Annotated in this window: 50 protein-coding genes and 3 pseudogenes (2 of these 53 cut by a window edge); 29 read left to right on the top strand and 24 right to left on the bottom strand. The window is 72.0% G+C overall.

Going from position 1 to position 52,292, the window contains the following annotated elements; all coding sequences use genetic code 11:
• A pseudogene (locus QUY26_RS31240) lies at positions 1-700 on the bottom strand (SURF1 family cytochrome oxidase biogenesis protein) (its annotated part extends 74 nt beyond the left edge of the window); the annotation flags it as partial.
• 288 nt (positions 701-988) lie between these two features.
• Between QUY26_RS31240 and QUY26_RS31245 the strand changes: the two are divergent.
• From QUY26_RS31245 to QUY26_RS31260, 3 genes and pseudogenes are all read left to right on the top strand, one after another.
• Positions 989-1,150, top strand: a pseudogene (locus QUY26_RS31245) (NF041680 family putative transposase); the annotation flags it as partial.
• Positions 1,151-1,435: 285 nt separating this feature from the next.
• The gene (locus QUY26_RS31255) at positions 1,436-2,824 is read left to right on the top strand and encodes a S53 family peptidase (protein WP_289956431.1); all 1,389 of its coding nucleotides are present in this window, start codon (positions 1,436-1,438) and stop codon (positions 2,822-2,824) included.
• A 45-nt stretch (positions 2,825-2,869) separates the two neighbouring features.
• Positions 2,870-3,076, top strand: a complete 207-nt coding sequence (locus tag QUY26_RS31260) for a hypothetical protein (protein WP_289952582.1) — start codon at positions 2,870-2,872, stop codon at positions 3,074-3,076.
• Positions 3,077-3,085: 9 nt separating this feature from the next.
• On the opposite strand, the gene QUY26_RS31265 is transcribed toward QUY26_RS31260, so the two are convergent.
• From QUY26_RS31265 to QUY26_RS31275, 3 genes are all read right to left on the bottom strand, one after another.
• Positions 3,086-3,319: a hypothetical protein gene (locus QUY26_RS31265; RefSeq protein ID WP_087883543.1), complete on the bottom strand. Its 234-nt coding sequence runs from the start codon at positions 3,317-3,319 to the stop codon at positions 3,086-3,088.
• 93 nt (positions 3,320-3,412) lie between these two features.
• Positions 3,413-4,531, bottom strand: a complete 1,119-nt coding sequence (locus tag QUY26_RS31270; RefSeq protein ID WP_289952587.1) for a DEDDh family exonuclease — start codon at positions 4,529-4,531, stop codon at positions 3,413-3,415.
• A 96-nt stretch (positions 4,532-4,627) separates the two neighbouring features.
• Positions 4,628-5,269, bottom strand: coding sequence for a TetR/AcrR family transcriptional regulator (locus QUY26_RS31275; protein ID WP_289952589.1), 642 nt, complete (start codon positions 5,267-5,269; stop codon positions 4,628-4,630).
• Positions 5,270-5,340: 71 nt separating this feature from the next.
• On the opposite strand from QUY26_RS31275, the gene QUY26_RS31280 reads away from it, so the two are divergent.
• The 7 genes from QUY26_RS31280 (at position 5,341) to QUY26_RS31310 (ending at position 12,161) form a co-directional block, all read left to right on the top strand.
• Positions 5,341-6,138: an acetoacetate decarboxylase family protein gene (locus QUY26_RS31280; protein ID WP_289952591.1), complete on the top strand. Its 798-nt coding sequence runs from the start codon at positions 5,341-5,343 to the stop codon at positions 6,136-6,138.
• 1 nt (position 6,139) lies between these two features.
• Complete coding sequence (locus QUY26_RS31285; protein ID WP_289952592.1) at positions 6,140-7,024, top strand: SDR family NAD(P)-dependent oxidoreductase; 885 nt, start codon at positions 6,140-6,142, stop codon at positions 7,022-7,024.
• Positions 7,025-7,034: 10 nt separating this feature from the next.
• A complete protein-coding gene (locus QUY26_RS31290) occupies positions 7,035-8,351 on the top strand; it encodes an amidohydrolase family protein (protein WP_289952594.1) in 1,317 nt (438 codons plus the stop codon).
• Complete coding sequence (locus QUY26_RS31295) at positions 8,348-9,601, top strand: amidohydrolase family protein (protein WP_289952595.1); 1,254 nt, start codon at positions 8,348-8,350, stop codon at positions 9,599-9,601. The genes QUY26_RS31290 and QUY26_RS31295 overlap by 4 nt, the downstream gene beginning before the upstream one ends.
• Before the next feature lie 55 nt (positions 9,602-9,656).
• A complete protein-coding gene (locus tag QUY26_RS31300) occupies positions 9,657-10,379 on the top strand; it encodes a VIT1/CCC1 transporter family protein (RefSeq protein ID WP_289952596.1) in 723 nt (240 codons plus the stop codon).
• 145 nt (positions 10,380-10,524) lie between these two features.
• Positions 10,525-11,409, top strand: coding sequence for a sterol desaturase family protein (locus QUY26_RS31305; RefSeq protein WP_289952597.1), 885 nt, complete (start codon positions 10,525-10,527; stop codon positions 11,407-11,409).
• 5 nt (positions 11,410-11,414) lie between these two features.
• Positions 11,415-12,161 (top strand): lysoplasmalogenase, encoded by a 747-nt coding sequence (locus QUY26_RS31310; protein ID WP_436840542.1) that lies wholly within the window; start codon positions 11,415-11,417, stop codon positions 12,159-12,161.
• On the opposite strand, the gene QUY26_RS31315 is transcribed toward QUY26_RS31310, so the two are convergent.
• The 5 genes from QUY26_RS31315 to QUY26_RS31335 form a co-directional block, all read right to left on the bottom strand.
• Positions 12,130-13,176, bottom strand: a complete 1,047-nt coding sequence (locus QUY26_RS31315; protein ID WP_436840543.1) for a CopD family protein — start codon at positions 13,174-13,176, stop codon at positions 12,130-12,132. The genes QUY26_RS31310 and QUY26_RS31315 overlap by 32 nt on opposite strands.
• A 291-nt stretch (positions 13,177-13,467) precedes the next feature.
• A complete protein-coding gene (locus tag QUY26_RS31320) occupies positions 13,468-14,841 on the bottom strand; it encodes a CoA transferase (protein WP_289952603.1) in 1,374 nt (457 codons plus the stop codon).
• A 195-nt stretch (positions 14,842-15,036) separates the two neighbouring features.
• Complete coding sequence (locus QUY26_RS31325; protein WP_289952604.1) at positions 15,037-15,660, bottom strand: hypothetical protein; 624 nt, start codon at positions 15,658-15,660, stop codon at positions 15,037-15,039.
• Positions 15,661-15,770: 110 nt separating this feature from the next.
• Positions 15,771-17,357: a S8 family serine peptidase gene (locus QUY26_RS31330; RefSeq protein WP_289952606.1), complete on the bottom strand. Its 1,587-nt coding sequence runs from the start codon at positions 17,355-17,357 to the stop codon at positions 15,771-15,773.
• A 13-nt stretch (positions 17,358-17,370) separates the two neighbouring features.
• Positions 17,371-18,954: a S8 family peptidase gene (locus tag QUY26_RS31335; protein WP_289952607.1), complete on the bottom strand. Its 1,584-nt coding sequence runs from the start codon at positions 18,952-18,954 to the stop codon at positions 17,371-17,373.
• A gap of 441 nt (positions 18,955-19,395) precedes the next feature.
• On the opposite strand from QUY26_RS31335, the gene QUY26_RS31340 reads away from it, so the two are divergent.
• The 3 genes from QUY26_RS31340 (at position 19,396) to moaA (ending at position 22,627) form a co-directional block, all read left to right on the top strand.
• Positions 19,396-19,764, top strand: a complete 369-nt coding sequence (locus tag QUY26_RS31340) for a DUF485 domain-containing protein (protein WP_289952608.1) — start codon at positions 19,396-19,398, stop codon at positions 19,762-19,764.
• A complete protein-coding gene (locus QUY26_RS31345) occupies positions 19,761-21,404 on the top strand; it encodes a solute symporter family protein (protein ID WP_289952610.1) in 1,644 nt (547 codons plus the stop codon). Before QUY26_RS31340 ends, QUY26_RS31345 begins: the two co-directional genes overlap by 4 nt.
• A 200-nt stretch (positions 21,405-21,604) precedes the next feature.
• On the top strand, positions 21,605-22,627 hold the full coding sequence (moaA, locus tag QUY26_RS31350; RefSeq protein WP_289952611.1) for a GTP 3',8-cyclase MoaA: 1,023 nt from the start codon (positions 21,605-21,607) through the stop codon (positions 22,625-22,627).
• A 51-nt stretch (positions 22,628-22,678) separates the two neighbouring features.
• On the opposite strand, the gene QUY26_RS31355 is transcribed toward moaA, so the two are convergent.
• Together QUY26_RS31355 and QUY26_RS31360 are read right to left on the bottom strand one after the other, a co-directional pair.
• Complete coding sequence (locus QUY26_RS31355; RefSeq protein ID WP_289952612.1) at positions 22,679-22,903, bottom strand: hypothetical protein; 225 nt, start codon at positions 22,901-22,903, stop codon at positions 22,679-22,681.
• Positions 22,904-23,081: 178 nt separating this feature from the next.
• Entirely contained in the window at positions 23,082-23,471 is a 390-nt protein-coding gene (locus tag QUY26_RS31360; RefSeq protein WP_289956198.1) for a DUF3099 domain-containing protein, read from the bottom strand.
• A 214-nt stretch (positions 23,472-23,685) separates the two neighbouring features.
• Between QUY26_RS31360 and QUY26_RS31365 the strand changes: the two genes are divergently transcribed.
• On the top strand, positions 23,686-23,961 hold the full coding sequence (locus tag QUY26_RS31365) for a GlsB/YeaQ/YmgE family stress response membrane protein (RefSeq protein WP_289952619.1): 276 nt from the start codon (positions 23,686-23,688) through the stop codon (positions 23,959-23,961).
• A 102-nt stretch (positions 23,962-24,063) separates the two neighbouring features.
• Here QUY26_RS31365 and tyrS read toward each other — a convergent pair whose 3' ends face one another.
• The 3 genes from tyrS to QUY26_RS31380 form a co-directional block, all read right to left on the bottom strand.
• Complete coding sequence (gene tyrS, locus QUY26_RS31370; protein WP_289952621.1) at positions 24,064-25,329, bottom strand: tyrosine--tRNA ligase; 1,266 nt, start codon at positions 25,327-25,329, stop codon at positions 24,064-24,066.
• A 99-nt stretch (positions 25,330-25,428) separates the two neighbouring features.
• A complete protein-coding gene (locus QUY26_RS31375) occupies positions 25,429-26,820 on the bottom strand; it encodes a TldD/PmbA family protein (RefSeq protein ID WP_289952623.1) in 1,392 nt (463 codons plus the stop codon).
• Positions 26,817-28,340, bottom strand: coding sequence for a TldD/PmbA family protein (locus QUY26_RS31380; protein WP_289952625.1), 1,524 nt, complete (start codon positions 28,338-28,340; stop codon positions 26,817-26,819). Before QUY26_RS31380 ends, QUY26_RS31375 begins: the two co-directional genes overlap by 4 nt.
• 232 nt (positions 28,341-28,572) lie before the next feature.
• Between QUY26_RS31380 and fabG the strand changes: the two genes are divergently transcribed.
• From fabG to QUY26_RS31395, 3 genes are all read left to right on the top strand, one after another.
• Positions 28,573-29,292, top strand: a complete 720-nt coding sequence (gene fabG / locus QUY26_RS31385) for a 3-oxoacyl-[acyl-carrier-protein] reductase (protein ID WP_289952626.1) — start codon at positions 28,573-28,575, stop codon at positions 29,290-29,292.
• Between the two features lie 5 nt (positions 29,293-29,297).
• Positions 29,298-30,074 (top strand): enoyl-ACP reductase FabI, encoded by a 777-nt coding sequence (fabI, locus tag QUY26_RS31390; RefSeq protein ID WP_030361373.1) that lies wholly within the window; start codon positions 29,298-29,300, stop codon positions 30,072-30,074.
• 138 nt (positions 30,075-30,212) lie between these two features.
• Positions 30,213-30,590: a hypothetical protein gene (locus tag QUY26_RS31395; RefSeq protein ID WP_289952630.1), complete on the top strand. Its 378-nt coding sequence runs from the start codon at positions 30,213-30,215 to the stop codon at positions 30,588-30,590.
• Between the two features lie 25 nt (positions 30,591-30,615).
• Here QUY26_RS31395 and QUY26_RS31400 read toward each other — a convergent pair whose 3' ends face one another.
• On the bottom strand, positions 30,616-31,302 hold the full coding sequence (locus QUY26_RS31400; RefSeq protein ID WP_289952634.1) for a FadR/GntR family transcriptional regulator: 687 nt from the start codon (positions 31,300-31,302) through the stop codon (positions 30,616-30,618).
• A gap of 112 nt (positions 31,303-31,414) precedes the next feature.
• Here QUY26_RS31400 and QUY26_RS31405 point away from each other — a divergent pair, with 112 nt between their 5' ends.
• From QUY26_RS31405 to QUY26_RS31420, 4 genes are all read left to right on the top strand, one after another.
• On the top strand, positions 31,415-32,848 hold the full coding sequence (locus QUY26_RS31405; RefSeq protein WP_436840435.1) for a CynX/NimT family MFS transporter: 1,434 nt from the start codon (positions 31,415-31,417) through the stop codon (positions 32,846-32,848).
• A 156-nt stretch (positions 32,849-33,004) separates the two neighbouring features.
• On the top strand, positions 33,005-33,121 hold the full coding sequence (locus tag QUY26_RS31410; RefSeq protein ID WP_087883525.1) for an SGM_5486 family transporter-associated protein: 117 nt from the start codon (positions 33,005-33,007) through the stop codon (positions 33,119-33,121).
• A gap of 189 nt (positions 33,122-33,310) precedes the next feature.
• Complete coding sequence (locus tag QUY26_RS31415; RefSeq protein ID WP_289952640.1) at positions 33,311-33,532, top strand: hypothetical protein; 222 nt, start codon at positions 33,311-33,313, stop codon at positions 33,530-33,532.
• A gap of 117 nt (positions 33,533-33,649) precedes the next feature.
• Positions 33,650-34,168 (top strand): SixA phosphatase family protein, encoded by a 519-nt coding sequence (locus QUY26_RS31420; RefSeq protein WP_289952642.1) that lies wholly within the window; start codon positions 33,650-33,652, stop codon positions 34,166-34,168.
• A 167-nt stretch (positions 34,169-34,335) separates the two neighbouring features.
• Here QUY26_RS31420 and serB read toward each other — a convergent pair whose 3' ends face one another.
• Together serB and QUY26_RS31430 are read right to left on the bottom strand one after the other, a co-directional pair.
• Complete coding sequence (gene serB / locus QUY26_RS31425) at positions 34,336-35,592, bottom strand: phosphoserine phosphatase SerB (RefSeq protein WP_289952645.1); 1,257 nt, start codon at positions 35,590-35,592, stop codon at positions 34,336-34,338.
• 244 nt (positions 35,593-35,836) lie between these two features.
• Positions 35,837-37,801 carry a streptophobe family protein gene (locus QUY26_RS31430; RefSeq protein WP_289952648.1) on the bottom strand — a complete coding sequence of 655 codons (1,965 nt, stop codon included), beginning with the start codon at positions 37,799-37,801 and terminating at the stop codon, positions 35,837-35,839.
• A gap of 373 nt (positions 37,802-38,174) precedes the next feature.
• Between QUY26_RS31430 and QUY26_RS31435 the strand changes: the two genes are divergently transcribed.
• On the top strand, positions 38,175-40,796 hold the full coding sequence (locus tag QUY26_RS31435) for an ABC transporter ATP-binding protein/permease (protein ID WP_289952650.1): 2,622 nt from the start codon (positions 38,175-38,177) through the stop codon (positions 40,794-40,796).
• 104 nt (positions 40,797-40,900) lie between these two features.
• On the opposite strand, the gene QUY26_RS31440 is transcribed toward QUY26_RS31435, so the two are convergent.
• The 3 genes from QUY26_RS31440 to QUY26_RS31450 all read right to left on the bottom strand — a co-directional run bounded on the left by QUY26_RS31440 (position 40,901) and on the right by QUY26_RS31450 (position 43,720).
• Positions 40,901-41,593 carry a transglycosylase SLT domain-containing protein gene (locus QUY26_RS31440; protein ID WP_289952653.1) on the bottom strand — a complete coding sequence of 231 codons (693 nt, stop codon included), beginning with the start codon at positions 41,591-41,593 and terminating at the stop codon, positions 40,901-40,903.
• 322 nt (positions 41,594-41,915) lie between these two features.
• Complete coding sequence (locus QUY26_RS31445; RefSeq protein ID WP_289952656.1) at positions 41,916-43,025, bottom strand: S-adenosylmethionine:tRNA ribosyltransferase-isomerase; 1,110 nt, start codon at positions 43,023-43,025, stop codon at positions 41,916-41,918.
• The gene (locus tag QUY26_RS31450) at positions 43,022-43,720 is read right to left on the bottom strand and encodes an SDR family NAD(P)-dependent oxidoreductase (RefSeq protein WP_289952658.1); all 699 of its coding nucleotides are present in this window, start codon (positions 43,718-43,720) and stop codon (positions 43,022-43,024) included. The genes QUY26_RS31445 and QUY26_RS31450 overlap by 4 nt, the downstream gene beginning before the upstream one ends.
• A 208-nt stretch (positions 43,721-43,928) precedes the next feature.
• Between QUY26_RS31450 and QUY26_RS31455 the strand changes: the two genes are divergently transcribed.
• The 4 genes from QUY26_RS31455 to QUY26_RS31470 all read left to right on the top strand — a co-directional run bounded on the left by QUY26_RS31455 (position 43,929) and on the right by QUY26_RS31470 (position 46,666).
• Positions 43,929-45,074 (top strand): GAF domain-containing sensor histidine kinase, encoded by a 1,146-nt coding sequence (locus QUY26_RS31455; RefSeq protein ID WP_289952660.1) that lies wholly within the window; start codon positions 43,929-43,931, stop codon positions 45,072-45,074.
• The gene (locus QUY26_RS31460; RefSeq protein WP_289952662.1) at positions 45,067-45,729 is read left to right on the top strand and encodes a response regulator; all 663 of its coding nucleotides are present in this window, start codon (positions 45,067-45,069) and stop codon (positions 45,727-45,729) included. Before QUY26_RS31455 ends, QUY26_RS31460 begins: the two co-directional genes overlap by 8 nt.
• 197 nt (positions 45,730-45,926) lie before the next feature.
• Positions 45,927-46,172, top strand: a complete 246-nt coding sequence (locus QUY26_RS31465) for a chaplin (protein ID WP_289956201.1) — start codon at positions 45,927-45,929, stop codon at positions 46,170-46,172.
• Between the two features lie 251 nt (positions 46,173-46,423).
• The gene (locus QUY26_RS31470) at positions 46,424-46,666 is read left to right on the top strand and encodes a chaplin (protein WP_289952665.1); all 243 of its coding nucleotides are present in this window, start codon (positions 46,424-46,426) and stop codon (positions 46,664-46,666) included.
• A gap of 132 nt (positions 46,667-46,798) precedes the next feature.
• On the opposite strand, the gene QUY26_RS31475 is transcribed toward QUY26_RS31470, so the two are convergent.
• Complete coding sequence (locus tag QUY26_RS31475; protein WP_289952667.1) at positions 46,799-47,605, bottom strand: hypothetical protein; 807 nt, start codon at positions 47,603-47,605, stop codon at positions 46,799-46,801.
• A 130-nt stretch (positions 47,606-47,735) separates the two neighbouring features.
• On the opposite strand from QUY26_RS31475, the pseudogene QUY26_RS31480 reads away from it, so the two are divergent.
• The 3 genes and pseudogenes from QUY26_RS31480 to QUY26_RS31490 all read left to right on the top strand — a co-directional run.
• A pseudogene (locus QUY26_RS31480) lies at positions 47,736-48,260 on the top strand (ABC transporter ATP-binding protein); the annotation flags it as partial.
• A gap of 315 nt (positions 48,261-48,575) precedes the next feature.
• Entirely contained in the window at positions 48,576-49,004 is a 429-nt protein-coding gene (locus tag QUY26_RS31485; protein ID WP_289952673.1) for an NfeD family protein, read from the top strand.
• Between the two features lie 202 nt (positions 49,005-49,206).
• Positions 49,207-50,163: an SPFH domain-containing protein gene (locus tag QUY26_RS31490; protein WP_289952676.1), complete on the top strand. Its 957-nt coding sequence runs from the start codon at positions 49,207-49,209 to the stop codon at positions 50,161-50,163.
• A 120-nt stretch (positions 50,164-50,283) separates the two neighbouring features.
• Here QUY26_RS31490 and QUY26_RS31495 read toward each other — a convergent pair whose 3' ends face one another.
• The 3 genes from QUY26_RS31495 to QUY26_RS31505 all read right to left on the bottom strand — a co-directional run.
• A complete protein-coding gene (locus QUY26_RS31495) occupies positions 50,284-50,790 on the bottom strand; it encodes an HNH endonuclease (RefSeq protein WP_289952677.1) in 507 nt (168 codons plus the stop codon).
• A 210-nt stretch (positions 50,791-51,000) separates the two neighbouring features.
• On the bottom strand, positions 51,001-51,540 hold the full coding sequence (locus QUY26_RS31500; RefSeq protein WP_030361392.1) for a YbhB/YbcL family Raf kinase inhibitor-like protein: 540 nt from the start codon (positions 51,538-51,540) through the stop codon (positions 51,001-51,003).
• Between the two features lie 64 nt (positions 51,541-51,604).
• Positions 51,605-52,292: the 3' portion of a sporulation protein gene (locus QUY26_RS31505; protein WP_289952682.1), read on the bottom strand. 95 nt of this gene lie beyond the right edge of the window; the window shows 688 of its 783 coding nt (coding positions 96-783); its start codon lies beyond the right edge, outside the window — the gene reads right to left on this strand; it ends in the stop codon at positions 51,605-51,607.

Consider the following 52,292-nt stretch of genomic DNA (forward strand, 5'->3'; position numbering starts at 1 on the left):
TCCAGCCCGCGGGCACCCCGGCGGCGAACAGCCACCACTGCACGGCGTACGCCATGTGCGCCCCGATGCCGCTGTGGTCGGGCTCGGCGAGGAGCTGGGGGGAGTCGCTGCGCGGCGCGGTCTGCTCGATGTAGCCGCCGAGGACCTTCTTGCCCAGGGCGTGTGCCTGCTGCCCACTGCTGATCAGCATGATCTGGCGATCGGGCAGTCCGCGTACGTCCTTGATGCCGCTGGCCGCGGACGTCTCGTCGGCCATGAGGCGGCCGGTGACGGTGATCTCGCCGCGGGGCGGGGCGGGGACCTTGGGGAAGGCGGTCTGGGGGCCGTCCGCCGGGATCCAGCCGCGGTTGACGAGCAGCACCTTGCCGTCGTCGAGGACGAACGGGGTCAGGACGTGGAAGCCGACCTCGTCGTCGGAGTTGGTGCGGCGGCGCACGACGACCTCGTCCTCGGGGTCGAAGGTGCCCTTGGCCGTCACCCGGCGGTACACCGCGGAGTCCGGTACGTCACGGCCCGGCGCGGTCAGCCGCTCGGCGGGGACCGGCGCGGCGTCGAGCGCCCTGCCGATCCTGTCGTTGTGCGCCACGCGCCTCTCGTGGCGGTGCAGCTGCCAGAAGCCCAGCTCGATCATCACGGGGATGAGGACGAGGCCGACGAGGGTGAGGATCACCCACTGGCGGGTCAGGAGGAAGCGGTACACGGCTTCGACGTTACCCCGCGTGCGAAAGCCCCCCGACGGGAGGGGGCCCGCTCAGCTTGTTCTTTTGCCTCTGGCCTCGAACGTTGCCTCGTGCGGCCTCGCTCATCCGGGGATCGGCCATCCGGGGATCGGCCATCCGGGGATCGGCCATCCGGGGATTGGCCGAGCACGCTGCCAGCCTTCGTATGACCATGCGTGCCGCCACGGAATCACGTTCATACGAAAGCCGCGGAAGTGAGTCCGGTGGGCCACGATGCCCGGCGGGACGCGTTCGACCTCACGGACGCGATGCTCTGCGAGGACAGGCCGGTGACCTCGCCGGTCGACCTGACACTGACGGCCTGACGGCCGAGCACCGGCGCGGGCACGGAGCGATGTACGGCGCGCTCCACCAGGGCCGTATGGACGCGGTCCGGCTGCGCAAGGCCCTGGCGATGCTGCCCAAGGCCGCCGCGGGTTCAGGAACATCCGCCCGCGACCGCACTGCCCGGCCCGTGCGCCCGAACCGTCAACTCCGTTCCCAGGAAGCCCACTTGGCTCGAAGAACCGCCCCCCCCGCCACCCGCTGCGACGTGGGCGGAACGACCGGACGCCCCGACTCCATCGCGGAACGCAATCAGCCCAAACCTCACAAACCATAAGGAACGAGCCCAGAAACAGCCTGGGAGGTGTTCGGCGTACTTCCAATGGCCTAGTGATGGGGCGGGTCCGAGGCGAGGGGCGCACGCTGAGCGTATGCCCCACATGCGAAATGCGGCGTGGTGCGCTCTCGCGCTCGCCCTCACCGCGACGGCCTGCGCGAGCAGCGCCGCCCAGACCGCGCCGTCCGGGTCATCCCCTTCACCCGTTGCTTCCGGGCCCAAGCCGTTCCCGTCGGTGCCGAGCATTCAGGAGTGCCGGAAGGCACTCCACAGCCCCTGCTACACGCCGGACGTGGTACGCACGGCGTACGGCATCGACAAGCTCAATCGCCAGGGACTGACCGGCAAGGGGCGCGTCATCGCGATCTATGACCAGTTCGTGCCGCCCTCGCTGGAGCGGGATCTGGAGAAGTTCAGCGAGGCGATGAACCTGCCGAAGCCGGAGCTGACGATCAGGAAGATCAACTCGGGCGGCTCGGCGGCCCCGTTCGACGCCGCCAACGAGTCGATGGCCGCGGGCGCCATGGAAACCACCCTCGATGTGCAGATGGCGCACATGATGGCGCCGGACGCCAAGATCGTGGTCGGACAGCTCGCCCTGCCCAAGGCACCGCCCAACCGCCCTGACCGGCCGCTCCTGACCCACATGCCGTCCAAGGAGGCCAAGGAGAGCGGGGAGGGGATGGCGGAGCTGTTCGCCGGGGCCTTCGCGGAGATGGTCAAGCAGGACAGTCCCGATGTCATCTCGGTCAGTTACTCCGCACAGGAGTACCAGGCCGCGGGCAACACCCACGAGCCGGTGGCCGCGTTCGAGAAGGCGAGCAAGGTCTTCGCCGACCTGGTCGGCTCGGGCGTCACGTTGGTGTCCGGCGCCGGTGACTGGGGTGCGGCGCCCACGATCGGCGAGGACGGCAAGCGGGTCAGGTCGACGAGTTGGCCCGGATCGGATCCGGCTTTCCTGTCGCTCGGCGGATCCCGGCTGCATCTGGACGCCGACGGCAAGCGGACCGGCCCGGACACCGTGTGGAACGACTCCACGGCGCGTGGCGGGGCCACCGGCGGGGGCCCGTCGCAGACCTTCCGCCGCCCGGCGTACCAAGAGAGCGTGCGTGACGTGGTCGGTGATCGGCGCGGCACCTCGGATGTGTCCATGGACGGCTCCGCCTCCGGCGGCACGCTCATCTACCAGAGCTTCCTTCCCGCCGGGGCCGGCTGGCTGCCCCTGGGGGGCACGAGCGAGTCGACCCCGCTGTTCGCCGCGGTCGTCGCGCTCGCGGGCGAGAAGGCGGGCAAGCGCCTGGGCGACATCCACGACGAGCTGTACGAGCTGGCCCAGGATCCCAAGGGCGGCATCGTCGACATCACCGAGGGCGACAACGGCCCCGACGGCTTCGAGGCCACCAAGGGCTACGACCTCGCCTCCGGCCTGGGCACCGTCGATGCGGCACGGTTCGTGCCGGCCCTGGCAGCCGCGGTGTCCTGAACCGAGTCCCGCTCGCCGGAGGCCGGCCACGCGTTTCCGGCCCGGATGGTCACCAGTGCCGTGAAGCCGTGGTCCGACGAGGTCTCGGCCATCGTGGAGTCGGACGACTTCGAGCGGTTCGATGCGGCCCACGACCGCGTTCCCCAGGAGCCGACACTCGTGTCGCCTTCCGGGGCGGCAGCCGACTTCCTTCTGCGCATCAACGGCAGCGAGGCGTGGTTCCGGTGGAGCGACGAGCCCTTCGGAGGTTGAAACTCAGGCTCAGACCCTGTCGACGATGCCCACCCGACCCTCCGCGCGGGCACAGTGCGCCCCGCAGTACCAGTGGCCCTCGACCTCCACGCCCTGCCCGATGATGCGGCACCGGCAGTGCTCGCAGATGGGCGCCATGCGGTGGATGGCGCAGGCGAAGCAGTCGAAGACGTGCACCGCGCCCTGCGCGTGCACCTCGAAGGACATGCCGTAGTCGTTTCCGCAGACCTCGCAACGTGCCATGGGCCACAGAGTGGGACGCGGCGGCGGCGCGGGGCGAGCGACGGGCGGGCGAGTCGCCCCGCAATCACCCGTCTGACGCGGACCGTGTGGCGGTCATCTTTCCGACCGGGTCCGCGCCGGGGCGTCCGCCGGGGCCACGTCCTGGAGGAGTTGGCCGAAGGCCGCTTCGTCGATGACCGGCGTGCCGTACGCCCGGGCCTTCGTCGTCTTCGACGTGCCCGAGTCCGGGTCGTTGGTGACGAGCAGGCTCGTCAGCCGCGACACGCTCGTCGCGATGTGCAGGCCCGCCTCGAACGCCCGGTCCTCCAGGAGCTCGCGGTCCACGGAGGTGTCCCCGGAGAAGGCGACGCGCATGCCCTGCTTGAGGGGCTTGCCGTCCTCCCACCGCCCGGGGTTCGGGAACGGACAGGCGGGGCGCTTGCGGGAGGGGCGCCAACTGCCGGGCTGGTACGAGGAGTACCCCGCGTACGACGGAGACGCCGAAGGGGCGCCGGACCCGGGGGAGCGGCCGCCCTGACGGCCGATGCGGGCGCCGTCCGACCACTCGGTCAGCGGGCGGCACTCCAGGAGCGGCAGCCGCACGCCCCCGCTCGCCGCCGCCCGCAGGCTCGGCCGGAACGCCTCGGCGAGGACCCGGGCGTCGTCGAGGGCGTGGTGGGCGTGGCGCTGGACGACGCCGAAGTGGGCCGCGAGGGACTCCAGCTTGTGGTTGGGCAGCGGCAGGCCGAGCTCCTTGGAGAGCGCGATGGTGCACAGGCGCTGACGGACGGGGGCGGTGCGCTCCGCGCGGGCGTACTCCCTGGCGATCATCGACCAGTCGAAGACGGCGTTGTGCGCGACGAGGACGCGGTCCGCGAGGCGGGTCGCGAACTCCTCGGCGATGTCGGCGAAGAGCGGGGCGTCGGCCAGTTTGTCGCTCGTCAGGCCGTGGATCCAGACCGGGCCGGGGTCGCGCTGCGGGTTCACCAGTGTGTACCAGTGGTCCTCGACCTCGCCGCGGGCGTCCAGGCGGTAGACCGCGGCCGAGATGATCCGGTCGTCTCTGGACAGGCCGGTGGTCTCGACGTCGACGACCGCGTACCCCGAAGGGTAGGCGGTCGGCCAGGGGGTCTCGGACCCCGGCGCGGACGCGTCGGTCGTCGCCGGGGATTCCGGGGTCGCCGGAGTCGCGGTCGGCGCCGTCGGCGGTGCGGTCGTGCGGTCTTCGAGCATGGTCCATGAGGATACGGGCCGCGACCGACAGTCAGGTCCCTGGGCCGGGCAGTCGTCCCGCGGAAGGGGCGGGCGCCGCTCGGGGCGCCGGGGGTGTCAGTCTCCTGAGGGGGGTTCGAGCAACCCCGCCACCAGCGCCCGCACCGACAGCGTGAACAGCCGCTCCGTGTCCGGCGGCCGGGCGAGGGCGCGGGCGAGGGCCGGGTCCTGCTCGGCGGCCCGCGTGTCCCACAGCTCCCCTTCGCCGGGGCGTTGCACCGGCGCGCGCTCGCGGTTGCGCTCGACCAGGACGTGGCCGACGACATGCACCTGGACGGCGCGCACCGCGTCGGCGGCCCGGGCGCCGCGCAGCCCCGCCGCGTGCACCTCGTGCACCAGGGCCCGCTGCGCGGGCAGGAACATCCGCTCCGTCAGGCCGCGTTCGTGGACCATCGCGATGAGGTGCGGGTGGTCGCGAAGGAGCCGGCGCAGGGCGCGCGCCACGGACGCGATGCGCCGGGCGGGCGTGCTCCCCCGGGGGCGGATCTCGCCGAGGTCGGCGACGGTCCGCTCGACGAGGGCGTCCAGGAGCTGCTCGCGGTTGCCGACGTGCCAGTAGATCGAGGTGACGGCCGTGCCGAGCTCGGCGGCGAGCCCCCGCATGGTCAGGGCGGCGGGGCCGTGCTGCTTGACGAGGCCCGCGGCGGCGGCCAGGACCTGGTCCCGGTCCAGCTGCGCACGCGTCTCTTTACCCTTCACGGCTCCTGTTGTAACTGTGTTACAGAACCCCCGCAAGTATCTGACAGTCCGTCGGCGAAGGGTGGTACGGCATGGCACGCGTACGCTACGGCGCGCGCACCGAGGCCGAGATGGCCGCGACGCGCACCGCGCACACCAAGCTCCCCGACATCTGGTCCACGGGTGTCGTGGCCGTGTGGGAGAGCGACCCGGACGCGGTGGCGGCGGTCCTGCCACCGCCCCTGAAGCCCAGGGACCGGCCCCTGGTGCGGGTCGGCGTCAGCCGGGTGGAGCTCGCCGGGTATCCGCTGGGCGCGGGTTCCGTGGCCGTCGCCGCGGAGCACGGCGGCGTGGCCGGCTGGTATCCGCTGGTGATGCCGATGACGCACGAGCGCGCCCTGACCGGCGGCCGCGAGGTCTTCGGCGAGCCCAAGAAGCTGGGCGAGGTCACCGTCGAGCGCGACGGACTCGTGGTGCGGGCCGCCATGGCCCGGCACGGCATCGCGTTCGTGGAGGTGCGCGGCGCCGTGAGCGGCGGCCTGCCGCTGCCGGAGCCCGCGCGGAAGACCGACTTCTACTTCAAGTTCCTGCCCGCGGTGGACGGTTCGGGCTTCGACGCGGACCCGGTGCTCGTGCACTGCGTACGCGAGGAGCGGGTCCGCAGGCTGGAGAGCGTCACCGGGGACGTGGTGCTGCGCGAGTCGATGTACGACCCGGTGGCGGACCTGCCCGTGCGCCGCCTGGTGGAGATCACCATCGGCGAGAAGACCAGCGACCAGCGGGGCCGGGTGGTGGAGCGCGTCGACGCGCAGGCGCTGCTTCCTTACGTCCACCAGCGCTACGACGACCCGCGGCAGGTCCTGGACGGCCCGCCCGAGGGGAGCGTCTGACATGGAGCTGCGCGCCGGGCAGGTCGCCGTCGTCACGGGTGCGGCGAGCGGCGTCGGGCTCGCCCTCGCACGGCGGTTCGCGGCGGACGGCCTCACCGTCGTGCTCGCCGACGTCGAGGAGGGCGCTCTGGAGAAGGCCGCGGCCGCCCTGCGCGCGGACGGGGCGGCCGTGCACGCGCGCGTGGTCGACGTCGGCGTGCGCGAGCAGGTCGTCGCGCTCGCCGACGACACCTACGACCGGTTCGGGGCCGTGCACGTTCTGTGCAACAACGCCGGGGTCGGCTCCGGCGCCGAGGGCCGGATGTGGGAGCACGACCCGAACGACTGGAAGTGGGCCTTCGAAGTCAACGTGTGGGGCGTCTTCCACGGCATCCAGGCGTTCGTGCCGCGCATGCTCGCGGGCGGCGACGAGGGCCACGTCGTCAACACCTCCTCCGGGGACGGCGGCATCGCGCCGCTGCCGACGGCGTCCGTGTACGCGGTCACCAAGGCGGCCGTCGTGACGATGACGGAGTCCCTGTACGCGCACCTCAAAGCTGAGCACGCGCGCGTGGGCGCCTCCGTGCTCTTTCCCGGGCCGCACATGCTGCGCACCGGCCTGTGGGAGTCGCACCGCAACCGCCCCGAGCGGTACGCCAAGTCCCGCCCCCGCAGGACGCCCTACCGCAGCCTCGGCCAGTGGGAGGCGGCCATGCGGGAGGCCGGGCAGGAGGTCGCGTTCACGCCCGTGGAGGACGTCGCGGACCTCGTGGCCGAGGGCGTCGCGGCGGGCCGCTTCTGGCTGCTGCCCGCGAGCGAGCACAGCGACCGGCAGATCAAGGCCCGGGCGCAGTCGATGCTCGGCCGGACCGACCCGTCGTACCTGGAGAGCTTCATCCTGGACTGAGGGAGCCGTCATGACGGACCCGCACGACACCCGAGAACCCCGGCAGGGGTTCGAAGAGCCCTACCTGATCGTGTCCTCCGACTGCCACGCCGGCCTGCCCACCGAGGAGTACCGGCCCTACCTGGACGCCCGGTTCCACCGGGACTTCGACGAGTTCCTCGGCGGGCGCGAGCGGCGCCGCGAGGAGATGACCCGGCTCGGCATCCGCAACGAGGCCTTCGCCGACCGGTGGTTCAGCGACAACGAGGAAGGCCTCAGGGGCGGCTGGGACCCCGCGCAGCGGCTCAAGGAGCTGGACGGCGACGGGGTGGCCGCGGAAGTCGTCTTCCCGGACGCCGACGCCGTGGACAGCCGGACCGCCGCGCCCTTCGGAGTGGGCCTCGGCCTCTCCGGCGACCAGGACCCCGAACTCGGCATGGCGGGCGCCCAGGCGCACAACCGCTGGCTCGCCGACTTCGTGTCGGGCAACCCCGAACGGCACTGCGGCGTCGCCCTGCTGCCCGTCACCGGCGAGGTCGACCGGGTCGTCGCCGAGATCCACCGCGCCAGGGAGTCGGGGCTCGGCGCCCTGATGATCCCCTCCATGTGGGTCGACAAGGCGCCCTACCACGACCGGCGTTACGACCCCGTATGGTCCGCCGCGGCCGAGTGCGCGATGCCCGTGCTCACCCACTCCGGGGCGGCGCCCCGCGAGGAGTACGGCGACCACCTCGGCATCTACGTCTCCGAAGTGACCTGGTGGCCCGCCCGGCCACTGTGGTTCCTGCTCTGGTCCGGGGTCTTCGAGCGGCACCCGGGGCTCAGGTTCGGGGTCGCGGAGTCGGGCTGCTGGTGGCTGCCGAACCTGCTGTGGTTCATGGACCGGCTCTACCTGGGCGCGCACGGCGGCAAGAAGCTGTCGCCGTTCGCCGAGCTGAAGCGCCCGCCGCACGAGTACCTGGACCGGCAGATCTTCGTCTGCGCCACCAACACCAAACGCCGTGAGCTGGCCCAGCGCTACGAGATCGGCGTCGACAACATCCTCTGGGGCAGCGACTTCCCGCACCCCGAGGGCACCTGGCCCGACACGCGCGCGTGGCTCGCGAAGACCTTCCACGACATCCCCGTCGCCGAGACCCGCCGCATGCTGGGCCTCGCCGCAGCCGAGGTCTTCGGCTTCGACACCGCGAAGCTCGCCCCGCTGGCCCGCCGCATCGGACCGGCCCCCGCCGACCTCGGCCAGGACCCCGACCAGCGCGCCGTCGATGCCTCCTGGGCCCGCTCGCGCGAGACGGGCCGCCACTGGCTGACCGGCCACGACTTCCCGACGCTCGGGGTGACCCCATGACGTACACCGACACGACGTACACCGGCACCGACCGCTACACCGTCATCTCCGCCGACTGCCACGCCGGCGCCGACCTCCTCGACTACAGGCCCTACCTGGAAACCCGCCACCACGACGCCTTCGACGCCTGGGCGGCCACCTACGTCAATCCGTACGAGGACCTGCTCGCCGACACCGCCGACCGCAACTGGAACTCCGAGCGCCGCCTCGCCGAGCTGGAGGCCGACGGCATCGTCGCCGAGGTCGTGTTCCCGAACACCATCCCGCCGTTCTTCCCCTCGGCGTCCCTGATGGCCCCGGCGCCCACCCGGCAGGAGTACGAGCAGCGCTGGGCGGGCCTGCGCGCCCACAACCGCTGGCTCGCGGACTTCTGCGCGGCGGCGCCCGGGCGGCGGGCGGGCGTCTTCCAGATCCTGCTCAACGACGTCGAGGAGGCCGTCAAGGAGGTCCGCCGGTGCGTCGGCGCGGGCCTCACTGGCGGGGTCCTCGTGCCCGGTACGCCGCCGGGGTCGGGCCTGCCCGAGCTGTACTCGCAGACGTACGACCCGCTGTGGGCGGTCTGCGCGGAGCTCGGCGTGCCCGTGAACCACCACGCGGGCTCGGCCTCGCCGCCGCTCGGCGACGAGCCCGCCGCACGCGCGGTGTTCATGGTGGAGACGACGTGGTTCTCCCACCGGGCGCTGTGGCACCTGATGTTCGGCGGCGCGTTCCGGCGCCACCCCGAGCTGAAGCTGGTCCTCACCGAGCAGGGCTCCGGCTGGATCCCGGGCGTGCTCGCGATGCTGGACTACTACCACGGGCGGCTCGTCGCGGCCGTCGCGCGCCGTGACACCGCCGAGTCCAAGTTCGGCGCCGGGCTCTTCGAGGCCATGGGCAAGGGGCCGTCCGAGGTGTGGCGGGAGAACTGCTTCGTGGGCGCGAGCTTCATGCGGCCGCACGAGGCGGCGGTGCGCGACCGCGTCGGCCTCGACAAGATCATGTGGGGCAGCGACTACCCGCACGACGAGGGCACCCACCCCTTCTCGCGCGAGGGCCTGCGCGCCGCCTACGCGGGCCTGCCCCCGGCCGAGGTCGCGGCCATGGCGGGCGGCAACGCGGCCCGCGTGTACGGCTTCGACCTGCGTCGGCTCGACGCGATCGCGGCCCGGGTCGGGCCCACCGTCCAGGAGCTCGCCGAACCCCTGAAGGAGACACCGGCCGGGGCGACGAGCCCGGTGTTCGCGCCCGGCGGGCAGACCAGGGTCTGGTGAACCTCCCGGTGCGCCGCTGCCGCGCGGGCGGCGCACCGGGTGAGACCCTCCCCAGATGAGCGAGAAGGCGCCGGCCCCCGACCACGACGAGGCCCACGGCGGTGCGCTCGGCACCCGCCTCAACTGGCTGCGGGCCGCGGTGCTCGGCGCCAACGACGGCATCGTGTCCACCGCGGGCCTCGTCGTCGGCGTCGCCGGTGCCACCAGCGAGCGCGCCACGATCCTGACGGCGGGCCTCGCCGGACTGCTCGCCGGGTCGATGTCGATGGCCGCGGGCGAGTACGTCTCGGTGTCCACCCAGCGCGACTCCGAGAAGGCCGCCCTCGCCCTGGAGAAGCGCGAACTGCGCGAGCAGCCGGAGGCCGAACTCGCCGAGCTGACCGACCTGCTCGAAGGGCGCGGGCTCAGCCGCGACGTGGCCCGCGAGGCCGCCGAACAGCTCACCGAGCGGGACGCGCTGCGCGCCCACGCGCGCGTGGAGCTCGGCATCGACCCCGACGCGCTGACCAACCCCTGGCACGCCGCGTGGGCGAGCTTCCTCGCGTTCACCGCGGGCGCGCTGCTGCCGCTGCTCGCCATGGTGCTCCCGCCGGCCGACTGGCGCCTCGGCGTCACCGTCCTCTCGGTCCTCGGCGCGCTCGCCCTCACCGGCCTCAGCAGCGCCCGGCTCGGCTCCGCGGCGGTGCGGCCCGCCGTCGTGCGGAACGTGGCGGGCGGGGCGCTCGCGATGGCGGTGACGTACGGGGCGGGGGCGCTGCTCGGCGCGGCCGGGGTGTGAGGCGGAGGTACGGACCTGGGCCCCGCGAGCGGTGGAGCGCGGCCCCGCATTGGTGGAGATCGCCAAAAACCGATGCCGTACCCGCGGTAATACTTATCGGTAACAACCTCTAGCGGCAGCCCAGAGGCCGTTCTACCGTGCACGCATGTCCCCGAACCTGCCCGATGTCGTGCTGTGGTCCATCCCCGCCTTCGTGGTGCTCACGGTCGTCGAGATCATCAGCCACCGTGTCCACCCCGACGAGGACGCCGCCGGGTACGAGACCAAGGACGCCGCCACCAGCATCACCATGGGGCTCGGCAGTCTGGTCTTCGACTTCCTCTGGAAGATCCCGATCGTCGCCGTCTACTCCGGGGTGTACGCGCTGACGCCGCTGCGCGTGCCCGTCCTGTGGTGGACGATCCCGCTGATGCTGCTCGCGCAGGACTTCTTCTACTACTGGTCGCACCGCGGCCACCACGTCATCCGCGTCCTGTGGGCCTGCCACGTGGTGCACCACTCCAGCGAGAAGTTCAACTTCACCACCGCGCTCCGCCAGCCCTGGACGAGCCTGACGGTGTGGCCGTTCTACCTGCCGCTGATCGCGCTCGGCGTGCACCCCGCGGCCCTCGCCTTCTGCTCCGCGACGAACCTCGTCTACCAGTTCTGGATCCACACCGAACGCATCGGCAAGCTGCCCCGGCCCATCGAGTACGTCTTCAACACACCGTCCCACCACCGCGTCCACCACGCGTCCCAGGGCGGCTACCTGGACCGCAACTTCGGCGGCATCCTGATCGTCTGGGACCGCCTCTTCCGCTCCTGGGTCCCCGAGACCGACCGCCCGGTCTACGGCCTCACGAAGAACATCACGACGTACAACCCGCTGCGCGTCGCCACCCACGAGTACGCGGCGATCGCCAGGGACCTGAAGCAGGCGGCCACCTGGAGCGACCGGGCGGGCCACGTCTTCCGGGGACCGGGCTGGCAGCCGCCCCAGTCACCGACCGCCGCGCCGACGCGGGAACGCACGACGGAGCCCGCGGCGTGAGCCGCATGGAGCCGGGCGAGCCGACACTCGCACCCTCCGTCGGGGGAGGGTGGGCCCAGCTCCCGCTGCCGGGCACCGATACGCCCACGTCCAGGAGGCACAGCTACGGCACAGTGGCCCTTGCGGCCTTCGCCCTGGCGGCGGCGGGAGACCTGGCCGCTCTGGCCCTCGGGTCCGACACGGGCCACACCGTACTGAAGCCCCTCCTCATGCCCCTGCTCGCGGCCTACGCGGTCCTCCGCGCAGGCCCACCCCTGCTGGCGGCAGCCCTCCTCTTCGGCTGGGGCGGCGACGTCCTCCTCCTCGGCGACGCCGACCCCCTCTTCCTCGCGGGCATGGGCTCCTTCGCCGTCGGCCACCTCTGCTACCTCGCGCTGTTCCGCAGACACGGCGAGCAGCACGCCCCGGCCCGGGGCACCTTCGTCGTGGCCACCTACGCCTGCGCCCTGATCGTCACCGTGGCGCTCCTGTGGACCGACCTGCCGTCGGACATGCGGATCCCGGTGGCGGGCTACAGCCTGCTCCTGACCGCCATGGCGTTCGGCGCGACCACCCTCGGCCTGACCGCGGCGGCGGGCGGAGGCCTCTTCCTGCTCTCGGACACCCTCATCGCCACGGACGTCGCCGACTGGCCCCAGGCGCCACGCCCCGACTTCTGGATCATGCTGACCTACCTGGCCGCCCAGGCCCTCCTGACCCGGGGCGTGCTCACCGGCGCCCTCACCAACGGATCGGCACCGGAACGACGGTGAGCAGCGCCGACACCGCGACCACGGCCCCGAGCGCCATCACCTCGGCGCGCGCGGGCACGTACGTGGTCAGCGTGCTCCGAGGGGACCGCTTCAGCCGACGGCGGGAGAGCAGCGCGAGGACGGCGACGACGGCCACGAGCAGCACCTTGGCGAGCAGGGTGCGGCCGTACGCCGTCTCCGTCAGCTGGTCGGCCACGGTGTCCGGCGGCATGCGGCGCAGCGTGCTGACGATTCCGCTCGCGGTGATCGCGGCGAACAGGACGGCGGCCACGCGCGCGTAGCGGCCGAGCACGGCGACGCCCGCCTCCGGGGCGGTCCTTCGCCAGCTCCGCAGCGTACGCAGCGCGTACAGCAGGCCGCCCGCCCACAGCGCCGCGCACGTCAGATGCACCAGGGTGAGCCCCGAGCCGACGAGCGCGGCCTCCTCCGTCGGCGGGTGCGCGCGCAGCGCCTCCGCCACGATCACGGCGGCCAGCGGCAGGAGCGAGCTGTCCGGGCGGCGCGAGCGGGCGCAGAGCGCGGCCACGACGAAGGCGTTGACCTCGAGGAGCGCGAGGCGGCCGTCCCGCGACTGGTAGAGCCCGCCGACGTCCAGGTCGGACGGCTGGTGCGGCACCAGGTTGCCGCTGGCGACGATCGAGGCGAGGCCGAGCGCGGCGACACCGCCCGCGACGGCCGCCCACCACCCCCACCCCGGGGGCGCCGAGGCGAGCGGCGCCCCCGGCACGCGGCGCGCGAGCCGCCGTACGAACACCTCGCCCACCTGCACGCACAGCGCGGCGAACAGCACCGTCCGCAGGAACGTGATCCCCGGCGTGCCCGGGGCCTCCGCCTCACCCGTGCCGTCCAGGACGGCTGTCGGTCCGAAGAGGGGCACCACGGCCGCGACGGCCACGAGGACGAGCACGGCGACGGCGCGGCGGGAGGACGGGCGGCGGGGCGCGGTGACATGGGGAGCCGCGGGCGGGGCGGCGGGCGCGGCGGGCGGCGCGGAGGGGTACTCCGTACGCCGCACGGTGAGGTGCAACGTGTCGGCCGGGTCCGGATACGCCGTGTCGGGCGCGGCCGGACGCGTCCTGTCGGACGGGGCCGCGGGCGCGTCGGCCGGGCTCGCGTACCCCGGATGGTGCGGCGAGGCTGCATACCCGGTGTGCGACGAGGCGGCGGCCGTCCCGGCCGTGGCCTCGCCTCCCGGGTCCCCTGGCGGTCGTATGGAGCTCACCACAAGATCTTCACCAGTCGTCGCACTCCTGGGCAAGTCCGGGCAAACAACTGGTGGAACGTCATTCCGCCCATCCGGTCCCGCTCACCGCCACACAGGGGCGTCCCCGCCCCAATCGCCCGGTGGCCGCTCCCAGTTCACGGGTCCGCCTTCGAAGGACACCGGCGGCAGGGCGTACCGCAGCCGCCCCAGGGGACCGTCCGTCCCGGTGAGCCACGGATCCGCCGCGTACGCCGGCCAGGTCGTGAGCCACGCGGCCGTCCGCGCGAGGGCGAGCCGCACCACAGGCGTGCCCCCCGTGCCGTCGGCGGGGTCCCTCAGCCGCTCGGACAGCGACCGCAGCACCGCGGCGGCCAGCAGATAGCCCGTGCCGTGGTCCAGCGCCTGCGCGGGCAGCGCGCCGGGCGCGTCCGGCGCGCCCTCGACCACCGCGATGCCCGTGGCCACCTGCACCAGGCTGTCGAAGCCGCGGCGGCCGGACCACGGGCCGCTCGCGCCCCACGCCGAGAGCTGCGCCACGACGAGGCCGGGCCGCCGCTCGGCCAGCGCCTCGGGGGCGAGCCCGAACCGGTCGAGCGTGCCGGGCCGGTATCCGGTCACGACCACGTCGGCGCGGGCGAGCAGGTCCTCGAAGGCGCGCCGGTCCGCGGGGGCGCCGAGGTCGAGGGTGGCGGAGCGCTTGCCGAAGCCCGTGTCGGCGTGCTGGTCGGGGAGTTCGGGCAGGTGCGGCGGGTCGACGCGCAGCACGTCGGCGCCGAGCAGGGCGAGCGTACGGGTGGCTACCGGCCCCGCGATGACGCGCGTGAGGTCGAGGACGCGCAGCCCGGCGGCGGGCAGCAGCGGGTCCGTGGCCGTCGGCCGGAGGGGCGCCGTCGCGGGCGGTGCGCCGTCGCCGAGCCGCTCCCGGCCCACCAGGGCGAGCCCGGCCACCGCGGCCCCCTGCGGATGCGCGGCCCACTCCTGTGGCGTGCGCAGGGCGACGGCCAGGCCTCCGGCGGCGTACACCGCCTCCTCGGCCTCGGCGGCGGCCAGCCCCGCGAGGCGGGCGCCGACGCGCTCGACGGACGCCTCGCCGTCGCCGAGGCCCAGCGCGGCGAGCAGGCGGGCCCGGTGGTGCGGGTAGTTGGCGTGCGTGCGCACCCAGCCGTCGGCGGTGCGCCAGAACCGCGACAGGGGCGCGAACGACTCCGGCGCGCGCCCGTTGACGAGCAGGTGCCGTTCACTGGCGAACGCGGCGGCCACCGCACCGTCGTCCACGCGCGCGTGCGGCACGTCCCGCCCCGTGCGCAGGGCCGCCAACTCGGCGGCGGCGAGCGCGCAGACGCCCGCACAGGACCGCGCGAGCGCCCGCACCGGGAGCCGCGCGGGCAGGGTGTCCTCGCGTACGACGGGGGAGAGCCGGGACAGGAGCGCGGGGTCGCCCCCGAGCGCGTCCCAGGCGACCGCGGCACCGTCCAACGGCCCCGGGATCCGGGCGTCGTGTCCTGGGGCACCGGCGTCGTGTCCTGGGGCACCGGCGTCGTGCCCCGGGACCACGGCTTCGTCCCACGGCCCTGGAGCCGGTGCTTCGTCCCACGGGCCCGGAACCACGGCCCCGCTCACCGGTCCCCGCTTCCCACCAGCGCTCCCAAGGGTGATTGCATCATGCAGTCACTATGCCGTGCCCGCGGGCGGATACCCCGCCGACCCCGGCTCCGCGGCGCCCGGCCCGGCAGCCCCCGGGTGCACCGCCCCCGGCGCCGAAGCCGCCGACCACCACAGCCTGATCTCCTTCGTCGGGTCGGACGGCCGCAGCTCCCAGCCGCGTCGGGTGGCCGCCTCGACGACGTACGCGCCGCCGACGCCCCGGAAGGTGCGCCACGGCACCTCGCACTCCGGTGAGGGCGCGGGCTTCTTCGGGGCCCTGGGCTTGGACGCGTTCTTCGTCCACTTGTCCAGGTACGCGTCGACTCGCGCGGCGTAGAAGGCGGTGTCGCCCTCGTGGTTCAGCTCGGGCCAGGTCACGGTCCAGCGCGGCCAGACGGAGATCTTGCCGAACAAGGAGTCCATGGCGCGATCCGCGCCGCGCTCGAAGCCCGGGATGATGGTCAGGATCTCGGCGAACATCGCGACGACGATCATGGCGAGCGCCGCCACAAGGAGCAGCAGCCACCACACCGGAAGGACCAGCACGGTGAGCACGAACCGGACCCACAACTGCCATCCGGGGCGGGCGGGTTCGGCCTGCCACTGCTGCTGGCCCTCGTAGACGAACGTCGAGTCCTGGTACGCGTACATGTGCGGCATCCTCTCGTGAGGGGCCGGACGGCGCGCACGCCGCCCGGCCCCTCACCGCCCCGCTCACCGCGAGGCGTCGTGTCAGCGGGGCGCGGCTCGCGCCCCGCGTCCTACTTCCTGACGGCGTCCAGCGCGTCGGACATGCCGACGCCGTAGAAGCCGTTCTTGTTCTTCCCGCCCGCGCACACCGCGTCGACCTTGCCGTCGCCGTCGATGTCGTAGGGGTCGGTGCACGCCATCGCGTCGGCCTGGCGGTAGAGCAGGGCCTTCACCCGGGCCGCGGAGGCCTTCGGGTGCGTCGACTTGATGAGCGCGGCGACGCCCGCGGTGTGCGGCGACGCCATCGACGTACCGGCCTTGTAGCCGAACTTGCCGCCCGGCAGCGTCGACAGGATGAGACCGCTGGTGGCGGGCGGCTGCGGCTTCTGGAAGGCGGTGGAGTCGCCGCCCGGCGCCGCGATGTCGATGACGCCCTTGCCGTAGTTCGAGAACGACGACTTGATGCCCTTCGCGCCCGTGGAGGACACGGTCACCACGCCCGGGAGCTGCGACGGTATGTCGAAGCAGTCAGCGGTCTTGATGGTCCGCTCGACGGGCGTCGTGTCGTTGGGGCTGGACTCGTCGACGATCTCGTCCTGGGCGAGGTCCGTCTTCGCGTTGCCGGCCGCGGCGACGTTCACCGCGCCCTTGCGCTCCGCGTACCTGGTGGCCCGTCCGACCGCGTCGACCAGTGCCTTCTGGTCGGCGTCGGTACGGCAGTTGAACAGCCACGGGTCGGTGTAGTAGCTGCTGTTGGTGACGTCCACGCCGTGGTCGGCCGCCCACATGAAGCCGCAGACGACGGCCTCCGTGTAGTAGAGGCCGGTGGCGGGCTCGGCCACCTTCAGGCTCGCGACCTTCACGCCCGGCGCGACCCCCGTGACACCGGTGCCGTTCTTCGCGGCGGCGATGGTGCCCGCCACGTGCATGCCGTGGTCGCTCTCGTTGGCCACCGGCCGCCACGCGTTGTCCTTCTGCGTGGGCACGCCGCCCAGACAGCTCGCGGACGCGCGCCTGTCGAAGTTCGGCGCGATGTCCGGGTGGGTGTCGTCGACGCCGGAGTCGAGCACGCCGACGGTCACCTTCGGGCTGCCGAGGGAGACCTTGTGGGCCTGGTCCGCCTTCATGGCGGGCAGGTCCCACTGCAGCGGCTCCAGCTCGTCCTGGTCGCCCGCGGCCTTGCCCGCCGCGGCCTTCGCCTCCTTGGCGGACAGCGGCCGCGCGGCGTCGATGTCGTCGCTGGACTGCGCCGACAGCGGCGCCGTGCGCGTGGCACCGGCCGACTGCACGCCCTTGACCTTGCGGATCGTCTTCGCGAAGTCGGGGTTCGCGGAGTGGACGACGATCACACCGATCTTGTCGTAGGAGATCACGACCTTGCCGTCGGCCTTGGCGATGGCCTTCTTGACGTACTTGGCCACCCAACCGCCGTGCCCGGTGCGGACGTTGACGACATAGCTCATCGTCGAACCGTCCGCGGGCGCGGCGGCGGCGAGCACGCCGACGCCCGGGGCCGCCGGGGCCGCCGCCGGAGCGTCGCTCTGCGCGGACGCGGTGCCCGGCAGGAAGGCGAGCGCGGAGACCACCGCGACGCCGAGGGGAAGGGCGACGGCGCGCCGTCCGGCCCGGCCGGTCCTGCTGGTGTGCTTGCTGCTCAAGGTGCCGTTCCCCTTACTTCTTCACGGCGTCGAGCGCGTCGACGATCCCGTGGCCGTAGAAGCCGTTCTTGTTCTTGCCGCCCTTGCAGACGGCGTCGACCTTGCCGTCACCGTCCGGGTCGTACGGCTTCGTCGGGCAGCCCGGGTTGTCGGCCTGCCGCTTGAGCAGCCGCTGCAGCTCGGCCGGGCCCGCCTTCGGGTGCGTCGACTTCAGCAGCGCCGCGACACCCGCCGCGTGCGGGGAGGCCATGGACGTGCCCTGCAGCCACGCGTACTGGCCGCCCGGCATCGTGGAGAGGATGCCGCCGTCCTTGGAGGGGGTGTCGGTCGGCTTCTGGTAGCGCCGGTCGCCGCCGGGCGCCGCCACGTCGACGACGCCGTTGCCGTACGTCGAGTAGTACGACTTGGCCTTGTACACGCCCGTCGCGCTGACCGTGACGACACCCGGGAGCTGGGTCGGGAGGTCGAGGCACTCGTGCGGGTCGATGGTGCGGGTGACCGGCGTGGAGTCGTCGGGGCTGGAGTCGTCGACGATCTCGTCCGCGTCCAGGTCGTGGTTGGAGTTGCCCGCGGAGGCGAGGTTCAGGGTGCCCTTCTTCTGGGCGTAGAGCTGGGCGCGGTTGACCGCGTCGAGGATGGCCCGCTGGTCCGGGTCGTCCTTGCAGTTGTACAGCCACGGGTCCACGTAGTAGCTGTTGTTGGTGATCTCGATGCCGTTGTCGGCGGCGAACACGAAGGCGCAGACCACGCTCTCCGGGAAGAACAGCTCGCTGACCGGGTCGGCCACCTTGATGCCCGCGACCTTCACGCCGGGCGCGACCCCCGCGACGCCGACGTTGTTGCGCGCGGCGGCCACCTCGCCCGCCACGTGGGTGCCGTGGTAGTGCTCGGGCTTCGCCGGGCGCCAGGCGCCGGGGGAGGTGTCGGCCTTGCCGCCGACGCAGCTCGCGGACTGCTTGGCCGAGAAGTTGGGCGCGAGGTCGGGGTGGGTGTCGTCCACGCCGGTGTCGATGACGCCGACGGTGACCTTCTTGCTGCCCGGGTTGATCTTCGCCGCCTTGTCGGCGCCGATGGCCCGCAGGTCCCACTGGTCGGCTTCCAGCGGCTCCTGGGCGGCGGCGCCGCCCTTGCCCGCCGCGGCCCGCTCCTTGAGCGCCTTGGCCTGCTCCTTCGAGACGAAGGACGGCGCGCCCTCCTGCGTGGTGGCGGCGGGGGTGAGCGGGGAGGTGCGGGTGGCGCCCGCGGAGTGCACACCGCGCACGTCGCGCAGCGTCCTGCCGAAGTCCGGATTGGCCGAGTGGGCGACGATCACGCCAATTTTCGCGTACGTGACGACGACCGTGCCGTCGGCCTTGGCTATCGCCTTCTTCACCCGCGCCAACGTCTTGGCGTCGGACCTGGTGTTGACGACGTACGCCAGCTTGCCGGCCGCGTCGGTGTCCGCGGCCCGCGCCGTGCTGGAGCCGGGGGCGTCGAGCGGGGCGGCGGTCGCGGCGCCGGGCGCGAAGCCGACCGCTGCGGCGAGCGCGACACCGAGCGGCAGCGCGAGCGCCAGGCGTCTGGAGCGCGACGTGCGTGACGAGCGCAGATGAGCCATGGGATCTCCACATCATCCGGATACGGAACTGCCCGAACACTGCTGGTGCTCGGGCAGGTGCATGACGAGTGGTGCAGGGTGAAGTTATCCCCCGAACTCCCAGGCCAGCAATGGCTTCCCGAAGAAAGCGGGAAAAGCATGAGTTCGACCGCTTCGGGCGTGCCACCGAGACGTTGAACAGCGGACAGAAGCAATATCGACCCCCTGTCGGATCACGTCCTCGGGGCTTAGCATCACCATCCGCGGCCACGTGATCCGTGTCACTATCCGTGTCCCTCGTGACGGCCCCGAGAGCAGAGAACGCAGACCCCCATGGACCGCACCGCCCCCGACTCCCCCCACCTCCCCGCACCTCCCGCACCTTCCGACGCAGCCGACCCCCACTGCCCCGAACCCCCCGCCCCACCTCTCCCCACCGCCCCCGTCCCACGAGGAGACTCCGTGGCCACCGACGCGCCGCCACCATCGAAGGGCGACTCAGAACCCACCGCCGTCCCGCCCTCCACGGAGGAGTTCGTCGCGGTGCAGCAGAGCGCGGAGTTCGCCGAACTGCGCACCGCGTACCGCTCGTTCGCGTTCCCGCTGACCATCGCGTTCATCGCCTGGTATCTCGTGTACGTCCTGCTCTCGAACTACGCGGGCGACTTCATGGGCACCAAGGTGATCGGCAACATCAACGTGGCCCTCGTCCTCGGCCTCGCCCAGTTCCTGACCACGTTCCTGATCGCCTGGTGGTACTCCCGCCACGCCGCGGCCAAGCTCGACCCCAAGGCTGACGCCATCAAGTCCCGGATGGAGGGCGGCGCGTGAGCACCCTTCAGCTCCACTCGGCGCAGAGCACCGTGCTGGCCGCGAACGAGGCCAGCGAGCACCGGCCGCTGATCATCACACTGTTTGCGGTCTTCGTCGTCGCCACCCTCATCATCACCGTGTGGGCGGGCCGGCAGACCAAGAGCGCCGCCGACTTCTACGCGGGCGGACGGCAGTTCACCGGCTTCCAGAACGGCCTCGCCGTCTCCGGCGACTACATGTCCGCCGCGTCCTTCCTCGGCATCGCGGGCGCCATCGCCCTGTTCGGCTACGACGGCTTCCTGTACTCCATCGGCTTCCTGGTCGCCTGGCTGGTGGCCCTGCTCCTGGTCGCGGAGCCGCTGCGCAACTCCGGGCGCTACACCATGGGCGACGTCCTCGCGTACCGCATGCGCCAGCGCCCCGTGCGCACCGCCGCGGGCACCTCCACCATCGTCGTCTCGATCTTCTACCTGCTCGCGCAGATGGCGGGCGCGGGCGTCCTGGTCTCGCTGCTCCTCGGCATCACCAGCGACGGCGGCAAGGTCGCCATCGTGGCGCTCGTCGGCGTCCTGATGATCGTGTACGTCACCATCGGCGGCATGAAGGGCACCACCTGGGTGCAGATGGTCAAGGCCGTCCTGCTGATCGCGGGCGCGCTCCTGCTGACCTTCCTGGTGCTGCTCAAGTTCGACTTCAACGTCTCCGACCTGCTCGGCAGCGCCGCGGAGAACAGCGGCAAGGGCGCGCCGTTCCTGGAGCCAGGACTGAAGTACGGCGCGACGGCGACGTCCAAGCTGGACTTCATCTCGCTCGGCATCGCCCTGGTGCTCGGCACCGCGGGCCTGCCGCACATCCTCATCCGCTTCTACACGGTGCCGACGGCCAAGGCCGCCCGGAAGTCCGTGAACTGGGCCATCGGCATCATCGGTGCCTTCTACCTGATGACGATCGCGCTCGGCTTCGGCGCCGCCGCGCTGATCTCGCCGAAGGAGATCACCGACTCCAACCCGGCCGGCAATACCGCGGCTCCCCTGCTCGCCCTCCATCTAGGGGGAGTGGACTCCAACTGGGGCGCCATCCTGCTCGCGACGATCTCCGCCGTCGCGTTCGCCACGATCCTCGCGGTCGTCGCGGGCCTCACCCTCGCCTCGTCCTCGTCGTTCGCGCACGACATCTACGCCAACGTCATCAAGAAGGGCAAGGCGAGCGAGAAGGAGGAGGTCAAGGCCGCCCGCTGGGCGACCGTCTTCATCGGCCTCGTCTCCATCGGCCTCGGCGCCCTCGCCCGCGACCTGAACGTGGCGGGCCTGGTGGCCCTCGCCTTCGCCGTGGCCGCGTCCGCGAACCTGCCGACGATCCTCTACAGCCTCTTCTGGAAGCGGTTCACCACCCAGGGCGCCCTGTGGTCGATCTACGGCGGCCTCACCACCGCCGTCGTCCTGGTGCTGTTCTCGCCCGTCGTCTCCGGGAACGAGAAGACGTCCATGTTCAAGGGCGTCGACTTCCACTGGTTCCCGCTGGAGAACCCGGGCCTGATCTCCATCCCGGTCGGCTTCCTGCTCGGCTGGCTCGGCACGATCCTGTCGAAGGAGGAGCCCGACAAGGAGAAGTACGCGGAGCTGGAGGTCAGGTCCCTGACCGGCACCGGCGCCCACTGAACCCACCGGGCCCGCCCCGCGCGGGCCCGCCGGGGCACCCGGCGCGGCCGCGCCGTCGAGATCGTCGTAGATCTCTACGACGCGGCCGCGCCGCTCCTGTTGGATCATGCCCCTCTTCGATGTCGGCACCGTCACGTAGGCTCATGGGCAGAGGGCGTACCTACGCCACACTGCCGATCCGGACCGGGGAGGGGGCCCACGTGCTCATTGACACGTATGGCCGAGTGGCCACCGATCTGCGGGTGTCGCTGACCGACCGCTGCAATCTGCGGTGCACGTACTGCATGCCCGAGGAGGGCCTGCAGTGGCTGGCCAAGCCGGACCTGCTCACGGACGACGAGATCGTCCGCCTCATCCGCATAGCCGTCACGCACCTCGGCATCGAGGAAGTCCGCTTCACCGGCGGCGAGCCGCTGCTGCGCCCCGGCCTCGTCGGCATCGTCGAGCGCTGCGCAGCCCTGGAGCCGCGCCCCAGGATGTCCCTCACGACGAACGGCATCGGCCTCAAGCGCACCGCCAAGGCCCTGAAGGAAGCGGGCCTGGACCGGGTCAACGTCTCCCTGGACACCCTGCGCCCGGACGTCTTCAAGACCCTCACCCGCCGCGACCGCCACCGCGACGTCCTCGACGGCCTCGAAGCCGCCCGCGAAGCGGGCCTCACCCCGGTCAAGGTCAACTCAGTCCTGATGCCGGGCCTGAACGACGACGAGGCCCCCGACCTGCTCGCCTGGGCCGTGGCGAACGACTACGAACTGCGCTTCATCGAGCAGATGCCCCTGGACGCCCAGCACGGCTGGAAGCGCGAGGGCATGATCACGGCCGGTGACATCCTGGCCTCGCTGCGCACCCGCTTCACCCTCACGGAGGAGGGCTCCGAGAAGCGCGGCTCCGCCCCGGCCGAGCGCTGGGTCGTCGACGGCGGACCGCACCGCGTCGGGGTGATCGCCTCCGTCACGCGCCCGTTCTGTTCCGCCTGCGACCGCACCCGGCTCACGGCCGACGGCCAGGTGCGCACCTGCCTGTTCGCCACCGAGGAGACCGACCTGCGCGCGGCGCTGCGGGCGGCGCCCGAGGGCACGGCCGGAGACGGCGCCGACGACGGCTCGGACGAGGAGATCGCCCGGATCTGGCGGCTCGCGATGTGGGGCAAGAAGGCGGGCTCCGGCCTCGACGACCCGTCGTTCCTCCAGCCCGACCGCCCGATGTCGGCGATCGGCGGCTGATCCAGGGCCGACCGGGGACCGATCGGGAGCCGATCGGCGGCCGGGTGCCGATCAGCCGGTGGAGCTCTCCGGCTGTTCCCACTCGGCGAGCGGGACGACGTCCTTCAAGAACCCTCGTACGCCCAGGAATTGGGACAGGTGCTCACGGTGCTCGTCGCACGCGACCCAGGTCTTGCGACGCTCCGGAGTGTGGATCTTCGGGTTGTTCCAGGCGAGCACCCAGACCGCGGCGACGCGGCAGCCCTTGGCGGAACAGATCGGTGTTTCGTCGCTCACGTACTCATCCCAAACAAGGCGACGCCGAGCAGCCACGGGGGGAGCTGCCCGGCGTCGGTCTGTCGCTCCGACGGGGGATGCGGAGCGCGTACGAAGTATGTCACGGGGAACCGGCCGCCTGGCACTGGAACAGCATGATTGATCTGAGGTTTTCTTGAGCTTGGCGTAAGGTCGTCGGTCAACTCTGTTCGCCCGACCGCGCCTTCGCGCCCTCGCGCGTGACCCCGGTCACATCTTCCGGGGCGGGTTCCGCGGCCCGTTCGCGGGTCGCCATCGGCGGCAGCATCGGGCGCGACGGTGCCGGTACGAAGGTTGACGGCAGCGACGGAGTGTTCTCGCGGCCGGCGTTGGCGATCACCACGGCGACGTACGGAAGGAGCACTCCGAGTACCAGCGCGACCAGAGCGACGTGCCGCTCGACGTTCCAGAGCGCCGCGGCGGCAATGACTGAAACAGTACGGACCGACATCGAGATCACGTACCGCCGCTGCCGGCCCCGGATGTCCTCCGCGAGGCCCTGCCGGGCCCCTGTGATCCGGAAGACCTGGGCGCTGCTCTGCTTCCGCATCACGTTCCACCGCCTGCCCGTCATGCCAGGCTCTCCCCGGCCTGGACGCTCCACCACGTTACGCCGAGCCTGCGCCGACGCGTAGACCGGGGGGCGGCTCGGCTCCTGGTGGGGGCTGCGTCGCGCCACGTATGGAGGTGCCCGACATGCGCCGTACGGCGGATGGACCGACACTGAGCGTAATGCTCATGTCGAGCCGTCTGAGGAGGCAGCTATGGGCTGGTTGTGGGCGATCATCGTGGGATTCGTCCTTGGTCTGATCGCCAAGGCGATCCTGCCGGGCAAGCAGCACAGTCCGCTCTGGCTGACGACCATCTTCGGCATCATCGGCGCCGTACTCGGCAACTGGATGGCCGCCGGCTTCGGCATCGACGAGACCAAGGGCATCGACTGGGGGCGGCACGCGCTCCAGTTGGTCGCCGCGCTCGTGGTGGTGGGCCTCGGCGATGCCGCGTACAAGATGATCAAGGGCGGAAAACGGACGGCCTAACGGCAGCCGGAAGGACCTCGCGGCGGGCGGACGACCTCGCGGCGGGGAGACGAGAGGGCCGGTCCGTGCGGACCGGCCCCTCTCCCTCGCTGTGCCCGACGGTCAGCCCGTGACCTCGACCGCGGCCAGGTTCTTCTTGCCGCGGCGCAGCACGAGCCAGCGCCCGTGCAGCAGGTCCGCGCGGTCCGCCACGGCGTCCTCGGCGGCGACCTTCGCGTTGTTCACGTACGCGCCGCCCTCCTTGACCGTGCGGCGCGCGGCCGACTTGCTCGCCACCAGGCCGACCTCCGCGAACAGGTCCACGACCGGGCCGAGCTCGGCGACCTGGATGTGCGGCAGCTCGGACAGCGCCGCCGCGAGCGTCGCCTCGTCGAGGTCGGCCAGGTCACCCTGGCCGAACAGTGCCTTCGACGCGGCGATCACGGCCGCGCACTGGTCGGCGCCGTGCACCAGCGTGGTCAGCTCCTCGGCGAGCGCGCGCTGTGCCGCGCGCGCCTGCGGCCGCTCCTCGGTCTGCCGCTCCAGCTCCTCCAGTTCCTCGCGGGACTTGAAGCTGAGGATGCGCTGGTACGTCGTGATGTCCCGGTCGTCCACGTTCAGCCAGAACTGGTAGAACGCGTACGGCGTGGTCATCGCGGGGTCGAGCCAGACGGCGCCGCCCTCGGTCTTGCCGAACTTGGTGCCGTCCGCCTTGGTCATCAGGGGCGTCGCGAGCGCGTGCACGGTCGCGTCCGGCTCCAGGCGGTGGATCAGGTCGATGCCCGCCGTGAGGTTGCCCCACTGGTCGCTGCCGCCCTGCTGGAGGGTGCAGCCGTAGCGGCGGTAGAGCTCCAGGAAGTCCATGCCCTGGAGCAGCTGGTAGCTGAACTCCGTGTAGCTGATGCCCTCCTGGGACTCCAGACGGCGGGCGACGGAGTCCTTGGTGAGCATCTTGTTCACGCGGAAGTGCTTGCCGATGTCCCGCAGGAACTCGATCGCGGACATGCCCGCGGTCCAGTCCAGGTTGTTGACCATGACCGCGGCGTTCTCGCCCTCGAAGGACAGGAACGGCTCGATCTGCGAACGCAGCCGCGCCACCCAGTTCGCGACCGTCTCCGGGTCGTTCAGGGTGCGCTCCGCGGTCGGCCGCGGGTCGCCGATCTGACCCGTGGCGCCGCCCACCAGGGCGAGCGGGCGGTGGCCCGCCTGCTGCAGGCGGCGCACGGTCAGGACCTGCACCAGATGCCCGACGTGCAGGCTCGCCGCCGTCGGGTCGAAGCCGCAATAGAACGTGACGGGACCGTCCGCGAGCGCCTTGCGCAGTGCCTCTTCGTCGGTGGACTGGGAAAACAGTCCCCGCCACTTCAGCTCGTCGACGATGTCCGTCACGGGTCTCGTGTCTCCTTGGGTGTGCTTCGACCGCGCACCTCGGGGGTGCGGTGTCCGAGGTGCGTGCCCCCGGGCGTACCTCGGGTGCAGTCTCCGAGGTTATACGCCCTGGCTGACGGAACTCATATTGAAATCGGGGACCCGCAGCGCGGGCATCGCGGCCCGGGTGAACCAGTCGCCCCACTCGCGCGGCAGCGTCTTCTCCGTACGGCCCGCCTCACCGGCCCGCGACAGCAGGTCCACCGGCGACTCGTTGAAGCGGAAGTTGTTCACCTCGCCCACCACCTCGCCGTTCTCGACCAGGTACACGCCGTCCCTGGTCAGGCCCGTGAGCAGCAGCGTCGCCGGATCCACCTCGCGGATGTACCACAGGCAGGTCAGGAGCAGGCCCCGCTCGGTGGCCGCGACCATGTCGTCCAGGGAGCGGTCCGAGCCGCCGTCGAGGATCAGGTTGTCGATCACCGGGGCGACCGGCAGGCCCGTCAGCGCGGCGCTGTGCCGGGTCGTCGTGAGGTGGGCGAGCTCGCCCCCGCGCAGCCACTCGGTGGGCCGCAGCGGCAGTCCGTTGTCGAACACCGACGCGTCGTCGCCGGAGGCGTGCGCGAGGACGAACGGCGACGACTCCAGACCCGGCTCGTTCGGGTCGCTGCGCAGCGTCAGCGGCAGCTCCGAGATCCGCTCGCCGACCCGGGTGCCGCCGCCCGGCTTGGAGAACACCGTGCGGCCCTCCGCCGCGTCCCGCCCCGCCGACGACCACAGCTGGTAGATCAGCAGGTCCGCGACGGCGGTCGGCGGGAGCAGCGTCTCGTACCGCCCCGCGGGCAGCTCCACCCGCCGTTCCGCCCAGGCCAGGCGCCGGGCGAGCTCCTCGTCCAGGGTGCCCGGGTCGACGTCCTTGAAGTCGCGGGTGGCCCGCCCCGCCCACGCCGAGCGGGTGCGGTCCGGGGACTTCGCGTTCAGCTCCAGGGTGCCGCTCGGCTGGTCGTGGCGCAGCCGCAGCCCCGTCGACGTGCCGAGGTAGGTGGAGGTCAGCTCGTGGTTGGCGAAGCCGTACAGCTCGCGGCCGCCCGCCCGGGCACGGGCGAACGCCTCGCCGAGCGCGGGCGCGAAGTCCCCGAAGACCGCCGAGGACGTCTCCGCGGGCGCGTCCGTGAAGTCGGGCGACGCCGGGGCGCCGGCCACCAGCGGCTGCGCGTCCTCCGCGGGCCCGCCCGTGCGCGCCGCGGCCTCGGCGGCCCGCACCAGCGGCTCCAGGTCGGCGGCGGTCACCGCGGACCGCGAGACCACACCGGAGGCGGTGCCCTCCTTGCCGTCGACCGTGGCGATGACGGTGAGGGTGCGGCCGCGGGTGACGCCGTTGGTGGTGAGCGCGTTGCCCGCCCAGCGCAGGTTCGCCGTCGACTCCTCGTCGGCGATCACCACGCAGCCGTCGGCGGTGGACAGCTCCAGGGCACGCTCGACGATCTCGTGCGGCTTGGTGGTGCGGCTCATCGCCCGGCCTCCTGCGTGGTGTTGAGGATGTTGACGCCCGAGAAGAGGGCGGAGGGGCAGCCGTGCGACACGGCGGCTACCTGGCCCGGCTGGGCCTTGCCGCAGTTGAAGGCGCCGCCGAGGACGTACGTCTGCGGGCCGCCGATCGCCGTCATCGAGCCCCAGAAGTCGGTGGTCGTGGCCTGGTAGGCGACGTCGCGCAGCTGCCCGGTGAGCCGCCCGTTCTCGATCTTGTAGAAGCGCTGCCCGGTGAACTGGAAGTTGTAGCGCTGCATGTCGATGGACCAGGAGCGGTCGCCGACCACATAGATGCCCCGGTCGACCCCGCTGATCAGGTCCTCCGTGGACAGCCCGCCGGGGTCCGGCTGCAGCGAGACGTTCGCCATGCGCTGCACCGGGACGTGCCCGGGGGAGTCGGCGTACGCGCAGCCGTTGGACCGCTCGAAGCCGGTGAGCTTCGCGATCCGCCGGTCCAGCTGGTAGCCGACGAGGGTGCCGTCCTTGACCAGGTCCCAGGACTGCGCGGCCACGCCCTCGTCGTCGTAGCCGATGGTCGCGAGGCCGTGCTCGGCCGTGCGGTCACCCGTCACGTTCATCAGCGACGAGCCGTACGCCAGCTTGCCGAGCTGGTCGAAGGTCGCGAACGACGTGCCCGCGTACGCCGCCTCGTAGCCGAGCGCGCGGTCCAGCTCCGTGGCGTGGCCGATGGACTCGTGGATCGTCAGCCACAGGTTCGAGGGGTCGACGACGAGGTCGTAGCGGCCCGCCTCGACGCTCGGCGCCCGCATCTTCTCCGCCAATTGCTCCGGGATCCGGGCGAGTTCCCCCTCCCAGTCCCAGGTGTTCCCGGTGAGGTACTCCCAGCCGCGGCCGACCGGCGGGGCGAGGGTGCGCATCGAGTCGAACTCGCCGCTGGAGTCGTCGACGGCGACGGCGGTCAGTTGCGGATGCAGACGCACCCGCTGCTGGGTGGTCACGGTGCCCGCCGTGTCCGCGTAGAACTTGTTCTCGTGCACGGTGAGCAGCGAGGCGTCCGCGTGCGCGACGCCGTCGGCGCCGAGCAGCCGCGCGCTCCACTCCGCGAGCAGCCCCGTCTTCTCGTCGTCCGGTACGGAGAAGGGGTCGATCTCGTACGCGGACACCCAGGTCCGGTCCGCGTGCACCGGCTCGTCCGCGAGCTCGACGCGCTCGTCGGACCCGGCGGCCTTGATCACCTGCGCCGAGAGCTTCGCCATCGCGACGGCCTGCGAGGCGATCCGGGCCGCCGCGTCCATCGTCAGGTCGACCCCCGAGGCGAACCCCCAGGCCCCGTCGTGCACCACCCGCACCGCGTATCCCAGATCCGTGGTGTCGGACGACCCGGCCGGCTTGGCGTCCCGCAGCCGCCAGGACGCGCTGCGCACCCGCTCGAGCCGGAAGTCCGCGTGTTCGGCGCCCAGCGCCCGCGCGCGGGCGAGCGCGGCGTCGGCGAGCGCCCTGAGCGGCAACGCCGTGAAGGCTTCATCGATGGAATGAGGCACGGAATGTCTCCCTGCTGTCGCCTGTGGTGGGCCTGCTCGCCCCGGCACGGTCACGGCCGCCTCCCGGCACCGGCCACGTCCGATCATGGCGTGCGAACCGGACGGTGGCCACACTTTTCTGTAGGGATCCAACAGCGACTCCTCTGAGCCACTGTCGGTCGCCGATTCCCCGTATCGCGCACGGTACCGATAGGTTTTCGGAAGACCACACAGCCAAGGAAAGGGTGATCCGTTGAGCCGCTCGGTTCTCGTCACTGGAGGAAACCGGGGCATCGGCCTCGCCATCGCCCGCGCGTTCGCCGACGCAGGCGACAAGGTCGCGATCACCTACCGCTCGGGTGAGCCGCCCAAGGACCTCACCGCGGCCGGTGTCCTCGCCGTCAAGTGCGACATCACCGACGCCGAGATGGTGGAGCAGGCCTACAAGGAGATCGAGGAGAAGCACGGAGCCGTCGAGGTCCTGGTCGCCAACGCGGGCATCACCAAGGACCAGCTCCTGATGCGCATGTCCGAGGAGGACTTCACCTCCGTCCTCGACACCAACCTCACCGGCACCTTCCGCGTCGTGAAGCGGGCCAACCGCGGCATGCTGCGCGCCCGCAAGGGCCGTGTCGTCCTCATTTCCTCGGTGGTCGGCCTCTACGGAGGCCCCGGGCAGGCCAACTACGCCGCCTCCAAGGCGGGCCTGGTCGGCTTCGCGCGTTCCCTCGCCCGGGAGCTCGGGTCGCGCAACCTCACCTTCAACGTCGTCGCGCCCGGTTTTGTCGACACGGACATGACCCAGGTGCTGACGGACGAGCAGCGCGCGAACATCGTGGCGCAGGTGCCGCTCGGCCGTTACGCCAAGCCCGAGGAGATCGCCGCGACGGTGAAGTTCCTCGCGTCGGACGACGCCTCGTACATCACTGGAGCCGTCATCCCGGTTGACGGCGGATTGGGCATGGGTCACTGATCACCATGAGCGGAATTCTCGACGGCAAGCGCATCCTCGTCACGGGCGTCCTCACGGAGGGCTCCATCGCCTTCCACGCGGCCAAGGTCGCCCAGGAGCAGGGCGCCGAGGTCGTCCTCACCGGCTTCGGCCGGGTCACGCTCGTGGAGCGCATCGCCAAGCGGCTGCCCAAGCCCACCACGGTCATCGAGATGGACGTGACCGACCAGGAGCACCTGGACTCGCTGGCCGCCAAGGTCAACGAGTACTTCGGTGACGACGAGGGCATCGACGGCGTCGTCCACTCGATCGCCTTCGGCCCGCAGGGCGCCTTCAACTTCCTGGAGGCGGACTGGGCGGACGTCTCGACAGCCCTCCAGGTCTCGGCGTACTCCCTGAAGTCGCTCACCATGGCGCTGCTCCCGCTGATGGAGAAGCGCGGCGGCGGCTCGGTCGTCGGCATCACCTTCGACGGCTCCATCGCCTGGCCGAAGTACGACTGGATGGGCGTCGCCAAGGCCGCCCTGGAGTCCACCGGGCGCTACCTGGCGCGTGACCTCGGCGGCCGCAACGTCCGCGTCAACATGGTCTCGGCGGGCCCGATCAAGTCCATGGCCGCCAAGTCCATCCCGGGCTTCGAGGAGCTCGCGGACGTGTGGAACCACCGCGCCCCCATCGGCTGGGACCTCACCGACCCGGAGCCCGCGGGCCGCGGCGTCGTCGGCCTCCTGTCGGACTTCTTCCCGAAGACGACGGGCGAGGTCGTGCACGTCGACGGCGGCGTCCACATGATGGGTGCCTGAGCGGCTTCCCGTACGTTCTCCCGTACGTCCGCCCCGTACCTGGCCGACGCCCCGTCCCCCGCAGCGCGCGGGGGCGGGGCGTCGCCCGTTCGGCCGCTTGGCCGGGCGGGGGCGGGCCCGGACCGCGCACCCTGAAGTGTGCGCTGGTCACCTGGTGCGGTGCTCGCCGCCCTCGCCCTGCTTGTCGCCCTGCCCTACGGCGCCGCGTCCCACGGGGCCGGGGGAGCGGTGACCCGCGCGGCCGGCGGCGACAGGGGCGGGGCGGTCCGAGAGGCCCCCGCGGACCGCCCGTTCGGCGCGGAGTGCCGCAGCAGCGTCCAGGGGTCGACGGCCGTCGCGTACTGCCACAACCCCTACCCCGAGACCGACCGGGTCCGGCTGCACATCGAGTGCGAGCGGTGGTGGGACGTCGACAGCGACAGCGCTCCGGTCGCCGCCGGTCCGGCCGGGACGGTGCGGCTCACCGGGCGGTGCTGGAAGGAGATCCGCTCGGTGTGGGTCAGCCACCAGCGGTGAGGCCCGGGGAGCGCCGGGGCGGACGTCAGGCGTCGGCCGCGAAGCGCTCCGGGCGGCACAGGTAGGGATAGCTCGCCGCCTCCGCCGCCGCGGCCTGCGCGTCCCCCGCCCGGATCGCCTCGACGAGCCGCCCGTGGTCCATGTAGGCCTCCGGGGTCAGCTCCCGGCCGATGTCCTCGCGCAGCCAGTCCCGCAGCACCTCGCCGAGGTCCGCGTACATGGCCGTCATGACGTCGTTGTGCGACGCGGCCACCACCGCCAGGTGCAGCGTCGAGTCGGCCGTCACGAACGCCTCGGCGTCGCCCGAGGCCCAGGCCTCCTCGCGGCGCGCGAGCAGCGTGTCCAACTGCCGCAGATCCCGCTCGGTGCGCCGCTCGGCGGCCAGCTTCGCCGCGCTCGACTCCAGCGTGGCGCGCAGCTCCGCGATGTGCCGGGGGCTCGCGTCGGCGAACCTGCGCTGCATCACGCCCGCCAGCTCGCTGGTCGCGACCACGTAGGTGCCCGAGCCCTGGCGGATGTCGAGCAGGCCGTTGTGGGCGAGGGCGCGGACCGCCTCGCGCACCGTGTTCCTGGCCACGCCGAGCTGCTCGACCAGCTCGGGCTCGGTGGGGATGCGGGAGCCCACCGGCCACTCGCCGGACGAGATCTGGTTGCGCAGCTCGGAGATGACCTGCTCGGAGAGCGCCGAGCGGCGAGGCGTGGTCAGGGGCATGACGTTCCTTCGGGCGAGCGGTCGGACGGGAGGCCGGACGGTGATCGGGCGGGTGCCGGTGGTGCTTGCATCGTGAAACGGATTGGACAGCCAATCATCCCATGATTCTATGATGTCTCTCATGGCGAGTGAGGAAGCGAAGACGACGAGTCCGGTGACAGGTACGGCGACGGGTACGGCGACGACGGCACCGGAGGCGCCCGCCGGACGCGCGCGTGGCGCCGGGGGCATCGGCGGCGCCGACGCGACCGGCGGGACCGCGCGCGCTGCGGCGGCCACCGCGAAACAGCGGCCCACGCGCGCGTGGGCGACGCGTCTCGTCGTCGTCGGCATCGTCCTCGCGGCCCTCAACCTGCGGCCCGCCATCACCAGCCTCGGCGCCCTCCTCGAAGAGGTGCGCGACGGGCTCGGCATGAGCGGCACCCTCGCCGGTCTCCTCACCTCCGTGCCGCCGCTGTGCTTCGCGGCCTTCGGCAGTCTGGCGCCGCGCCTGGCTCGGCGCTTCGGCGCGGGCGCGGTGGTGTGCGGCGGCATGGCGGCCATCGCCACGGGCCTGCTGATACGTCCCTTCGTGGGCGGCACCGTCGGCTTCCTGGCCGCGAGCGCGCTCGCGCTGATGGGCATCGCCGTCAGCAACGTCCTGATGCCGGTGATCGTCAAGCGCTGGTTCCCGGACCGCGTCGGCTCGATGACCGGCCTGTACTCGATGGCCCTCGCGCTCGGCACCTCTCTCGCCGCCGCCGTCACCGTGCCGGTGACCGACGCGCTGGGCGGCAGCTGGCGCGCGGGCCTCGCCGTCTGGGCGGCGGTCGCCGTCGTGGCCGTCGTGCCGTGGCTCCCGCTGGTGCGCGAGCGTGGCACCGACGCCGCCGGTTCCGCTGGTGCCGCCGGTTCCGGGCAGGTGCCCGCGGCCGTGCGGAGCCAGGACGAGGGACTGCGAATCACCCACAGCCGCACCGCCTGGGCCCTCGCCTGCTTCTTCGGCCTCCAGGCCACCGCCGCGTACATCACGATGGGCTGGCTGCCGCAGATCTTCCGGGACGCGGGGGTGCCCGCCGGTGAGGCAGGGGTGCTGCTCGCCGTCACGATGGCCATGGGCGTGCCCCTCGCCTTCGTCATCCCGCGCGTGGCGACGCGACTGTCCCACCAGGGTCCCGTGGTGGTCGCCCTCGGCACCTGCGGGCTCGCCGGGTACGCGGGCCTGTACTTCGCCCCGGCGGGCGGAGCCTGGGCTTGGGCGCTGCTGTGCGGCATCTCCAACTGCGCCTTCCCACTGGCCCTCACGATGGTCGGCATGCGCGCCAGGAGCAGCGCGGGCGTGGCCAAGCTGTCCGCCTTCGCGCAGAGCACCGGCTACCTGATCTCGATCCCGGGACCGCTGCTCGTCGGCGTCCTCTACCAGCACAGCGGCGGCTGGGGCCTGCCGATCGCGCTCATGGCGGGCCTGATGGTGCCGCAGATCGCCGTCGGCGTCCTCGCGGGCCGCGACCGCACGATCGAGGACGAGGTGGCGCAGCGGGCTGCGGCCGTGTCGGCGGGAGCCTGACGCGGGGGCCGGGGGCCGGGGCCCGGTCCGAGCCCGAACCCGGAGTCGCCGTCCGAGCCCGATCCCCGGGACCGCTGTCCGGTGCTCGCCCCCCCCTGGCCCCAAGGACCGGACCCCGGAGCCCGCGATCCGCTCGCGGGGTGCGAGACTTGCTCCATGCCAGTGCTCGACCCGAACCCCCAGAACGGCCAGAAGAAGCTGCTCCTCGTGCTCGGCGCGATGCTGGCCATCACCGTGATCATCGGAATCGTCGCGACGGTGGCCTCCCCCTGACGACCCCTCAGCAAGCGGCGCGGGGCTCCCGCGCCGCCCGATGGTGGGGCTAGCACCACCATCCCCTAGGGGGCCAGTGTCAGGGTCAACTGGGTGGATCACCGGATGGGTTGAGGGCGCCCGACTCCGTACCTTCGAGATGTGGCCGCGAAGACGCGGCACGGAGCACTCGAAGACCCTGGAGGCGGTATGTCGGCCCGTTCGCACACTCGGCGCGACCCGGCGGACCGGACGAAGCCGGCCGGCATCGAGATCCAGCTGCCCTGGTGGGCCATCGCCCTCCCCGCGATCGCCTTCGCGGCCCTGCTCCTGCTGATACTGAACCCGGCGGACGCCCACGCGGCGAGCGGCGAGCCCGCCGTCACGGACATCCTGGAGCGCCTGCGACACCTGCTGAGTCTCGCGTCGTGACGGCCCCCGCACCGCCCCTGACCTCGTGGGTCACCCCGTGAAGGCGCTGTCACCCGTGCTGACGGAGCCCGTCAACTCCCTGCGCCCGATGGTGTGTTTCATGCGAAGCTGGGACACATGAGCGTCGCAGAACCCCGCAGGATTGTCCTCTTCCGGCATGCGAAGGCCGACTGGCCCCAGGTGTCCGACCACGAGCGCCCCCTCGCCGACCGCGGCCGCAGGGACGCCCCCGTGGCCGGCCGCAGACTGGCCGAGAGCGGCATCGCCTTCGACCTCGCCCTCTGCTCGACCGCCGCCAGGACCCGCGAGACCTGGAAGCTGGCCGTCCAGGAGCTCTCGCAGCGCCCCCGGACGGTGTACGAGGACCGGGTGTACGAGGCGTCCCCCGGCGAGCTGATCGCCGTGCTCAACGAAACCCCGGACGACGTCCGGGACCTGATCCTGATCGGCCACAACCCCGGCGTCCACGGCCTCGCCGACATCCTCAGCGGCGACGCCGAGGGCGACGCCCAGGTGCGGATGAACCGCCGCGGCTTCCCGACGTCGGCGTTCGCCGTCCTGACGTACACCGGATCGTGGAAGGGCCTTGAGCCGGGGGCGGGGACCCTGGTGGACTACTGGGCGCCGTCGGAGTAGCGGCATCCCCACGCCGACCTGCTCCGACCCACTCCGACCTGGCCTGACTCGCTCTGGGCTGATCTGTCCTGCTCCGACCTGTTCCGATCCATGAGAGTCCATGAGAAGGGCCCGGCGTCGAGAGACGCCGGGCCCGTCGGCTCCGCTGGGAGCTGAGCGGGGGCCGCTCAGTCCTGGTCCAGGTGCATGTCCGCGGCCTCGACCTCTTCGCGGGTGATGCCCAGGAGATACAGGACGGTGTCGAGGAAGGGGACGTTCACCGCGGTGTGGGCGGCCTCGCGGACCATCGGCTTGGCGTTGAAGGCGACGCCGAGACCGGCGGCGTTGAGCATGTCCAGGTCGTTGGCGCCGTCACCGATCGCCACGGTCTGCTCCAGCGGAACGCCCGCCTCGGCGGCGAAGCGGCGCAGCAGCCGGGCCTTGCCCGCGCGGTCGACGATCTCGCCGGTCACCCTGCCGGTGAGCCTGCCGTCGACGATCTCCAGGGTGTTGGCGTGCGCGAAGTCCAGGCCGAGACGTTCCTTCAGGTCGTCGGTGACCTGGGTGAAGCCGCCCGAGACGACGCCGACCTGATAGCCGAGGCGCTTGAGGGTGCGGATGAGCGTACGCGCGCCGGGGGTCAGCCGGACCTCGGTCCTGACCTTGTCCACGGCGGACACGTCCAGGTCCTTGAGCAGGGCGACCCGCGCGTGCAGGGACTCCTCGAAGTCCAGCTCGCCGCGCATGGCCGCCGTGGTCACGGCGGCGACCTCCTCCTCGCAGCCCGCGTGCGCGGCGAAGAGCTCGATCACCTCGTCCTGGATCAGGGTCGAGTCGACGTCCATCACGACCAGGCGCTGGGCGCGGCGGTGCAGGCCCGCCGCCACGACCGCGATGTCCACGCCGAGGGCGTGTGCCTCCGTCGCGAGGGCGGTGCGCAGCGGCTCGGTCTCCGTGCCGGAGACGGCGAACTCCACCGCGGTGACCGGGTACTTGGCGAGGCGGAAGACGCGGTCGATGTTGCCGCCCGTCCCCGTGATGCAGGCGGCGATCGCGGCTGTCGACTCCGCGGTCAGGGGGTGGCCGAGGACCGTCACCAGGGAGCGGCCGAGGCCGCGCGGGCGGTTGTCGCCGTGGCCCGAGATGATCTCGGCCTGGAGCTTCACGGACTCCGCCCAGCTGTGGACGGTGGCCCGCAGGTCGCCCTCCATGCCCGGCGGCGGGGCGGTGACCAGGGCGCACAGCACTATCCGGCCACGGGTCACGACCTGCTCGATGTCGACGACGTCGACGGAGTACGCGGCCAAGGTGTCGAAGAGTCCGGCGGTGATGCCTGGGCGGTCCTTGCCGAAGATCTTGACCAGAAGGGTGGGGAGGTCGGCGGGGGCGCCGGGACCTGCTGCGGTGGGATCGCCGGAGGTCGGCGTGGGCGTCGAGGCACTCATGGTGATCCCCACGGTAGCGGGCCGGGTCGGCTCGGTGGTGGGGCTGTCCGGTCCTCGGACGGAGGTACGCCGGACGCTCGGGGTCCCTTTGCCCGGGTGCCTCGGGCGGGCTGTCGCTCGTTCATCTGCGGGCTGCGGGCCCGGCGGCGCGTGTCTGCCCCTGCCCCGGGCCGCGCCCCGCCTCAGACAGCTCCCAACCCCTCCACCCCGCCTCAGACAGCCCCCTCAGCCCCGCGGCTAAGCCCTACCGCTTCCTCGGCCCCCGACCCGACGGCGGCGGAGGCGGCGGAGGGGGAGGCGGCGGCGGAGGCCACTCCTCCTCACCCCCGCGGCCCCGCCTGGGCCTCTCACCCGTCGGCGGCACCACAGGGCCCGCCACCGTGGGCGCCCCGCTCACCTGCGGAGGCACCCCACCGGCCCGGGGCGGCGGCGGACCACCGGCTCGCGGCGGACGTCCACCCGCCGACGGCGCCCCACGACCCGCCGCGGGAGGTGCCCCACCCCCGGCAGGAGCGCCCCCGCCAGAGGCACCGCCACCAGGGCCACCCGCACCCGCACCCGCATTCTGACCCGGCATCGGACCCGGTCCTGGCCCCTGCCCCGGCCTCCGGTCCCGCAACTCCTCCGGTACCCGGAGATACGGGTTGGTCTCCGCCCGAGGCGGCCGATAGGGCCTGCTCTCCCGGTAGGGCCCCGCCCCGTGGGCGCCGGGCACCAACTGCTGCTCCCGCCCCGCCCCCGGCACGTCCTCCTCGGCGTCACCGCCCGCGAGCGCCAGTGGCGCCGCCTGGCTCCCGGCCGCCCCGGTGGCCCGGGCGAGGAGCGCCCCCACGGCCCCTGCGGCCACGCCCCACACCGCCCCGAGGAGCAGCGCCATGCCCAGCCTGCCGTGCAGTTCGAGCCCGGCGCCGAAGCCGTCGAAGCCGAGCACCGACACCGACGCGTCGGCGGACACCTCCGACAGCCAGGCCATCAGCGGCAGCGCGACCGCCGTGACCAGGCCGAGCCACAGCGCGCAGCGGGCCGCGAAGCCGACGGCGCCGACGTCCCGTGCCGAGGTGACGCCAGGACCCAGCGGGGTGCGTACGGCGGTGAGGACCCCGGCGAAGAGCATCATGACGATCGCCGCGACCGCGAGCAGCCAGACCCGGTCGTCCAGCTCGGCGAGGCGTCCCACGGTCAGGGGCTTGTTCGTGTCCCCGCGCAGCAGGTCGTCCACCGGGTCCGGCAGGAACCGCGCCAGGGGGCCCTTCACCTCGCCGTCGTAGGGGACGAAGAGCCCCACGGGCAGGCCGAGGAACACACCGTTCGGGGTGCCGAGCAGCGCGCCGCCGGCCACCCGCTTCGGGTTGTCGTCGCCGATCATCGCGTACGCCGCCGCCGTGAGCCCGGCGACCACTGCCATCAGGACCACGGTGACCAGCGCGGACGCGGCCGGCCGCAGCAGCCGGTGGAGGGCGCCGAGGCCGGGCGGCAGGGGAGTGCGGCGGGAGGCGAGGAGGGCGATGAGGAGCACGGCGACGACCCAGAGGCCGCCGCCGAGCAGGGTGGCCCCGGTGTCGACCGTGAAGCCCACGGCGGCCTTCGCCTCGACGAGGTCGCCGAGCCGGTCGGGCAGCAGCCCGCCGATGTCCCCGATGCCGCCGATGTCCTTGAGGCCGTCGGGAATCCGGTCGGCGATACCGTCGGGAAGATTGTCCAGACCTTTGTCGAGCCCTTTGTCGATTCCCTTGTCGATACCGAGCTGTTTGCCGTCGATCGTGATGACATCGTGTCCGGCCCAGGCGAGACCGCCGAGCATGCCGAGAAACAGGACGATCACGGCACCCGCGCGGGCCACGAGTTCGGCGGGTGAGATCACAACTCCCGCGCCGCGCAGCGAACGCAAGAAGAAGTAGGAGAGCAGCACGGCGCCCACAAGGCTCACTCCCAGCGGGGTGACCTCGATGGCCGTCGTCGCCTCCGCGCCCTTGAGGCCGAAGGCCGACACGTCACCGGACGGGGTGACGGAACCGCCGACGCCCAGGGCGATCGCCGCGGCCGTCATCGGTCCGAGCGACCCGGCGGAGTCCGCGCCGAGCAGGTGCAGGCCGAGCGCCGCCGTGCCCGCCATGCCGATCAGCGCCCAACTGACCGCGGCGAGCGCGGAGAGCAGGACATCGCCCCAGGGCACACCCCGCCGTACGTCCTTGTGTCCGCCGGTCTCCATGGGACCCCCCGAGCTCGCAGCGCGTCGCCCTCCTCGTGCGGGAGCGCGCCGGGCTGAGACGCAGGCCGGGCATGGCACGGACGGCAGTGGGGACCGGGAGGACAGGCGTCGAGCCCATACCCGTCATTCCGGGCATCACTGACATGAGTGGCATGCGTGGTATGCACGCGATCCGCACTCGCTGAGAGCCCTTACTACTTTCCGGGGCGGTATCTACCCCGTCAACGGGGCAGTCATAGTGGCTCGTACGCAGTCTTCACAAGGCCCGACTTTCGGTCAGAGGCCTCCGCCTGAAATAGTTCCTCCCGATGTTCGACATCCCTAGACTCCCCATGATGGGGGCAACTCGGGGGACAACTCAGTGGGGCATGGAGTGCCGGAACTCGTACTGGAATTGAATGGCAGGACCTGGACGCTCGATTCGTCCAGGCCGTACACCCTTGGACGCGATCCACAGGGTGACATCGCGCTGGATGACGCCAGGGTCTCCTGGCGGCACGCGACGATCAGCTGGGGCGGCCGCAGTTGGGTCATTGAGGACCACGGCTCCACCAACGGCACCTTCGTGCAGGGGCAGCGGATCCATCAGATGGAGATCGGCCCCGGTTCGGCCGTCCACCTGGGCAACGCGACCGACGGCCCGCAGCTGATCCTCTCCGGTGGCGCCGCCGGCGCCGCCGCTGCCGTGTCCGCGCCGGGAGGGCAGCAGCAGGCGCAGTACGCGCCGCCGCAGCACGGCGCCGGTCAGCCGGGGCAGCAGGAGGCACCGGGCTGGGCAGGGCAGCAGCAACCGCAGCACCAGGCGCCGCAGCAGTATCAGGCGCCTCAGCAGCAGATGCCGCCGCAGCAGGCCTGGCAGCAGCAGGGCCAGGCACCGGCGCAGCAGCAGGCACCGCACCAGGTGCCGCAGCAGCAGGGCCCGGGCGCGGGCACGGGATCCGGCGGTGCGGCGGGGGCCCCACCGGTCTACGGCGACCGCAGCCCGACGACGTACCACCAGTTCTCGCTTGGCCGAAAGATGACCATCGGTCGTGCCCTGGAGAACGAGCTGGTGGTCTCCGACCTCCAGGTGTCACGGCACCACGCGGAGTTCACGTCGACGCCCGACGGCCGCTTCGAGCTGCGCGACCTCGGCTCGCACAACGGCACGTACGTCAACGGCATGCCGATCGCGAAGTCGTCCACGGTCCTCATCGGCCCGAACGACATCGTCGGTGTCGGCCACTCGACGTTCCGCGTCGTCGGCGACCGGCTCGAGGAGTTCGTCGACACCGGTGACGTCTCCTTCTCCGCGCGCCACCTGACCGTTACGGTCGACGGCGGCAAGCAGATCCTCAAGGACGTCTCCTTCGGCGTCCCGGAGAAGTCGCTCATCGCGGTCATCGGCCCCTCGGGCTCCGGCAAGTCGACCCTCCTCAAGGCGCTCACCGGCTACCGGCCCGCCAACCAGGGCGACGTCCTCTACGACAACCGGAACCTGTACAAGCAGTTCGCCGAGCTGCGCCAGCGCATCGGTCTGGTCCCGCAGGACGACATCCTGCACAAGGAGCTGACCGTCAAGAAGGCGCTGAAGTACGCGGCCAAGCTCCGCTTCCCCGCCGACACCAGCGAGCAGGAGCGCGCGCAGCGCATAGACGAGGTGCTGCGCGAGCTGAAGCTGGACATCCACAAGGAGAAGAAGGTCACCTCCCTCTCCGGTGGCCAGCGCAAGCGCGTGTCGGTGGCCCTGGAGCTGCTCACCAAGCCGTCGCTGATCTTCCTGGACGAGCCGACCTCCGGCCTCGACCCGGGCATGGACCGCGACGTCATGCAGCTCCTGCGCGGGCTCGCCGACGACGGCCGCACGGTCCTCGTCGTCACGCACTCGGTGGCCGAGCTCGCCATCTGCGACAAGCTCCTGGTGATGGCGCCGGGCGGCTCGGTGGCGTACTTCGGCCCGCCCGAGGAGGCCCTGAACTTCTTCGGCTACAGCACCTGGGCCGACGTGTTCTCCGCGTTCGAGAACTACCGCGACTACGACTGGGCGGGCCGCTGGAAGGGCTCGCAGCACTACCAGATGTACGCCGCGGACATCGACGCCGTCGCCGCGCAGTCCGTACACATGCCGCCGCCGCAGGCGATCGCGCCGCCCAAGCCGCAAGGCTGGGGCTCCCAGCTGCTCACCCTGATCCGCCGCTACGTGTCCGTGATCGCGTCCGACCGGGGCTTCCTGGCGCTGATGGTGATCCTGCCCGCGGTGCTCGGCGCGGTGAGCCTGCTCATCGATCCGGACAAGGGCCTGCTGCCGGTGGTGAACCCGAAGACCGGCAAGATCATCCCGAACGGCACGGCCACCACGGTGCTGCTCATCCTCGCGGTCGGCGCCTGCTTCGCGGGCGCCGCGAACTCGGTCCGTGAGCTGATCAAGGAACGGGTGATCTACGAACGGGAGCGCGCGACCGGCCTGTCCCGGTCCGCGTACTTGATGTCCAAGGTCATCGTCCTCGGCGCGATCACCGTCCTTCAGGGCGGGCTCGTCGGCGTGATCGGCTTCTCCACCCGTGAGATCCCCAAGGAGGGCCTGGTCCTCGGCAGCCAGGTGCTGCTCGAGCTCTCCCTGCCGATCATGGCGCTCGGCTTCACCTCGATGATGTTCGGCCTGATCATCTCGGCGCTGGTGAAGACCGCCGAGAAGACCATGCCGCTGCTCGTCATGTTCGCGATCATCCAGGTCGTGTTCACCGGCTGTCTGTTCATCCTGCACGGCACGGTCGGCGTCAACCAGTTCTCGTTCCTGATGCCGTCGCGCTGGGCGGTCGCGGCCGCCGGCACCACGCTGGACTTCAACAGGATCAGCCCCAACCCGGACGACCCCGGTGCCACCGACCCGCTGTGGGACCACGACGCGAGCGCCTACATGATGGACATGGCCGCCCTGCTCGCCCTCGGCGCGTTCTGCGGCTTCCTCGTGGCCCGCTTCCTGCGCCGCCACGAGCCGGAGGTCATGCGCAAGTAGGCAGGCGCCCGGCGCGAGCCGGACGCGAAGAAGGGCGGCACCCCGTGCGGGGTGCCGCCCTTCGGCGTCTGCGAGCCTCGGCTGAAGAGGTCCGGGGGCAGGACTCAGTAGGCGCCGTTCACGTTGTCGATCGAGCCGTAGCGGTCGGCGGCGTAGTTGGCCGCGGCCGTGATGTTGGCGACCGGGTCGTAGATGTTCGTCGAGGTGCCCTCGACGTGGTACGCGTTGAACGTCGGCTGGATGACCTGGAGCAGGCCGATCGACGGGGTGCCGTTCTGGGCGTTGATGTCCCAGCCGTTCTTGGCGTTCGGGTTGCCCGTGGACTCCCGCATGATGTTGCGGTGCAGACCCTCGTACGAGCCGGGGATGCCCTTGGACTTCATGATGTCCAGGGACTGGCGGATCCAGCCGTCGAGGTTGTTGGCGTACACGGGCTTGCGGGCGGCGGAGCGGCTCGCGGCCTGCTTCACCTTGCGCTCGTCCTCGGCCTTCTTCTTCGCCGCGGCCTCGTCGGCCGCCTTCTTGTCGGCCGCGGCCTTCGCGGCGGCGTCCTTGGCCCGCTTGCTGGCGTTGGCCTGCTGCTTGCTGACGGCCGCGTGGGCGTCGGCCGGCGCGGCCCAGGCGGCCGAGCGGGCGCCGAGCGCCTCGGTCTGCGCGGCCCGGGCGTCGTCGGAGCTGCCCGGCACGATCGAGAAGGCGAGGGCCGCGGCACCGAGGGCGGCGACACCGGCGATCGAGAACTTCTGGTTCTTGGTCAGGGTGGAGCGACTATGACCAGAGGGGGCGGGCTGGGACATGGCAGGTGGACCTCTTCGTGAATCGGGAGGCCGCTCTGAACCGGTGGGGACAGGTTGCTTCCGGCAAAACGCCGCGGTGCGAGGACCGCGGCGCCGAGCGACGGGAGCAATTCTTAGCGGGCGCAAAATTCTGTGGCAAAGGAGTGACGTACGAAGCCGGATAGTGGATCAGGGGGTGTGCCGACCGGCCCAATGTCCGCACTTAGCCCTCCTTTACGGGGCCCTGGCGTCCACTAGGGGGCTTCGTACGTGATGTGCGTCCTATGCGCGGGCTCACATCGGACGCGTAACAGTCTCACCATCAGTTGCGGGCGCAATGCTCTCAGTGAGCAAACTCCTCCGGGAGGAGGAGGTGCATGTCGCCGAACTCGTGCCACAGGTAGAGATGACGTACGGCCTCGGCATAACCCCGCTCCACCGCGGCCCGCCCCGCCACCGCCTCCAGCATCAGCAGATGCGAGGCCTCCGGCTCGTGCAGCCCCGTGAGCAGCCCGTCCACCACTCGCACCCCCCGCTCCGGCGTCACCACCAGATCGGTCCGCCCCGCCGCCGCCCGGACCACCCCGTCCGCCCCGGCCGCCGACTCCACGGCCCGCACCGCCGTCGTCCCCACCGCGAGCACCCGGCCCCCTCCCGCCCGCGCCGCGTTGATCAGCCGCGCCGACGCCTCAGGCACCTCGAAGCGCTCCGGGTACGGCGGCTCGTGCGCCTCGGGCGATGCCACCCCCGTGTGCAGCCGGACCGGCGCGAACTGCACACCCCGGCTCACCAGGCGTGCCACCAGGCGCGCGGTGAAGGGCCGCGCCGCACTCGGCATCTCCGCGCTGCCCGTGCCGTCGGGGGACGGCAGCGCGAAGACCGTCTGGTAGACGGACAGCGGCTGGTCCCGCTCCGTGTAGGAGTAACGAATGGGCCGCCCGTGCCGCCGCAGCAGCCGCGGCACATCCGTCGGCACCCGCGCCCACCACAGCCGTTCGCTGCCCGCGCCCACCGGTTCCTCGCACACCAGGCGCACGCCCCCGGGGAGCTCAACCACTGAACCCGCGGGCCCGCCCGCCCGCGCGCGTGTGGTACCGCCTCCATCGGGATCCCGCATCTCGACGGCCCACCGGCCGTCCTCACCGAGCGTCGAGAAATGCACCACCACGCGCGCGTGCCCGCCCTGATCCTCCACGCGCGCGTGGAGGGCGTCCTCGTCCACACGTGCGTGGACCAGCCGCCCGTCCACCGCCGCGGCCAGCGTCGGAGACGTGTTCACCACGAGCAGGTCCCCGGCGCGCAGCAGCTCCGGCAGCTCCCCGAAGCCGTGGTGCGACACCCGCGCGCCGCGCGACACCAGCAGCCGCACCGAGTCCCTGCGCAGCCCCCGGCCGCGCTGCTCGACCGGCAGCGCCGCGTGCAGCCCCTCGGGCACCCGCACCGCGACCGTCACGACGCCACCAGCAACGAGGACGCGTCATAGCGGCCGCTCGCCGGACGCTCGTCCAGAAGCCGCAGGAACGCCGGCACCACCTCCCGCGGCTCCGGCCGCGGCTCCACGTCGCCAGGCACCGCGGCCCGGTACAGGTCCGTGCCCATGTCGCCCGGATCGACGGCCCACACCCGCAGTCCCCTCTCCTCCGCGCCGAGCACCGCCGACAACTGGTCGAGCGCCGCCTTGGACGCCCCGTAGCCGCCCCACGTCTCGTACGCCTCGGCGCCCGCGTCGGAGCTGACGTTGATCACCGCACCGCCCGCGCGCGAGGCCCGCAACAGAGGCAGCGACTCCTGTACGAGACCGAGCGCGGCCACCACATTCGTCTCCAGGGCCCGCCGCAGCCCCTCCAGGGCGAGCTCGTCCAGGCGGACCAGCGGCTCCGCGCCGAGCGCGCTCGCGTTGTTCACGAGCAGATCCAGGCCGCCCAGGGCCCGGGCCCGCGCGACCAGCTCCGCGCGGTGCCCCTCGTCCGTGACGTCCCCGGCCACCGCGTGCACCCGCCCGCCGTGCCCGGCCAGGTCCCGCACGGCGTCGTCGAGCGCCGCCCGCGTTCTCGCGTCGACGACGAGGTCCCAGCCCCGCCCCGCGAGCGCCGCGGCCAGCGCCCGCCCGAGCCCCTTCGAAGCCCCTGTGATGATCGCTACCGGCATGACAACCGTCCTCTCATGACGCGAGTGCCCTCGTGGCGGCACCGGTTCCCACGCTAGGAACCGGCCCCCGCCGGGCGCCTCGTACGGCGGAAGCAGCACGCCGGGTCCCTTTGCCCTAGGCCGCCCGCTGGGCCTAGGCCCCAGGTCCTAGAGCCCGGCCGCCACAGGTCGGATACGCACCGTCACACCCCGCCGGTACGGTTGACCCATGAGTCAAGGACCCCGATCCGGGCTGTACGCGGTCAGCTCGGCACTGCTCGCGATGAGCAGCCAGCTGGAGGTGCGCGACGTCCTCAAGACGATCGTCGCCTCCGCCCGCGAGCTGCTCGACGCGGAGTACGCGGCGCTCGGGGTCCCCGACGACCACGGCGGCTTCGCCCAGTTCGTCGTCGACGGCGTCAGCGACGAGCAGTGGAAGGCCATCGGCCCGCTGCCGCGCCAGCACGGCATCCTCGCCGCGATGCTCTGCAGGACCGAGCCGGAGCGCCTCGCGGACGTGCGCGAGGACCCCCGCTTCGAGGGCTGGCCGTCCGCCCACCCGGACATGTCCGACTTCCTCGGCCTGCCGATCCGGTACGGCGACGAGACCCTCGGCGCCCTGTTCCTCGCGAACAAGAAGTGCCCCAAGCCCACGGGCGGCTGCGGCTTCGACGAGGACGACGAGGAACTCCTGTCGATCCTCGCCCAGCACGCCGCCATCGCCCTGACGAACGCCCGCCTCTACGAGCGCAGCCGCGAGCTGACCATCGCCGAGGAGCGCTCCCGCCTCGCCCACGAACTGCACGACGCGGTCAGCCAGAAGCTGTTCTCCCTGCGCCTGACCGCCCAGGCCGCGGCCGCCCTGGTGGACCGCGACCCGACGCGCGCCAAGGGCGAGCTCCAGCAGGTCGCGGCCCTCGCCGCGGAGGCCGCCGACGAGCTGCGCGCCGCCGTCGTGGAGCTGCGCCCCGCGGCCCTCGATGAGGACGGCCTGGTGGCGACCCTGCGGACCCACACCCAGGTCCTGGACCGCGCCCACTCCGCCACCGTCACCTTCGAGAGCGGCGGCGTGCGCGCCCTGCCCGCCTCCCAGGAGGAGGCCATGCTCCGGGTCGCCCAGGAGGCCCTGCACAACGCCCTGCGGCACGCGGAGGCGGAGCACGTCGCCGTCGCCCTGGAGAAGCGCGGCCCCGGCGCGGTGCTGCGGGTCACGGACGACGGCAGGGGATTCGACCCGCGAGCCATCCGGCGCGCCGGGCGGCACTTGGGCCTGGTCTCCATGCGGGACCGGGCGGGCGGGGTCGGCGGACGGCTGACCGTGGAGTCGGAGCCCGGCAAGGGCACGACGATCGAGATGGAGGTCCCCGGTGGCTGACGCCCCGCTCAATCCGAAGGCACAGATCCGGGTGCTGCTGGTCGACGACCACCAGGTGGTCCGCCGCGGCCTGCGCACGTTCCTGGAGATCCAGGAGGACATCGAGGTCGTCGGCGAGGCCTCCGACGGCGCCGAGGGCGTCGCCGCCGCACAGGAGCTGAAGCCGGACGTCGTCCTGATGGACGTCAAGATGCCCGGCATGGACGGCGTGGAGGCGCTGCGCAAGCTGCGCGAGCTGGCCAACCCCGCGCGCGTGCTCATCGTCACGAGCTTCACCGAGCAGCGCACGGTCGTCCCGGCCCTGCGCGCGGGCGCGGCAGGCTATGTGTACAAGGACGTGGACCCCGAGGCCCTCGCCGGAGCCATCCGCTCCGTGCACGCCGGGCACGTGCTGCTCCAGCCGGAGGTCGCGGGCGCGCTGCTGTCCCAGGAGGAGGCCAACAACTCGCAGGGCCGGGGCGGCTCCCTCACCGAGCGGGAGCGGGAGGTGCTCGGCCTGATCGCGGACGGCCGCTCGAACCGCGAGATCGCCCGCGCGCTCGTCCTGTCCGAGAAGACCGTCAAGACACATGTCTCGAACATCCTCATGAAGCTGGACCTCGCCGACCGCACCCAGGCCGCCCTGTGGGCCGTGCGCCACGGCGTCGCGGGCTGATTCCCGCAGGTCCTCGAGGCGAGCCTGCACCGTGACTCGCGACGGACGCCGAGTCAGCACGGATCGTCGCGTTCCGGGCTGAGATTCATACCGTCGTGTGGATGTCCCCCGTTCGGCGCATCCCGATCGGCGCCCCGGCGTTCTCCAGTGCGTGCTGCGGCGGCTGGCCGCAGCTTCCGCTCAGGAGGATCCAAGAAGTGAAGAACCTCAAGAAGGCCGCCGCTGTCACGATGGTGGCCGGTGGCCTGGTCGCCGCCGGTGCCGGCATCGCCTCCGCCCACGGTGGCGCCGCCGCCCACGGCGAAGCCAAGAACTCGCCCGGCATCGTCTCCGGCAACCTCGTCCAGGCCCCGGTGCACATCCCGGTGAACGCCTGCGGCAACAGCGCCTCCGTCGTCGGCGTCCTGAACCCGACGTTCGGCAACGTCTGCGAGAACGTCTGATCGCACCCGCGCGATCCGGCGATCGCGGTCACGTGATCGCCGCCGCGGCCGACCGGCCCCGCGCGCACTCCGAACGCAGGGCCGGTCGCGTTCTCGCCGTCCTCCCCGGACTCAGCACCCTTCGCGTCCCCGGGATCCCCGGTCCGCACCGGCTCCCCGGTCCCACCGGATCCCCGGCACCCCCGATGCCACGAAGCACACCCCTTGACCCCGCAGCCGGGGTCACCCTGTCACCAGAAGGAACACACCCCATGAACATCGCCAAGAAGGCCGCCCTGGCCGTCGCCGTCGCCGGTATCGCCGCGGGCGCCTCCGCCGGAGCCGCCGTCGCCACCGACGCGCACGCCGACGGCAACGCCACCAAGTCCCCGGGCATCGGCTCCGGCAACCTGGTCCAGGCCCCCGTCCACGTCCCGGTCAACGTCACCGGCAACAGCGTGAACGTGGTCGGCATCCTGAACCCGGCCTTCGCCAACGAGACGGTCAACAAGTGACACGTCGCCCCCAGGGCTAGCCGCCCCCGGGGCCGGGCACACCCCACCCCACGGGCAGAGGGCCCCGCGGACCACCCGGTCCGCGGGGCCCGTCGGCATCCCGGCCCCCGCATCCGAGGACCTGCCGCGCTCCTACCGGCCACCACCCCGCTCCCGCTCCTCCACATAGGCGTTGTACGCGGCCACCTGAGCGCGCCGCGCCACCCGCTCCACCGGCCGCAGCGCCTGGGCCCGCGCCCCCATCTGCGACGCGCTCACCGCGCCGCCGTGGCCGGTCTCGTACGCCACCGAAACCAGTAGCCCGACCCGCTGCGCCAGCTCCAACACCCGCACCGCACGCGGCGGATACCCCGGCGCGAGCGCCTCGCGCCCCTGCTCCGCCCGCGCCCGGTACGCGTCGATCGCGGCCTCCGCGACGGGCCCCGATGCCGCCACGTCGAGGCGCGCGAGCACCTCCGTGGCCTCCCGTAGCGCGTCCGCGAGCTCCCGCTCCGCCTCACCCAGCGAAGGCACGTCCGCGGGTGGCGCCGCACGCACCGGCAGACAGTGCCACACGACCTCCACATGGACGTCCGCGGCGTCGACAGCGCTCCCGGGCCCCGCCTCGGACACCTCCGGCACCAAGCCGTACGGAGCGCCCGTCGCGACCACCGCCTCCTCGGCCTCCAGAGCGCGCTCGTTGAAGGCGGGCGGCCCGCTCAGGCCGAGCGGATGACCCGGCGCGGGCAACGCCACCCGGAACCCGGTCACACCGAGCGCGCGCAACCGCCCGAGCGCGAGCGTCCATCCGACCGGAGCCGACTCGCCGGGCAGTCCGTCGACCCGGTGCACCGCGTCGTCGCCCACGATCGCGTGCACCGCGTCATCGGGTGAAACAAGTCCGGCCAAAAGGGCGTTCCCCCATGCGGCCAAGCGTCCTGAACGTGGTTCCGAGAGCATGCACACAGCCTAAGGACCGGGCTCGGCACGGGAACGGTCGGCCGGTGGCGTAGGTTTTATCCGGGGGCCGCGTCCACAGACGCGGGCACACGCGAGCGATACCGAGACTGCAATGGGAGACAACGCGCTCATGAGCGATGTACTGGAGCTTAAGGACGCATCCGTGGTCCGAGAGGGCCGGGCTCTGGTGGACCAGGTCTCCTGGTCGGTCAAGGAGGGGGAGCGCTGGGTCATCCTCGGCCCGAACGGCGCCGGCAAGACCACCCTCCTCAATGTCGCGTCCAGCTACCTCTTCCCGAGCAAGGGCACCGCCACCATCCTCGGCGAGCAGCTCGGCAAGGTCGACGTCTTCGAACTGCGCCCGCGCATCGGCATGGCCGGCATCGCCATGGCCGACAAGCTCCCCAAGAGCCAGACCGTCCTGCAGACGGTCCTCACGGCGGCGTACGGCATGACCGCGGGCTGGCACGAGGACTACGAGGACATCGACGAGCAGCGCGCCCGCGCCTTCCTCGACCGCCTCGGCATGAGCGACTACCTGGACCGCCGCTTCGGCACCCTCTCCGAGGGCGAGCGCAAGCGCACCCTGATCGCCCGCGCCCTGATGACCGACCCCGAGCTGCTGCTTCTCGACGAGCCCGCCGCGGGGCTGGACCTCGGTGGCCGCGAGGACCTCGTGCGCCGCCTCGGCCGCCTCGCCCGCGACCCCATCGCCCCCTCGATGATCATGGTCACGCACCACGTCGAGGAGATCGCCCCGGGCTTCACGCACGTCCTGATGATCCGCCAGGGCAAGGTCATGGCCGCCGGACCGCTGGAGCTCGAGCTCACCTCGCGCAACCTCTCCCTCTGCTTCGGCCTGCCGCTCGTCGTCGAGCAGCGCGGCGACCGCTGGTCGGCCCAGGGCCTGCCGCTCAGTTGATCGCGCACGCCCTGTCGGTGGCGGGGCCCGCGGACCTACCATGACCATGTGGACATGGACGCATGGGTGTGGTGGCTGATCGGCGCGGTCGCCCTCGGAATCCCGCTGGTAATGACCGCGATGCCGGAGTTCGGCATGCTCGCCGTCGGCGCGGTCGCCGCCGCCGTGACCGCGGGCCTCGGCGGCGGCGTGGCCCTTCAGGCCGTGGTGTTCGCCGTGGTGTCGGTCGCGCTCATCGCGGTGGTACGCCCGATCGCCGCCCGGCACCGCTCCCAGCGGCCCGAACTCGTCAGCGGGGTCGAGGCGTTGAAGGGCAGATCGGCCGTCGTCATGGAGCGCGTCGACGCCTCCGGCGGACGCATCAAGCTGGCGGGGGAGATCTGGTCGGCGCGGCCGCTCCACGCCGACCAGAGCTTCGAGGCGGGCCAGGAGGTGGACGTGGTCGAGATCGACGGAGCGACGGCCGTGGTCATCTGACCGCGGGTCAGCTGCACGCGCGGCCCTGCACCACCGGTACCGGCCCAACCGCCGTGAAAGTGACGGCCGGTGACGGCAGGTGATCCGAACGGCCCACGGGCCGCGCGCCGTTCTGACAGACTCGACCGGCGAGATCCCAAGATCTTCCGGGACACCGCAGCAATCCGCGAACACCGAAGCAAGAAGGGCACGGGGAACCACGATGGAACCAATCATCATCGTCCTGATCATTCTGGTGGTGCTGGTCTTCATCGCCCTGATCAAGACGATCCAGGTCATTCCGCAGGCCAGCGCCGCCATCGTGGAGCGCTTCGGCCGCTACACCCGCACGCTGAACGCGGGCCTGAACATCGTCGTCCCGTTCATCGACTCCATCCGCAACCGCATCGACCTGCGTGAACAGGTCGTGCCGTTCCCGCCCCAGCCGGTGATCACCCAGGACAACCTGGTCGTGAACATCGACACGGTCATCTACTACCAGGTCACCGACGCACGCGCCGCGACGTACGAGGTCGCGAGCTACATCCAGGCGATCGAGCAGCTCACCGTCACGACCCTGCGCAACATCATCGGTGGCATGGACCTGGAGCGGACCCTGACCTCCCGCGAGGAGATCAACGCGGCCCTGCGCGGCGTCCTCGACGAGGCCACCGGCAAGTGGGGCATCCGCGTCAACCGCGTCGAGCTGAAGGCGATCGAGCCGCCCACCTCCATCCAGGACTCGATGGAGAAGCAGATGCGTGCCGACCGTGACAAGCGCGCCGCGATCCTCCAGGCCGAAGGTGTCCGCCAGTCCGAGATCCTGCGCGCCGAGGGCGAGAAGCAGTCCGCGATCCTGCGCGCCGAGGGTGAGGCCAGGGCCGCAGCGCTGCGCGCCGAGGGCGAGGCCCAGGCGATCCGCACGGTCTTCGAGTCCATCCACGCGGGCGACCCGGACCAGAAGCTCCTCTCCTACCAGTACCTCCAGATGCTCCCGAAGATCGCCGAGGGCGACGCCAACAAGCTCTGGATCGTGCCCAGCGAGATCGGCGACGCCCTCAAGGGCCTCGGCGGCGCGCTCGGCAACTTCGGCCCGCTCTCCGGCGGCGGCTCCGGCGGCGGGGGCGCCGTGAAGAGCCCGAGCGGGGTGGAGCGCCGCGAACAGCCGCCGATCGACTGACGGCGACTGCGCGCACGCGACGACGACTGTGGGGCCGTCCTCCCGAAGGAGGGCGGCCCCACAGTCGTACGCACGGGACACCTCAACGGCACACCGCTCACGCGGCAGGCGGCGCCAGGCTCACGCGGCAGGCTGCGCCAGCCAGTCCGGCAGGGCCTCGTACCCGTCCCGGCCGAGGGCGAGCAGCATCGCGTCCGCCGGGGTCGGCTCGAAGGGCTGCCGGAGCAGGGGCATCCCGGCCTGCTCCGGGGTGCGGTCCGCCTTGCGGTGGTTGTCCACCGCGCACGAAGCCACCGTGTTCATCCAGGAGTCCGCGCCGCCCTGGGAACGCGGCACCACGTGGTCCACGGTCGTCGCGCGTCGGCCGCAGTACGCGCACCGGTGCTGGTCCCGCACCAGGACCCCGCGCCGCGACCAGGGAGCCCGTCTTCGGAAGGGCACCCGTACGTACCTGCACAACCTGATCACCCGGGGCACCGGAAGCTCGACAGCGGCGGCGCGCACGCGCAGCGCGGGGTGGGCCTGCTCGACAACTGCCTTGTCCTGCAGCACCAGCACGACGGCGCGGTTCAGCGTCACCGTCGAAAGCGGTTCGAAGCTCGCGTTCAGCACCAGCGTGTCCCGCATCTCGCCCACCTCCCGTGTGCACCGGCCCACCCCCTGGCGGGCTTGGATCAACTCTGGCCGGGCACGCCGGGTAGGACAACGCAATAAAAGATGCCCGCCCCTGATCACTTCCAAGACCAGGGGCGGGCAAACGTTCAATGAACGCTGAGCTGATGTGAGCGCGGACGGTTCACGCCGGGCAGCGGTTGACCATCGGCGACCGACGCATGACTAACTGTCGGCGACCGCCGCGTACTCCGCGACCACGGAAGCGCGGGCCAGCGTGTGGAACCGCAGGTTGAAGCCGACGACGGCGGGCGAGGCGTCCGAGTCGGGGCCGAGCTTCTCCTGGTCGACCGCGTACACGGTGAACACATAGCGGTGCGCCGGGTCACCGGGCGGCGGGGCGGCGCCACCGAAGTCCTTCGTCCCGTAGTCGTTGCGCACCTGCACCGCGCTCTCCGGGAGGCCTTCGAACTTGCCGCTGCCCGCGCCGACGGGCAGCTCCGTCACCGAGGCCGGGATGTCGAACACCGACCAGTGCCAGAACCCGCTCCCCGTCGGGGCGTCCGGGTCGAAGCAGGTCACGGCGAAGCTCTTCGTCTCCGGCGGGAAGCCCTCCCACCGCAGGTGCGGCGAGGTGTTCCCGGCCGCGTACACCTGGGCGTCCTTGAGCACCGCGCCCGGCTCGAAGTCCGCGCTCACGACCGTGAACGACGGTACGGGCGGGTGGAAGTCATGGGGCAGCGGCGGCCTCTTGACCTCGGTCACGTAGGCACCTCCTGATCGGTTCCGGTTCGGTTCCTTGTACGGCGATCGCTCGCCGCCGACGAGCCTAGAACCAGTTGCGCTTGCTGCCGACGTGGGACAGCCACTCGTTGAGGTACGCCGCCCAGTCCGTGCCCTGGAAGTCGTTGAGCCCGACCTTGAAGCACTTGTAGGAGTCGCTGCCCTCGCTGAACAGGCCCGGCTTCTTGTCCATCTCCAGGACGACGTCCATCTCGCGGTCGTCCGCGACGAAGGTCAGCTCGACCTGGTTCAGACCCCGGTACTGCTCCGGCGGGAAGAACTCGATCTCCTGGTAGAACGGCAGCTTCTGCCGGGTGCCGCGGATGTGGCCGCGCTCCATGTCCGCGCTCTTGAAGCGGAAGCCGAGCTGGCCGAAGGCGTCGAGGATCGCCTGCTGCGCCGGCAGCGGGTGCACGTTCACCGGGTCCAGGTCACCGGAGTCGACGGCGCGGGCGATCTCCAGCTCCGTGGTCACACCGATGTTCATGCCGTGCAGATGGCGCCCCGCGAAGTGGGTGATGGGCGTCTCCCACGGGATGTCGAGCCCGAACGGCACCGCGTGCACCGCGTTCGCCTTCAGCTCGAAGGCACCGCCGAGGCGCTGCTTGATGAACTCGATGTCCTGCTTGACCTCCTGGTCGTTGCCCTCGACCTCGACGCGCGCCTGCAGGCCCACGGACAGCGCCTCGATCTGCTGGTCGACGTTCCCGCCCTGGATGCGCACCTCACCCTGG

It is taken from the genome of Streptomyces flavofungini, assembly GCF_030388665.1.
GTDB classification, from domain to species: domain Bacteria; phylum Actinomycetota; class Actinomycetes; order Streptomycetales; family Streptomycetaceae; genus Streptomyces; species Streptomyces flavofungini_A.

Coding starts and splice junctions, on each gene's coding strand:
- QUY26_RS31400 (WP_289952634.1), bottom strand. CDS start 31,302: ATGCCCCTGACCACGCCTCGCCGCTCGGCGCTCTCCGAGCAGGTCATC.
- QUY26_RS31265 (WP_087883543.1), bottom strand. CDS start 3,319: ATGGCACGTTGCGAGGTCTGCGGAAACGACTACGGCATGTCCTTCGAG.
- serB (WP_289952645.1), bottom strand. CDS start 35,592: ATGAGTGCCTCGACGCCCACGCCGACCTCCGGCGATCCCACCGCAGCA.
- QUY26_RS31255 (WP_289956431.1), top strand. CDS start 1,436: ATGCCCCACATGCGAAATGCGGCGTGGTGCGCTCTCGCGCTCGCCCTC.
- QUY26_RS31410 (WP_087883525.1), top strand. CDS start 33,005: ATGCCAGTGCTCGACCCGAACCCCCAGAACGGCCAGAAGAAGCTGCTC.
- fabI (WP_030361373.1), top strand. CDS start 29,298: ATGAGCGGAATTCTCGACGGCAAGCGCATCCTCGTCACGGGCGTCCTC.
- QUY26_RS31305 (WP_289952597.1), top strand. CDS start 10,525: ATGTCCCCGAACCTGCCCGATGTCGTGCTGTGGTCCATCCCCGCCTTC.
- QUY26_RS31260 (WP_289952582.1), top strand. CDS start 2,870: ATGGTCACCAGTGCCGTGAAGCCGTGGTCCGACGAGGTCTCGGCCATC.
- QUY26_RS31470 (WP_289952665.1), top strand. CDS start 46,424: ATGAACATCGCCAAGAAGGCCGCCCTGGCCGTCGCCGTCGCCGGTATC.
- QUY26_RS31405 (WP_436840435.1), top strand. CDS start 31,415: ATGTCTCTCATGGCGAGTGAGGAAGCGAAGACGACGAGTCCGGTGACA.
- QUY26_RS31295 (WP_289952595.1), top strand. CDS start 8,348: ATGACGTACACCGACACGACGTACACCGGCACCGACCGCTACACCGTC.
- QUY26_RS31455 (WP_289952660.1), top strand. CDS start 43,929: ATGAGTCAAGGACCCCGATCCGGGCTGTACGCGGTCAGCTCGGCACTG.
- QUY26_RS31365 (WP_289952619.1), top strand. CDS start 23,686: ATGGGCTGGTTGTGGGCGATCATCGTGGGATTCGTCCTTGGTCTGATC.
- QUY26_RS31450 (WP_289952658.1), bottom strand. CDS start 43,720: ATGCCGGTAGCGATCATCACAGGGGCTTCGAAGGGGCTCGGGCGGGCG.
- QUY26_RS31325 (WP_289952604.1), bottom strand. CDS start 15,660: ATGTACGCGTACCAGGACTCGACGTTCGTCTACGAGGGCCAGCAGCAG.
- QUY26_RS31440 (WP_289952653.1), bottom strand. CDS start 41,593: ATGTCCCAGCCCGCCCCCTCTGGTCATAGTCGCTCCACCCTGACCAAG.
- QUY26_RS31335 (WP_289952607.1), bottom strand. CDS start 18,954: ATGGCTCATCTGCGCTCGTCACGCACGTCGCGCTCCAGACGCCTGGCG.
- QUY26_RS31285 (WP_289952592.1), top strand. CDS start 6,140: ATGGAGCTGCGCGCCGGGCAGGTCGCCGTCGTCACGGGTGCGGCGAGC.
- QUY26_RS31360 (WP_289956198.1), bottom strand. CDS start 23,471: ATGCGGAAGCAGAGCAGCGCCCAGGTCTTCCGGATCACAGGGGCCCGG.
- QUY26_RS31270 (WP_289952587.1), bottom strand. CDS start 4,531: ATGCTCGAAGACCGCACGACCGCACCGCCGACGGCGCCGACCGCGACT.
- QUY26_RS31420 (WP_289952642.1), top strand. CDS start 33,650: ATGAGCGTCGCAGAACCCCGCAGGATTGTCCTCTTCCGGCATGCGAAG.
- QUY26_RS31280 (WP_289952591.1), top strand. CDS start 5,341: ATGGCACGCGTACGCTACGGCGCGCGCACCGAGGCCGAGATGGCCGCG.
- QUY26_RS31490 (WP_289952676.1), top strand. CDS start 49,207: ATGGAACCAATCATCATCGTCCTGATCATTCTGGTGGTGCTGGTCTTC.
- QUY26_RS31375 (WP_289952623.1), bottom strand. CDS start 26,820: ATGAGCCGCACCACCAAGCCGCACGAGATCGTCGAGCGTGCCCTGGAG.
- QUY26_RS31430 (WP_289952648.1), bottom strand. CDS start 37,801: ATGGAGACCGGCGGACACAAGGACGTACGGCGGGGTGTGCCCTGGGGC.
- QUY26_RS31495 (WP_289952677.1), bottom strand. CDS start 50,790: ATGCGGGACACGCTGGTGCTGAACGCGAGCTTCGAACCGCTTTCGACG.
- QUY26_RS31415 (WP_289952640.1), top strand. CDS start 33,311: ATGTCGGCCCGTTCGCACACTCGGCGCGACCCGGCGGACCGGACGAAG.
- QUY26_RS31475 (WP_289952667.1), bottom strand. CDS start 47,605: ATGCTCTCGGAACCACGTTCAGGACGCTTGGCCGCATGGGGGAACGCC.
- QUY26_RS31290 (WP_289952594.1), top strand. CDS start 7,035: ATGACGGACCCGCACGACACCCGAGAACCCCGGCAGGGGTTCGAAGAG.
- QUY26_RS31310 (WP_436840542.1), top strand. CDS start 11,415: ATGGAGCCGGGCGAGCCGACACTCGCACCCTCCGTCGGGGGAGGGTGG.
- QUY26_RS31300 (WP_289952596.1), top strand. CDS start 9,657: ATGAGCGAGAAGGCGCCGGCCCCCGACCACGACGAGGCCCACGGCGGT.